The sequence below is a fragment of the Lederbergia panacisoli genome (assembly GCF_024626525.1).
Taxonomy (GTDB): Bacteria; Bacillota; Bacilli; order Bacillales; family Bacillaceae_C; genus Lederbergia; species Lederbergia panacisoli.
In genome coordinates, this window is the sequence record NZ_JANJGU010000007.1 from 57,672 (window position 1) to 115,342 (window position 57,671).

At 36.9% G+C, this 57,671-nt stretch carries 59 protein-coding genes, 3 pseudogenes and 3 riboswitches (2 of these 65 cut by a window edge); of the genes and pseudogenes, 16 read left to right on the plus strand and 46 right to left on the minus strand.

From position 1 onward, the window contains the following. Both bglX and NQ185_RS11360 read right to left on the minus strand, forming a co-directional pair. Positions 1 to 489: the 5' end (the start) of a beta-glucosidase BglX gene (gene bglX / locus NQ185_RS11355; protein WP_257581910.1), read on the minus strand. Its footprint begins 1,728 nt before the window's first position; 489 of the gene's 2,217 nt are visible here — the first part of the coding sequence; it begins with the start codon at positions 487 to 489; its stop codon lies beyond the left edge, outside the window. 28 nt (positions 490 to 517) lie between these two features. Continuing rightward, positions 518 to 1,993, minus strand: a complete 1,476-nt coding sequence (locus NQ185_RS11360) for a PTS sugar transporter subunit IIA (RefSeq protein WP_257581911.1) — start codon at positions 1,991 to 1,993, stop codon at positions 518 to 520. A gap of 262 nt (positions 1,994 to 2,255) precedes the next feature. Between NQ185_RS11360 and NQ185_RS11365 the strand changes: the two genes are divergently transcribed. Then, positions 2,256 to 3,287, plus strand: coding sequence for a M15 family metallopeptidase (locus NQ185_RS11365; protein WP_257581912.1), 1,032 nt, complete (start codon positions 2,256 to 2,258; stop codon positions 3,285 to 3,287). Between the two features lie 44 nt (positions 3,288 to 3,331). Here the strand turns inward: NQ185_RS11365 and NQ185_RS11370 are convergent. The 5 genes and pseudogenes from NQ185_RS11370 to NQ185_RS11390 form a co-directional block, all read right to left on the minus strand. Beyond that, positions 3,332 to 3,681 (minus strand): annotated as a pseudogene (locus NQ185_RS11370) (VOC family protein). Positions 3,682 to 3,915: 234 nt separating this feature from the next. Further along, on the minus strand, positions 3,916 to 4,449 hold the full coding sequence (locus tag NQ185_RS11375) for a hypothetical protein (protein ID WP_257581913.1): 534 nt from the start codon (positions 4,447 to 4,449) through the stop codon (positions 3,916 to 3,918). A gap of 133 nt (positions 4,450 to 4,582) precedes the next feature. Beyond that, positions 4,583 to 5,431, minus strand: a complete 849-nt coding sequence (locus NQ185_RS11380; RefSeq protein WP_257581915.1) for an STAS domain-containing protein — start codon at positions 5,429 to 5,431, stop codon at positions 4,583 to 4,585. A gap of 215 nt (positions 5,432 to 5,646) precedes the next feature. Further along, on the minus strand, positions 5,647 to 6,567 hold the full coding sequence (locus NQ185_RS11385) for an aldo/keto reductase (protein ID WP_257581916.1): 921 nt from the start codon (positions 6,565 to 6,567) through the stop codon (positions 5,647 to 5,649). Between the two features lie 94 nt (positions 6,568 to 6,661). Beyond that, positions 6,662 to 7,651: a D-alanyl-D-alanine carboxypeptidase family protein gene (locus NQ185_RS11390; RefSeq protein WP_257581917.1), complete on the minus strand. Its 990-nt coding sequence runs from the start codon at positions 7,649 to 7,651 to the stop codon at positions 6,662 to 6,664. A gap of 105 nt (positions 7,652 to 7,756) precedes the next feature. Between NQ185_RS11390 and NQ185_RS11395 the strand changes: the two genes are divergently transcribed. Further along, a complete protein-coding gene (locus tag NQ185_RS11395; RefSeq protein WP_257582053.1) occupies positions 7,757 to 8,515 on the plus strand; it encodes a DUF3784 domain-containing protein in 759 nt (252 codons plus the stop codon). A 57-nt stretch (positions 8,516 to 8,572) separates the two neighbouring features. Here NQ185_RS11395 and NQ185_RS11400 read toward each other — a convergent pair whose 3' ends face one another. Next, positions 8,573 to 9,121 carry an NADPH-dependent FMN reductase gene (locus tag NQ185_RS11400; RefSeq protein ID WP_257581918.1) on the minus strand — a complete coding sequence of 183 codons (549 nt, stop codon included), beginning with the start codon at positions 9,119 to 9,121 and terminating at the stop codon, positions 8,573 to 8,575. Positions 9,122 to 9,674: 553 nt separating this feature from the next. After that, positions 9,675 to 10,658, minus strand: a complete 984-nt coding sequence (locus NQ185_RS11405) for a zinc-dependent alcohol dehydrogenase family protein (protein WP_257581921.1) — start codon at positions 10,656 to 10,658, stop codon at positions 9,675 to 9,677. A gap of 183 nt (positions 10,659 to 10,841) precedes the next feature. Here NQ185_RS11405 and NQ185_RS11410 point away from each other — a divergent pair, with 183 nt between their 5' ends. Then, positions 10,842 to 11,732: a DMT family transporter gene (locus tag NQ185_RS11410; protein ID WP_257581922.1), complete on the plus strand. Its 891-nt coding sequence runs from the start codon at positions 10,842 to 10,844 to the stop codon at positions 11,730 to 11,732. 47 nt (positions 11,733 to 11,779) lie between these two features. Here the strand turns inward: NQ185_RS11410 and NQ185_RS11415 are convergent, their stop codons facing one another. The 10 genes from NQ185_RS11415 to NQ185_RS11460 form a co-directional block, all read right to left on the minus strand. After that, entirely contained in the window at positions 11,780 to 12,763 is a 984-nt protein-coding gene (locus tag NQ185_RS11415; protein ID WP_257581923.1) for a ketoacyl-ACP synthase III, read from the minus strand. Positions 12,764 to 12,880: 117 nt separating this feature from the next. Continuing rightward, the gene (ribH, locus tag NQ185_RS11420; RefSeq protein WP_257581924.1) at positions 12,881 to 13,345 is read right to left on the minus strand and encodes a 6,7-dimethyl-8-ribityllumazine synthase; all 465 of its coding nucleotides are present in this window, start codon (positions 13,343 to 13,345) and stop codon (positions 12,881 to 12,883) included. A gap of 12 nt (positions 13,346 to 13,357) precedes the next feature. Next, the gene (locus NQ185_RS11425; RefSeq protein ID WP_257581925.1) at positions 13,358 to 14,548 is read right to left on the minus strand and encodes a bifunctional 3,4-dihydroxy-2-butanone-4-phosphate synthase/GTP cyclohydrolase II; all 1,191 of its coding nucleotides are present in this window, start codon (positions 14,546 to 14,548) and stop codon (positions 13,358 to 13,360) included. A 19-nt stretch (positions 14,549 to 14,567) separates the two neighbouring features. Further along, positions 14,568 to 15,206, minus strand: a complete 639-nt coding sequence (gene ribE, locus NQ185_RS11430) for a riboflavin synthase (protein WP_257581926.1) — start codon at positions 15,204 to 15,206, stop codon at positions 14,568 to 14,570. Between the two features lie 9 nt (positions 15,207 to 15,215). Then, positions 15,216 to 16,298, minus strand: a complete 1,083-nt coding sequence (gene ribD / locus NQ185_RS11435) for a bifunctional diaminohydroxyphosphoribosylaminopyrimidine deaminase/5-amino-6-(5-phosphoribosylamino)uracil reductase RibD (protein ID WP_257581927.1) — start codon at positions 16,296 to 16,298, stop codon at positions 15,216 to 15,218. A gap of 141 nt (positions 16,299 to 16,439) precedes the next feature. Further along, positions 16,440 to 16,571, minus strand: a riboswitch (FMN riboswitch). A gap of 147 nt (positions 16,572 to 16,718) precedes the next feature. Next, a riboswitch (FMN riboswitch) is annotated at positions 16,719 to 16,851 on the minus strand. Positions 16,852 to 16,951: 100 nt separating this feature from the next. Next, a complete protein-coding gene (locus NQ185_RS11440) occupies positions 16,952 to 17,509 on the minus strand; it encodes a nucleoside/nucleotide kinase family protein (RefSeq protein ID WP_257581929.1) in 558 nt (185 codons plus the stop codon). A gap of 92 nt (positions 17,510 to 17,601) precedes the next feature. Then, complete coding sequence (locus NQ185_RS11445) at positions 17,602 to 18,579, minus strand: Gfo/Idh/MocA family protein (RefSeq protein ID WP_257581930.1); 978 nt, start codon at positions 18,577 to 18,579, stop codon at positions 17,602 to 17,604. 589 nt (positions 18,580 to 19,168) lie between these two features. Further along, positions 19,169 to 20,011, minus strand: a complete 843-nt coding sequence (locus tag NQ185_RS11450) for a deoxyribonuclease IV (RefSeq protein WP_257581931.1) — start codon at positions 20,009 to 20,011, stop codon at positions 19,169 to 19,171. Between the two features lie 11 nt (positions 20,012 to 20,022). Then, entirely contained in the window at positions 20,023 to 20,832 is an 810-nt protein-coding gene (mutM, locus tag NQ185_RS11455) for a bifunctional DNA-formamidopyrimidine glycosylase/DNA-(apurinic or apyrimidinic site) lyase (RefSeq protein WP_257581932.1), read from the minus strand. A 572-nt stretch (positions 20,833 to 21,404) separates the two neighbouring features. After that, on the minus strand, positions 21,405 to 23,495 hold the full coding sequence (locus NQ185_RS11460) for an SGNH/GDSL hydrolase family protein (RefSeq protein ID WP_257581933.1): 2,091 nt from the start codon (positions 23,493 to 23,495) through the stop codon (positions 21,405 to 21,407). A 283-nt stretch (positions 23,496 to 23,778) separates the two neighbouring features. On the opposite strand from NQ185_RS11460, the gene NQ185_RS11465 reads away from it, so the two are divergent. Both NQ185_RS11465 and NQ185_RS11470 read left to right on the plus strand, forming a co-directional pair. Next, on the plus strand, positions 23,779 to 24,630 hold the full coding sequence (locus NQ185_RS11465; protein WP_257581934.1) for a hypothetical protein: 852 nt from the start codon (positions 23,779 to 23,781) through the stop codon (positions 24,628 to 24,630). A gap of 63 nt (positions 24,631 to 24,693) precedes the next feature. Then, complete coding sequence (locus NQ185_RS11470; protein WP_257581936.1) at positions 24,694 to 25,281, plus strand: Uma2 family endonuclease; 588 nt, start codon at positions 24,694 to 24,696, stop codon at positions 25,279 to 25,281. A gap of 61 nt (positions 25,282 to 25,342) precedes the next feature. Here NQ185_RS11470 and NQ185_RS11475 read toward each other — a convergent pair whose 3' ends face one another. The 6 genes from NQ185_RS11475 to NQ185_RS11500 form a co-directional block, all read right to left on the minus strand. Next, on the minus strand, positions 25,343 to 25,747 hold the full coding sequence (locus NQ185_RS11475) for a DUF6157 family protein (protein ID WP_257582054.1): 405 nt from the start codon (positions 25,745 to 25,747) through the stop codon (positions 25,343 to 25,345). Between the two features lie 11 nt (positions 25,748 to 25,758). After that, entirely contained in the window at positions 25,759 to 27,060 is a 1,302-nt protein-coding gene (locus NQ185_RS11480; RefSeq protein ID WP_257581937.1) for a WD40/YVTN/BNR-like repeat-containing protein, read from the minus strand. A gap of 71 nt (positions 27,061 to 27,131) precedes the next feature. Further along, positions 27,132 to 27,800 (minus strand): ribose-5-phosphate isomerase RpiA, encoded by a 669-nt coding sequence (rpiA, locus tag NQ185_RS11485; protein WP_257581938.1) that lies wholly within the window; start codon positions 27,798 to 27,800, stop codon positions 27,132 to 27,134. Between the two features lie 90 nt (positions 27,801 to 27,890). Next, entirely contained in the window at positions 27,891 to 28,322 is a 432-nt protein-coding gene (locus NQ185_RS11490; protein ID WP_257581939.1) for a YhfM domain-containing protein, read from the minus strand. 101 nt (positions 28,323 to 28,423) lie between these two features. After that, entirely contained in the window at positions 28,424 to 28,891 is a 468-nt protein-coding gene (locus NQ185_RS11495; RefSeq protein ID WP_257581940.1) for a hypothetical protein, read from the minus strand. Positions 28,892 to 29,008: 117 nt separating this feature from the next. Beyond that, positions 29,009 to 29,401, minus strand: a complete 393-nt coding sequence (locus NQ185_RS11500; RefSeq protein ID WP_257581941.1) for a VOC family protein — start codon at positions 29,399 to 29,401, stop codon at positions 29,009 to 29,011. A 150-nt stretch (positions 29,402 to 29,551) separates the two neighbouring features. On the opposite strand from NQ185_RS11500, the gene NQ185_RS11505 reads away from it, so the two are divergent. Together NQ185_RS11505 and NQ185_RS11510 are read left to right on the plus strand one after the other, a co-directional pair. After that, positions 29,552 to 29,974, plus strand: coding sequence for a MarR family winged helix-turn-helix transcriptional regulator (locus tag NQ185_RS11505; RefSeq protein WP_257581942.1), 423 nt, complete (start codon positions 29,552 to 29,554; stop codon positions 29,972 to 29,974). Then, on the plus strand, positions 29,971 to 31,155 hold the full coding sequence (locus NQ185_RS11510; protein WP_257581943.1) for an MFS transporter: 1,185 nt from the start codon (positions 29,971 to 29,973) through the stop codon (positions 31,153 to 31,155). The genes NQ185_RS11505 and NQ185_RS11510 overlap by 4 nt, the downstream gene beginning before the upstream one ends. A gap of 36 nt (positions 31,156 to 31,191) precedes the next feature. On the opposite strand, the gene NQ185_RS11515 is transcribed toward NQ185_RS11510, so the two are convergent. From NQ185_RS11515 to NQ185_RS11525, 3 genes are all read right to left on the minus strand, one after another. Continuing rightward, entirely contained in the window at positions 31,192 to 31,449 is a 258-nt protein-coding gene (locus NQ185_RS11515; RefSeq protein WP_257581944.1) for a hypothetical protein, read from the minus strand. Between the two features lie 24 nt (positions 31,450 to 31,473). After that, positions 31,474 to 32,061 (minus strand): hypothetical protein, encoded by a 588-nt coding sequence (locus NQ185_RS11520; protein ID WP_257581945.1) that lies wholly within the window; start codon positions 32,059 to 32,061, stop codon positions 31,474 to 31,476. A gap of 422 nt (positions 32,062 to 32,483) precedes the next feature. Beyond that, positions 32,484 to 33,821 carry an RNA-guided endonuclease TnpB family protein gene (locus NQ185_RS11525; protein ID WP_257581946.1) on the minus strand — a complete coding sequence of 446 codons (1,338 nt, stop codon included), beginning with the start codon at positions 33,819 to 33,821 and terminating at the stop codon, positions 32,484 to 32,486. Positions 33,822 to 34,073: 252 nt separating this feature from the next. On the opposite strand from NQ185_RS11525, the pseudogene tnpA reads away from it, so the two are divergent. Further along, positions 34,074 to 34,252 (plus strand): annotated as a pseudogene (gene tnpA, locus NQ185_RS20350) (IS200/IS605 family transposase). Between the two features lie 773 nt (positions 34,253 to 35,025). After that, the gene (gene hflX, locus NQ185_RS11535; RefSeq protein WP_257581947.1) at positions 35,026 to 36,276 is read left to right on the plus strand and encodes a GTPase HflX; all 1,251 of its coding nucleotides are present in this window, start codon (positions 35,026 to 35,028) and stop codon (positions 36,274 to 36,276) included. Positions 36,277 to 36,315: 39 nt separating this feature from the next. Here hflX and NQ185_RS11540 read toward each other — a convergent pair whose 3' ends face one another. Together NQ185_RS11540 and NQ185_RS11545 are read right to left on the minus strand one after the other, a co-directional pair. Further along, positions 36,316 to 36,858 (minus strand): GrpB family protein, encoded by a 543-nt coding sequence (locus NQ185_RS11540; protein WP_257581948.1) that lies wholly within the window; start codon positions 36,856 to 36,858, stop codon positions 36,316 to 36,318. 30 nt (positions 36,859 to 36,888) lie between these two features. Further along, positions 36,889 to 37,818 (minus strand): AbrB family transcriptional regulator, encoded by a 930-nt coding sequence (locus NQ185_RS11545; protein ID WP_257581950.1) that lies wholly within the window; start codon positions 37,816 to 37,818, stop codon positions 36,889 to 36,891. Positions 37,819 to 38,133: 315 nt separating this feature from the next. On the opposite strand from NQ185_RS11545, the gene NQ185_RS11550 reads away from it, so the two are divergent. Beyond that, positions 38,134 to 38,976, plus strand: coding sequence for an aldo/keto reductase (locus NQ185_RS11550; protein WP_257581951.1), 843 nt, complete (start codon positions 38,134 to 38,136; stop codon positions 38,974 to 38,976). Between the two features lie 71 nt (positions 38,977 to 39,047). On the opposite strand, the gene hisA is transcribed toward NQ185_RS11550, so the two are convergent. From hisA to NQ185_RS11565, 3 genes are all read right to left on the minus strand, one after another. After that, positions 39,048 to 39,806, minus strand: a complete 759-nt coding sequence (gene hisA / locus NQ185_RS11555) for a phosphoribosylformimino-5-aminoimidazole carboxamide ribotide isomerase (RefSeq protein WP_257581952.1) — start codon at positions 39,804 to 39,806, stop codon at positions 39,048 to 39,050. Between the two features lie 70 nt (positions 39,807 to 39,876). Beyond that, positions 39,877 to 40,413, minus strand: a complete 537-nt coding sequence (locus tag NQ185_RS11560) for a DinB family protein (RefSeq protein ID WP_257581953.1) — start codon at positions 40,411 to 40,413, stop codon at positions 39,877 to 39,879. Next, on the minus strand, positions 40,410 to 40,991 hold the full coding sequence (locus tag NQ185_RS11565) for a YdeI/OmpD-associated family protein (protein ID WP_257581955.1): 582 nt from the start codon (positions 40,989 to 40,991) through the stop codon (positions 40,410 to 40,412). Before NQ185_RS11565 ends, NQ185_RS11560 begins: the two co-directional genes overlap by 4 nt. Before the next feature lie 341 nt (positions 40,992 to 41,332). Then, a riboswitch (purine riboswitch) is annotated at positions 41,333 to 41,433 on the plus strand. Positions 41,434 to 41,508: 75 nt separating this feature from the next. Here NQ185_RS11565 and NQ185_RS11570 point away from each other — a divergent pair. Continuing rightward, a complete protein-coding gene (locus NQ185_RS11570) occupies positions 41,509 to 42,705 on the plus strand; it encodes an MFS transporter (RefSeq protein ID WP_257581956.1) in 1,197 nt (398 codons plus the stop codon). Positions 42,706 to 43,118: 413 nt separating this feature from the next. Continuing rightward, the gene (locus NQ185_RS11575; protein WP_257581957.1) at positions 43,119 to 44,018 is read left to right on the plus strand and encodes a nuclease-related domain-containing protein; all 900 of its coding nucleotides are present in this window, start codon (positions 43,119 to 43,121) and stop codon (positions 44,016 to 44,018) included. Between the two features lie 888 nt (positions 44,019 to 44,906). Here the strand turns inward: NQ185_RS11575 and NQ185_RS11580 are convergent. Continuing rightward, positions 44,907 to 45,659: a DUF5694 domain-containing protein gene (locus tag NQ185_RS11580; protein WP_257581958.1), complete on the minus strand. Its 753-nt coding sequence runs from the start codon at positions 45,657 to 45,659 to the stop codon at positions 44,907 to 44,909. A gap of 180 nt (positions 45,660 to 45,839) precedes the next feature. Here NQ185_RS11580 and NQ185_RS11585 point away from each other — a divergent pair, with 180 nt between their 5' ends. Further along, the gene (locus tag NQ185_RS11585) at positions 45,840 to 46,118 is read left to right on the plus strand and encodes a DUF2277 domain-containing protein (protein WP_257581959.1); all 279 of its coding nucleotides are present in this window, start codon (positions 45,840 to 45,842) and stop codon (positions 46,116 to 46,118) included. 273 nt (positions 46,119 to 46,391) lie between these two features. On the opposite strand, the gene NQ185_RS11590 is transcribed toward NQ185_RS11585, so the two are convergent. The 6 genes from NQ185_RS11590 to NQ185_RS11615 all read right to left on the minus strand — a co-directional run bounded on the left by NQ185_RS11590 (position 46,392) and on the right by NQ185_RS11615 (position 51,636). Next, the gene (locus tag NQ185_RS11590) at positions 46,392 to 46,595 is read right to left on the minus strand and encodes an SHOCT domain-containing protein (protein WP_257581961.1); all 204 of its coding nucleotides are present in this window, start codon (positions 46,593 to 46,595) and stop codon (positions 46,392 to 46,394) included. A 5-nt stretch (positions 46,596 to 46,600) separates the two neighbouring features. Beyond that, positions 46,601 to 47,002 carry a DUF6220 domain-containing protein gene (locus tag NQ185_RS11595; RefSeq protein WP_257581962.1) on the minus strand — a complete coding sequence of 134 codons (402 nt, stop codon included), beginning with the start codon at positions 47,000 to 47,002 and terminating at the stop codon, positions 46,601 to 46,603. A 233-nt stretch (positions 47,003 to 47,235) separates the two neighbouring features. Next, positions 47,236 to 47,505, minus strand: coding sequence for a hypothetical protein (locus tag NQ185_RS11600; RefSeq protein WP_257581966.1), 270 nt, complete (start codon positions 47,503 to 47,505; stop codon positions 47,236 to 47,238). 126 nt (positions 47,506 to 47,631) lie between these two features. After that, a complete protein-coding gene (locus NQ185_RS11605) occupies positions 47,632 to 48,321 on the minus strand; it encodes a response regulator transcription factor (protein WP_257581967.1) in 690 nt (229 codons plus the stop codon). Beyond that, the gene (locus NQ185_RS11610; protein WP_257581968.1) at positions 48,314 to 49,756 is read right to left on the minus strand and encodes a sensor histidine kinase; all 1,443 of its coding nucleotides are present in this window, start codon (positions 49,754 to 49,756) and stop codon (positions 48,314 to 48,316) included. Before NQ185_RS11610 ends, NQ185_RS11605 begins: the two co-directional genes overlap by 8 nt. A gap of 155 nt (positions 49,757 to 49,911) precedes the next feature. Next, positions 49,912 to 51,636 carry a methyl-accepting chemotaxis protein gene (locus NQ185_RS11615; protein ID WP_257581970.1) on the minus strand — a complete coding sequence of 575 codons (1,725 nt, stop codon included), beginning with the start codon at positions 51,634 to 51,636 and terminating at the stop codon, positions 49,912 to 49,914. 200 nt (positions 51,637 to 51,836) lie between these two features. Here NQ185_RS11615 and ant(6) point away from each other — a divergent pair, with 200 nt between their 5' ends. Beyond that, on the plus strand, positions 51,837 to 52,703 hold the full coding sequence (gene ant(6), locus NQ185_RS11620; RefSeq protein ID WP_257581972.1) for an aminoglycoside 6-adenylyltransferase: 867 nt from the start codon (positions 51,837 to 51,839) through the stop codon (positions 52,701 to 52,703). 175 nt (positions 52,704 to 52,878) lie between these two features. Next, entirely contained in the window at positions 52,879 to 53,856 is a 978-nt protein-coding gene (locus NQ185_RS11625; RefSeq protein WP_257581973.1) for a ribose-phosphate diphosphokinase, read from the plus strand. 78 nt (positions 53,857 to 53,934) lie between these two features. Here the strand turns inward: NQ185_RS11625 and NQ185_RS11630 are convergent, their stop codons facing one another. Beyond that, positions 53,935 to 54,225 carry a CD3324 family protein gene (locus NQ185_RS11630; RefSeq protein ID WP_257581974.1) on the minus strand — a complete coding sequence of 97 codons (291 nt, stop codon included), beginning with the start codon at positions 54,223 to 54,225 and terminating at the stop codon, positions 53,935 to 53,937. A 401-nt stretch (positions 54,226 to 54,626) separates the two neighbouring features. On the opposite strand from NQ185_RS11630, the pseudogene NQ185_RS11635 reads away from it, so the two are divergent. Further along, positions 54,627 to 54,767 (plus strand): annotated as a pseudogene (locus NQ185_RS11635) (SDR family oxidoreductase); the annotation flags it as partial. A 55-nt stretch (positions 54,768 to 54,822) separates the two neighbouring features. Here NQ185_RS11635 and NQ185_RS11640 read toward each other — a convergent pair. The 5 genes from NQ185_RS11640 to wrbA form a co-directional block, all read right to left on the minus strand. Then, positions 54,823 to 54,981: a hypothetical protein gene (locus NQ185_RS11640; RefSeq protein WP_257581975.1), complete on the minus strand. Its 159-nt coding sequence runs from the start codon at positions 54,979 to 54,981 to the stop codon at positions 54,823 to 54,825. A 10-nt stretch (positions 54,982 to 54,991) separates the two neighbouring features. Then, complete coding sequence (locus tag NQ185_RS11645; RefSeq protein ID WP_257581976.1) at positions 54,992 to 55,351, minus strand: hypothetical protein; 360 nt, start codon at positions 55,349 to 55,351, stop codon at positions 54,992 to 54,994. Between the two features lie 12 nt (positions 55,352 to 55,363). Then, complete coding sequence (locus NQ185_RS11650; protein WP_257581977.1) at positions 55,364 to 56,287, minus strand: anti sigma factor C-terminal domain-containing protein; 924 nt, start codon at positions 56,285 to 56,287, stop codon at positions 55,364 to 55,366. Then, positions 56,284 to 56,784 (minus strand): RNA polymerase sigma factor, encoded by a 501-nt coding sequence (locus tag NQ185_RS11655; RefSeq protein ID WP_257581978.1) that lies wholly within the window; start codon positions 56,782 to 56,784, stop codon positions 56,284 to 56,286. The genes NQ185_RS11650 and NQ185_RS11655 overlap by 4 nt, the downstream gene beginning before the upstream one ends. A gap of 291 nt (positions 56,785 to 57,075) precedes the next feature. After that, positions 57,076 to 57,671 carry the 3' portion of an NAD(P)H:quinone oxidoreductase type IV gene (wrbA, locus tag NQ185_RS11660; RefSeq protein ID WP_257581979.1) on the minus strand. The gene runs 16 nt beyond the window's last position, so the window shows 596 of its 612 coding nt (coding positions 17–612); the start codon falls outside the window, past its right edge; it ends in the stop codon at positions 57,076 to 57,078.

The following is a 57,671-nucleotide window of genomic DNA, read 5'->3' on the forward strand; positions in this document are numbered from 1 at the left end:
TGCTGCCCCAAGAAGTCCATTCAAATAGGCATCTTCCCCTGTTGACTCCATTACCCTTCCCCAACGAGGGTCTCTAACTAAATCAACCATTGGCGAAAATGTAATATGTAAACCTGCAGCGGCTGATTCCTTTGCCGCAACCGCAGCGCTTTCTTGTACTAGATCTGGATTGAATGTACTGCCAAGTCCGAGCGGAATCGGAAAAATAGTTTTATAGCCATTAATAATATCTGCCATAAACAGCAACGGGATTTTATGGCGATTCTTTTCCATATATTCTGTCTGAATTTGCTTTAGTTTTTTTGCGCCTAATACGTTTAAAATCGATCCCGTATTATTAACAGTGTCTTCTTCAAACTTCATGTAACTTGACGGACCCGTGCTAATATCGGAACCTTTATAATAATCCCCCGTCAACTGCAGCAACTGATCAATTTTTTCTTCCAATGTCATTTTTGCCAAAAGTTCTTCTAATGCAGATTGATTCATTGTTTAATCTCCTTATCTTTGAAAGCATTTATTCTATTTCCAAAATATTTATGATTTCATTAACTGTTTTAGCTTGGACCATTTTTTCAATATTATTTGAATCTGAGCAAACTACAGCAATTTTAGATAAGATCTCAAGATGGGCCCCGTCTTTTCCAGCAATTCCAAAAATCAAATAGGCTTTTTTACCGTTGAAATCAACTCCCTTAGGCACTTGAATGAATATAATTCCGGAATGGATAACATCTTTCTTTGCTTCTTCTGTTCCATGCGGGATTGCGACACCTCGCCCCATATACGTTGAAATCATTTCATCTCTTTCAATCATGGTTTCAATATAGCTAACATTAACGTAACCCGCTTTGACTAAGGCGTTGCCTGCAAAACGAATCGCCTCTTCTTTATTAGTAAAATTTTGATATAGAAATATGTTTTCCTTAAGAAGGATGGGCGGACAATTTTCTACTAACATATGCAATTCCTTTCTAGACGTTTTCAGTATGGGAACGGAGATAAAAAAGGATACAATACCTGCAACAGCTATCCCTCCGATGTTTGCTATATATGCACTCGTATGATGTGGACTCAACGCCATGATCGATAGAAAGCTGCCAGGCGAAACAGGGCTGAATAATCCTCCATCCATAAAAGTAAATGTTGCAACTCCACATATCCCACCGATGATGACTGCCAATATTAGCAATGGACGCATTAAAATATAAGGAAAATATATTTCATGGATTCCACCGAAAAATTGAATGAGTGCCGCTCCTGGTGCCGTACGTTTTGCCGTTTCTTCCCCAAAAATACTGTAGGCAAGTAAAACACCAACCCCTGGTCCCGGATTTGCTTCGAGAAGAAAAAGGACGGATTTTCCAGTTTCAACAGCTTGTTCAATCCCAATCGGCAATATCATTCCATGATTTAGTGCATTATTTAAGAATAATAGTTTAGCGGGCTCTATCAAAATACTTGTAAAAGGAAGTAGTCCATTTTCGCTCATCCAATATATCCCACTCGTAAGCGCTTTTGTTAAAGATGATACAATAGGACCTACCGCAAGAAATCCTACAATCGTAAGCAATCCAATTATGATGGTCACTGTGAAACTTTGAACAAGCGTTTCAAAACCTAAATTAATCTTTCTTTCAATAATCCGATCGGTTTTTTTCAGAGAATAAGCGGCAATCGGACCTATGACCATGGCTCCAAGAATCATCGGAATATCGGAACTCACAATTACACCGACCGTCGCAATCGAACCAACTACAGCGCCACGTTGATCATATACTAATTTACCACCTGTATATCCTATTAAAAGCGGCAGTAAATAAATGATCATTTTATCAGCTATATTAGCAAGGCTTTCATTTGGAAAAAGTCCTGTTGGCACAAACAATGCTGCAAATAAGCCCCAGATAATAAAGGCTGATATATTCGGTATGACCATAGAACTTAGAAAGTTTCCTAACTTTTGGATTTTCATCTTTAATTGTTGACTCATTTACCACTTTCCTCCATCATACTTTACACCTACAATGTTAAAGTAGAAACCTTTATCTATCAATACCGATTTTATTATCTCAACTACAGATTTCATTAAATTACATTCTTCTACCTAAATCAATGACAATATAGATTATTAAGATCCCTTTTCGGGTATGTATTACAACATGGAAAAACTGATAATATCCCTATAGAGATAGTCCCAATATCGTGCTATTCTAAAGTGTGCGGTTATTTTTCCACCAGTGGAGGAAAGTGTTATGAAATTAAATCATTTACGAATTTTGCCAATACTTCTATTAGCCATTTTTATTATCTTTCAAAGTGGATGTAGCTTTATAAATAGAGGAAATATCGATCGTTCAAATCTTGCTTCTAATGAAAATGGCGGTACTAAACTGTCAGAAACGATAATGGATCAAGAAAAGTCTACCGTGGAAAACCCACTACAGGAAGAAAAAAAGGAAGATAGAACCGAAAACTCTAAAGCTGGAAATCAGATAAAGCAAGTTAGTGAGATTGAAAGCCAAACAGAAGAGACCAGTGATTTCCAAGTTGGAAAACAGGATAATCGAAATGAAAAGCAAACAGAGGAAATAGCAGTTGAATCGAAGGAAAACCGAGTCGTTTCTAAAGCGCCCAAGGCGGAAAAATTAGGTCAGTCAAAAAAAACGAGTGAAGATGCCATCCAGGTTGTAGGTCAGCCCGAGGTCATTACCGTACTCGTCAATAAACAGAATAAACTTCCGGACCATTACGCCCCGAAAGATTTAGTCTACCCTAATGTCCGGTTCATTTTTAGCGGCAATCCTGAAAAAAAGAAAATGCGTAAAGAAGCTGCAAGAGCTTTAGAAAAAATGTTCGCAGGAGCTGAAAAAAACGGAATCCTTTTAGCCGGAGCATCGGGATATCGTTCCCAAGCTACTCAGGAAATACTTTACAATAGCTATGTGAGAAGAGACGGAAAAGCAGCAGCTGATCGATATAGTGCGATTCCTAGCCATAGTGAGCACCAGACCGGTTTGGCAATGGATATTTCAGGCATTAACGGAAAATGCGCTGCAATGGACTGCTTCGGAGGTTCACCTGAGGCTGATTGGCTGGCGGAGCATTCACACGAATACGGATTTATCGTTCGCTACCCAAAAGGAAAAGAACATATTACCGGATATCAATATGAGCCGTGGCATATGCGTTATATCGGTATAGAAATTGCAAAGGAAATTTTTGAAAAAGACATTACTTTAGAAGAATATTTTGACGAAGCTATTCCGATTAACGCAGGTAAATAGAGTGCAAAAGCAGATCTTGGGTAGCATCCCTGATCTGCTTTTACTTATTTATTTTCGATTAAGCCTATTCCGATTCCTGTTGGGTCCACTAAATAACTAAATAAAAACGATCAAATTCCATCTTATCCCGAACAATCATCGCTCCATATTCCACTGCCTTGGCGATAGATTGATCAATCGAGTCTACCTCGATATGAATTCTTGTACCAAATGGATAATCATTTGGACCTTTAGCAATCCCTCCGTTAATTCCAGTATATGCATAACTGCCAGTAGTGACAGATCGATAATCCCAATGCGGTTCAGCGACTTTCCACCCGAATACATTAGAATAAAACTCCGCAGCTTTTTCAGGATGTTGACTATTTAGTTCAAATCCAATTACTTTACCCATTTTGATCACCTACTTCCATTTAGAGTTCATCAGTTAGATTTTCTCCATCAACCTTAAGAATTCCTCCCAAATTAAAGATAGGCAATGTACAATGCTACTCGGATAAGAATGTCGGAAATTTTAATATTTGTGCTGAATATGTCGAATTCAATTATTTTAATGTATCAAAATTTTCGCTGCCAATAATAAATGGACTCCCCATAAAACCAGAGAGTCCATTTTTTTGATAAGTGGTCAGCCCTTGAAAAAAGGCGCTTGTAAAAAAAGTAAATAACAAAGAAGAAAAAATAACGGGCCTACCAAAAATGGATTTTGAAGAATGTTAATTAAGAAGTTTCGTTTTTTCATGTATGTAAAAACCTCAAAAAGGATCATCAAACTAATAAATACGACTATTGTAAACATAATCATAATGATACGATCCCAGTCTATCGGACTTAGCATAACGCCAAGCATAGCTCCCATCATCCCCGCCATAATGCCAGACAATAATCCTTCAAATACAGCTAGAAAAGAAAAGAATATACCTATAATAATTCCAATGACGGATCCGACTCCCATCCCGATTACCGTTGCCAATAACATATTGTCTTGAAATAATATCCCCATTAACGTTCCCGCAAATAGGCCGATTCCCATCGAAATGGACATCGTAAACAACATTCCGTGCATGCTGCTTACTTTTTTTCTAACAATAAAAGCTGAAATACCAGTACCAGCCGAAATGGCAAACAAAAGAAAACACAGTAGTATTAAGGAATTAGACATCCGTATCATCTCCGGCGTTTTTGTACAAGTATATGATTCGCCGGACTGAATCTGCACAATAAATTAATTAGAATAGACGCTTTTTTATTTAATCCAGTCATAAGGTGTATATGAGGTTAAAAAGTATAATAGGTTATACATTCTGTACGTTAGTTAAAGATCGCAAAGCGTTTTTCAAACTTTTTTCAACTAAAATTCCATCAAAGTTAATTCCTAAATGAACGATAGCTTGAGCTATTTCGGGACGCAATCCTGTTAAAATAGTCTCGACTCCAATTAATTTCAGTGAATTAGTAACTTGAAAGAGTTCGTTGGCGACCATAGTATCCATCATAGGGACTCCGGATAAATCGATGATTAAAAACTGATTTTCCAAATCGGCACAACTATTTAATGTGTTTTCTTTTAATATTTTCGCACGATGGGTATCAAGATCCCCGATTAAGGGAAGGATCGCAATTTCATCAGTAAGTGACACAACAGGTACAGAATATTCTTGTATCGCTTTTTGAGCTAGTTCTAATGTTTTTCTATGATTTTCTACAAATGATATACTAAAAATATACCCGGCGTGATCGATAAGAGGATCGATAATACGGTTTACAACAATAACGTCTTCGCCCTTTATATTATATTCCTTTATGATCTCTATTGCCATATCCCAAAGCACTGTTCTCCAAGACGTCAAAGTCTTTAAGGCTTCATCGAGCGAAAGTTGAAAATCTACAGCTACCGTCCCTGATACTGTTGCCCATTGTGTGATATTGTCCCACACGGATTCCATATCATTTTTCTTAACAGCTTCACCTAGAAATACCAAAAACTCCGCTCGCCATTTATGTAGTTCTTTCATTTGTTCATGGTCCATAAATGAATCCACAAAACTTTTATCGAATATTTCATTTAAACGTACAGCTGCTGGATAACTATTTTCGATAATATAATCGCCGAATAGTATGTTAAAACTCTTTTTCTCTTCCAAGGTTCAGACCTCCCACCCTTTTAAAATAAATGTATCATATTAATTGAAAATAATAGAGGTACTTTTGTAGCTGCCAATAGCATCATTTCTTATTACTGGTGGTTATCTCGACTTTTTTGGCTACCATTTTAGATTATTAGTATTCACTCTTACAAAAAAACAGCCCTGTAACAAATCACAGGACTGCATATTTTTATTTTCAATAGATACTTTTATTATATCGTCACTGCACTTGGATGATCATCTTTTACAATATCAAGCGACGCTGCTCTAGCATTTATTTCAACTTGCTCAGGGCTCTTACAGCCAGGGATAACCGTTGTAACTGCTGGATGTTGTAGGCACCATGCCAAAGCCCATTCAGCCATGTTGACTCCTTCAGGCACCTCGTTTTGTTGAATTTCTTCAACAAGGCGAAGCTTTTCATCCACTTCTTCGCGATTGCGACCTTTTCTTACATTGTCACTAAAAACAGTCCCTGGCTTGTATTTACCACTTAGAAATCCGCTGGCCAAAGGAACACGAGCTAGCACGCCTAAGTCTTGCTCAATACAAGAAGGAAATACTTCCTTTTCAGGAACTTGGTCAATTCTGTTATACACAACTTGAATTGCTTTCGCATTAAGCTCAGTTGCTTTTGATGTTTGATAGATATTCGCATTGCTGCCAATCGAAATCCCTAAGTTTCTAATCTTCCCAGCCTGTACTTGCTTGTCCAACATCGTCCACAATTCATCATTATCAAAATCTTCATCTGATCCAGAATGGAATTGATAAAGATCAATGTAATCAGTCTGTAAAGCCTTAAGAGATTCTTCTAATTGTACGCGAACCGCATCCACACTCCACGCATTTTCCCAATGGTCATGCCATTTGTGGCCAAACTTGGAAGCGACTACCCAATCTTCGCGTCGGTCACGTTTAAGGAAATCGCCAATAAAACGCTCAGACATATGATGAGGGCCATAACATTCAGCCGTATCAATCAAGTTAATGCCTAACTCTTTAGCACGTGTCAGAATGGCATCTGCTTCATCTTGATTAAAATCCTTACCCCAGTCACCACCGAATTGCCAAGTACCTACTCCAACAACAGAAACATTTAGATCTGTTTTTCCTAAGCGCCTATACTTCATAAAATGACACTCCTAGACTCATATTTTGGTAATGCTTTCATACTTCATTTATACCATATTATCAGGTCTTTTCACTAGTTTTAGATATTGACATTTAATTTTCCACTTGACTAAAGCTTGCTTCATAAAGTCGTTTCGTCTCCGAAAAGCGTTCGAATGAGTCTTTCGTTCCCATGACGACTGAAATTAGCCGAATATCATTTCTTTCTACCGTCCCAGTAAAACAATATCCCGCTTCATCTGTAAAACCTGTTTTAAGTCCGTCCACTCCCTCGAAACGAACGTGTACATTGTTTCCTTGCAGCATTCCATTTGTATTTATGTAGGTTTGACCGCCAAATGTAAAATTTGGTAATGATGATATTTCAAGGATTTCAGGAAATTGTGTAATCAACGCTTTCGTTAAAATCGTTAAATCCCTTGCCGACAATTCATTTGCATCTTGTCGACCGCCAGTTGAGTAAAATTCACCAAGATCTTCATTGTTTAAGCCCGTACTGTTTACAAACGTTGAATTTTTCAATCCAAGTTCTTTTGCTTTTTCATTCATTTTTTGAACAAAGTTCTTCTCACTGCCTGAAACAACCTCTGCTAAAGCAATCGTTGCACCGTTCGCAGATTGAATGGCCATCGCATTATACAAATCACGAATTGTATAATGTTGGTCTTTTTTTAAATATACAGAAGCAAAACCTGGTGTATTGGAAATGGTATATGCATAATCACTGACTTTCACCGATTGATTCCAGTCAAGTTTATCTTCCTTCATGGCCTCTAACACTAAATACTCCGTCATCATTTTCGACATACTCGCAGCAGGAAAAGGTTCGTCGCTATTTTTTTCAAAAAGTATATTTCCATCCCGGGTATCAATCAACATTGCTGATTCTGCATTAATATCGATTTCCTTTAACGGATGAATGACTTTTATTGTAAATTCCTTTGGATTAACCTCATGCTGCTGTAACGGTAAAAGACTGACAGGCAACTGCGTATTTGATTCTTTTGCAAATTTTATAAATATGGCGATTACAATTATGATAATAAGCAAGATTAATATCATAATTTTTTTAGATAGCTTCATAATTCCTCCAACATACAGATTATTATATTTAATATAGCAAAGATTTCTTTGATTAGAATGAATCTTTTTAAAAACCATTCCGTATTAATAGGAAAATGATATGTGATGGTGTTGAATATGAGCACGGGTACCATTATTTTTATTATCGCTATGGGCTGGGCGTTGATCATCTATGGTGGTTTAACGTATTTGATCGTAAAGAAAAAAGAATACAGTCTCATTTCAGGGTTCTTAAATCGACCGAAAGAAGAACAGGAATATTTGATTCATAACGGATATATTGAGGCGCTTGGGAAGATTTTTAAAATAACGTTCTATTTGTTTGCAGCCACGTTCTTAGCTGGTCTGCTTCCTATCCCATATGGCTTTGAAATTGGAATTGCAATCTTTATAATCGTTTTGCTTGGCGGAATCATTTGGGTGCAAAAATTTGAAGTTCCTCATAAACGTAAAAAAATGTACTGGATTACTGGTGGAATCATGGCTGTTACTATCGCATTAATCGGCGGGCTTACCATTGCTGGCATGGGCGACAATGAGGTTAAAGTTAATCATGAGTCTTTGGAGATTTCCGGGATGTATGGGGTCAAATGGCCTGTTGAAGATATAATGTCTGTTGAACTATTGGATGAACTGCCAGAAGTGATTATGAAGTCAAATGGCTTTGCGTCAGCTGGTCAATTAAAAGGGCATTTTCAATTGGAAGAGCCGTATGGTAGTGGCTTATTATTTGTGAATGGAAAAAATTCACCTTATCTTTATGTAGCAACCAAGAAAGACTTCTTGATTTTAAATCGGAAAAATAGTGAAGACACGATAAATATTTATGAGTCCTTACTTAAAATATTGGAAAGTAACAATTAGTGTAAAAAGGAAAGCTCCTTTTAGGAAAAGCTTTCCTTTTTATATTCAAAAAATATCTTATCTCAAAGTCTTTAATGCACCGCTCCAAGCTACCACTTCACCAAGCATTGTATTTACATTTTCAAGGTGCAATTCAGCTGGATTGAATTCGCTGAAGTTCACAAAGTCTGTAAATAAGGATAGTGTTGGATGTGTACGCACATCAGCAATTTTCAATTCTCCACAAATTCCACGTAGGTGTTCAGCTGCACGAGCACCACCTGTTGAACCATAGCTTACGATTCCTGCAGCTTTGTTATACCAAACATCGCGGGCAGAATCTAAAGCATTTTTCAATGCGCCTGTAATGCTATGATTGTATTCTTGAACGATGAACACGAACCCATCTAAACTAGCGAGCTTTTGGTTCCAAGCTTGTAGTCCTGGTTCATCACCAGTCCCCTCGCCTAAAAACGGTAATTTGAACTCGGAAATATCTACAATCTCATAATTAGCATCTTCACGCTTGTCCGCAATCCCTTTTACCCATTCCCCAACCTGTGGGCTGGCGCGTCCTTGGCGTGTACTTCCTAAAATAATTCCAATGTTTAATTTTTCTTGTGTCATGTATTTTTCCTCCTTGATGACTTGTCTATTAAATACAATCATTCATAAAGTCCTAAAAAATGGTATAAAACTACTAGTTAGTTACTTTATGTAAGTAATTATATTTATATAATCAAAGAATGTCAAGTTCATAGAAAGGAAGTTGTTTATGTGGAAAACTCTAATTATGACAGCGGCTCATACTTTCTTAAATTTATAGGCACTACGTTAGTTTCTATCGAGACGGCAATGATGATTTTCACTTGGTCGTGGTGAATGATTTCACTCGGACAATTAGCGCGATTTCCCTATGAGTACGGGTACGTTGAGTGATTCATTGTAACCCCATGGTTCACTTTTTATACTTTATGGTCACGATGGACGCTTCATCGTAACCTCGGACGCTACTTTTTTTGACTTATGGTCACAATGGACGTTCCATCATGACCTTGGACACCACTTTTTTTGACTTATAGTCACGATGAACGCACCATTCTACCACTAGCCCCACTATTTCTGCTCTAAAGGTATGATGATAGTTTTATTTTAAAATCCATATTCACAATTGGATCAATTAATTGTTCAAAAACACTTTCCCTCTCTTTTTAGCATAGGATTGAGCGGCATGTACGGCTTCATTTACATGCATTAAGTCATATTGGATGGAGGGTGGCATGCCTTTCAATCTTTTCTCGCTAAACAAGGAAATTAACTGTTCAAACGTTTCTTGCCATGTTTTCACGGATACTTGTTGGTTCCAATGGCGTAAATGGAAGATCTTTACGGTTGCCTTATCGGCTATTATTTTCCAATCGATAGGTTTACCCGATAAAAGACCGATTGATAAAAAAGTACCGTTCGCTTTAAGGCAAAACGCCATTTCGGTCCCGCATGAACCTCCAATCGAGTCGATAGCGGCCGTGACTCCTTTTCCATTCGTTATTTCCCGAACTTCATTAACAAGGGATGCTTCAGATGAATTAATAACGTATGAAGCACCAAATTCAAGTAATTCTCGCGTATGGATGTCATTTCTTACAACCGCGATTAGCTCGAACCCAAGAATATTAGAAAGCTGGGCAAAAATACGGCCAATCGAGGATCCGCATGCATTAACTAGTAATACATCACTAGGTTGCAACTGTAATATCTGTGTACAAACAACCCAGGCAGTCACTGGATTTATGTATAACTGGGCCGCTGTAAAATTGTCTATTGTATCCGGTATGGGAATCGCCAATTCCGCGGATGCAAGGACATAGTCCTGCCACGTACCTTCCCCGCGAAGCGGCAAAACATGTTTGCCAAGTAATTCTTTTGATACTAATGGGCCGACCTTTTCCACAATTCCAACACCTTCGTAGCCTGGAATCGTCGGCAGTGATATACGATGAGAATAGGATCCATAAATGGGGATGATATCTGATGGATTGATTGGGCGAGTAATCATGCGAACAAGAATTTCTCCGGCACCCGGGGAATGAATATGTCTATTTTCAATTGTTAAAACATCGTCCGGATTACCAAATTCGTAATATTTAGCACATTTTGCTTCCATTCCAAAGACTCCTTTTGCTTATATGTTCCATTGACATGATGTACCGCCGCTTTTATACTTATATCGTAACTCAAATACTAAAAATGTTCTTGTGGACTTTTCTAGAGATTCTCTATTTTCGCCACACAGCCGTTTAAAATAGGCTGGGTGGCTTTTCTATGTATAGGAAAGGAATGAATTACTTTGAAAACTTGGCACTATGCCTTAATTGTCTTTTTAGGCGGATGTTCTTACGGGATATTGTCTACCTTTGTAAAGCTTGCTTATGCGGCCGGTTTCACGGTTACGGAAGTAATTGGGGGACAATACCTTTTTGGGGCAATCCTTATTTGGATTATTTTCCTCTTTTCTAAAAAACAAAAAATGTCCCCACGACAAATTGGGAAACTCTTATTATCGGGACTTCCTTTCGGTTTAACTGGGGTATTTTATTACCAAGCATTACAAACATTGGACGCCTCTTTGGCGATCATTTTCCTTTTTCAATTCGTATGGATTGGAACATTTATTGAATGGACTTTGTTTAGAAAAAAACCTACCACAAATAAAATTATTTCCATTATCATCTTAATTATCGGTTCCGTTCTTGCGGCAGGGATTATCGTTGAAAAAGGAATTAACATTACGTGGCAAGGTTCGGTTTGGGGCATACTTTCTGCTATAACTTTTACCACTTCCATTTTTCTAACTGGTTCAGTTGAAAAAAACTTACCACCTATTCAAAGAAGTACGCTTATAGCTACTGGCGCTTTAATTACGGTTAGTGTTATATTTCCACCTATGTTTTTAGCTAATATTCCGGTCGTTGTGGGGGTTGCCCCGTATGGTTTATTGCTTGGATTATTCGGTGTGGCCTTGCCGCCGCTTTTATTTTCTATCGGAATGCCTCATGTAGGACCAAGTCTTGGAACAATTTTATCTGCTTCCGAGCTGCCAGTTGCTGTTACAATGGCTTATGTTATTTTAGCCGAACATGTTGGTTTGTCCCAATGGCTAGGGGTTATTTTAATATTAGGCGGAATTGTATTTGGGAATGTGAAACGTACGAAAACGGATCTTGCTTATGATAATTAATGTTAGTTGAGGAAGGGTGTTGTTCACCCTTCCCCTTTTTATCAACTTCAAAGGTTCCACTTTAACACGAGCCCTAAATGTGTAAGTCCTCCTCCAAAACCATATAGCAGTAATGTATCCCCATTTTTCACTTTCCCTTTTTCAATACCAAGGTTAAGCCCCAAAGGAATCGAAGCAGATGAAGTATTTCCAAAATATTTTACACTCGTCAATGTTTTTTCTATAGAAACATTTGATTTTTCACAAATTGATTCAATCATTCTTAAATTGGCACTGTGAGGGATGAACCAATCAATATTATCTGTATTTAATTGTACATTGCGTAACAATATGCTAATTCCTTCCGGGACAGTCCGTGATGCCCACTTGTATACCTCCCTACCATTTTGAACGATTTTTCCAGTATCGTTTAATGGTTTTCCGTCCATCGTCTTTGAAAAAGATGTACGATAAACATGAATGCCTCCCTCACCATTTGTTCCCATATGGGCAGCCAAGAAACTAGGATTTTCATGATCATACTCGACTAGCATAGCGCCTGCCCCATCTCCGAATAAAATACAAGTCGTTCGATCCTCATAATCAGTCACTTTTGATAAAGTTTCCGTCGCCACAACTAATATTTTTTTATGAGCTCCTGATGAAATTAAATTATTAGCTAAATGTAAAGCATACGTGAAACCCGCACATGTAGCATTCAAGTCAAATGCTCCTGTGCATGGGATTTTGAAGTGATTCTGAATTTGGCAGGCAACACTCGGAAACGCATAATCCGAAGTGGTTGTCGCAACTATAATACAATCGACATCACTAACATCCTTATTATATTTTCTAATTAAATTCTCTATGGCCTTAATAGCTAAATGAGATGCAAATTCCTCATCATCTGCAATTCTCCTTTCTTTCATCCCTGTTCTCTGCACAATCCATTCATCATTTGTATCGACCATCTTTTCTAGATCGTCGTTCAGTAATCTCTTCCTAGGTACGCAGGTCCCAATGGCGGTTATCCGTGCTTTAGATTGAAGCATATACTTCACTCCTTTTATCCCCATTATACCACCAAGTGCTAGTACCTGGTAATAATTAATAAAAAATAGACTATATCCATTTGGATACAGCCTAAATAGCTTAGATTAAATGTAGTTTTAAAATAATTGATTCAAGTTAGCCATCTCAATTGCCGATACCGCAGCATCATAGCCCTTGTTACCAGATTTTGTACCAGATCGTTCAATGGCTTGTTCAATGTTTTCGGTTGTTACAATCCCAAAAATCACAGGTACACCTGTCGTTAAACTAACAGAAGCAATGCCTTTGGCAGCTTCATTACATACATAATCATAATGTGTCGTGGATCCACGAATTACAGTTCCCAAACCGATAATCGCATCATACTTTTTAGTTTCCGCCATTTTTTTCGCAATAAAAGGAACCTCAAATGCACCTGGAACCCAAGCAACATCAATATCTTTTTCAGAAACACCGTGACGCTTCAAGCCATCCATCGCACCTCCCAATAATTTACCTGTTAAAAACTCATTAAATCTTCCTACTACTATTCCAATTTTCAAGTCTGTTCCGATTAATTGCGCTTCAAATACTTGTCCCATTTTTTATCTCTCCTATGCTAAAATATGATTCATTTTTTCTTTCTTGGTCATTAAATATTGTTTGTTTTCTGCCACTGCGGGAATCTCGATAGGAACCCGCTCCACAACTTGAATACCGTATTTTTTCAAGCTTTCAATTTTTTCAGGATTGTTCGTCATCAGTCGTACATCTGTAATTCCAAGGTCACGCAGCATTTGAGCACACAGTCCATATTCACGCATTTCTGGAGGAAAACCTAGTTTCACATTCGCCTCGACAGTATCGTAACCTTGCTCTTGTAGCTCATAAGTTTTCAGTTTGTTAATTAAACCTATGCCTCTACCTTCTTGACTCATATATAGGATTACTCCTCTTCCCGCTTCTTCAATCATGGCTAATGATTGAGCTAATTGCGGCCCACAGTCACATCGTTTGGAATGAAAAATATCACCTGTCAAACATTCAGAATGAATACGTACAAGGGGAGCTTCACCCTTTTTTTCATTGCCTTTTACAATTGCCACATGCTCTTTGCCATCTACCGGATTTGAATAACCAATCATTTGAAAGTTTCCATATAAAGTCGGCAAATTCACAGATGCTTCACGCTTTACTATTTGATCATGCTTATACCGATAAGTAACTAAATCTGCAATAGTTACCAACTTTAAATTGAACTCTTGTGCAAGCTTTAGGAGTTCTGGAACTCTCGCCATTTCACCGTTATCGCTCATAATCTCACAAATAACACCTGCATGCTGAACACCGCAAAGCTTTGCAAAATCTATCGCGGCTTCTGTATGTCCTTGTCTCTCAAGCACACCATTTTCTTTTGCTACGAGTGGAAAAATATGTCCAGGTCGGCGGAAATCCTTGGCAATTGATTCCGAATTTAATAGCTGTGTTATCGTTTTAGAACGTTCAAATGCACTAATACCGGTTTTCGTAGTTTTATAATCAATGCTTACCGTAAAGGCTGTTTGATGATTGTCGGTATTTCTATCGACCATTGGATGTAATTCAAGATGTTGTGCCAACCTTTCCGTAATCGGCGTACAAATTAACCCGCGACCATACTTGGCCATAAAATTGATATTCTCCGGTGTAGCGTAATCCGCCAGCACCAAAAAATCCCCTTCATTTTCACGGTTTTCATCATCGACAACGATGATGATTTTACCCTTTTTCAAATCGTCTATTGCTTCTTCAATAGTGCTATACATAATCAATACACCGCCTTTCTTAAAATCCATTAAGCTTTAAAAAATCCATTGTAATGGATGATTCTTTTTGGGTTCGATTCAAATGATTAATCACATATTTGGACAGTAAATCAGTCTCAATATTAACTAAATCTTGCTCTCTTTTATCTCCTAAAATGGTTTCCTGATAAGTATGAGGTATTAAAGAAACAGTCAATTTTTTTGGTTGAATATCGAAAATCGTTAAACTGATCCCATCAATGGCAACGGAGCCCTTCAGCATGCAATATTGGTTCATTTCCTCACTGATTCCAATATCAATATAGACCGCATTTTCAATATTTCTTTTTCGTAAAATTACACCTGTTCCATCAATATGCCCTGAAACGAAATGGCCACCAAAACGACCAGTTGACGGCATCGCCCGTTCTAAATTGACCTTATGCCCTATTTGTAAAGACTGGATATTTGTTGCTTTTACCGTTTCTGGCATGACATCGACTGTAAAGGTGTTATTCGAATAGGCGTTGGCTGTCAGGCATATTCCATTTACTGCAATGCTATCCCCTAGATGAATGTCTTCTACCACTTTTTTAGATTCTATCGTCAACTGCATACTTCGCAACCCATTCTTTATTGCTTTGACTTTACCTATATCTTCAACAATCCCTGTAAACATGGCATAACCTCATTTCAATATTGATGTTAATTTCAAATCCTCCCCAATTACTTCCACATTTTGAAAAGTTAATCTGTAAGCTTCGGGCATTTTCTGAACATTTAAATCACCAAACATTGGAAGTGCCGAATTACCCCCGATTATTTTCGGGGCCACATACGTAATGAGTTGATTTACATTTCCCGATTTCAAAAAACTGGCATTAATGGTTTTTCCACCTTCCACATAAAGCTTGCTCACCTGGCGTTTTCCAAGGATTGTAAGCACCTCGTCAATCTCAATGGATGGCTTAGAAAATTGAATGATTTCCACATGTGATTGTGTAAAGTTAGCAATCCTATCTTTTTCTACGTCTGAACCTGTAAAAATCCATGTTTTTGTTTGAGTGTCCGTTATGACCTTTTTATCAGGAGTTATCCTTAAATGAGTATCTAAAATGATTCGTATCGGCTGTTTTTTTGTATTGCCATAGCGGTTCGTTAACAAAGGATTATCGGCTAAAATGGTTCCGATGCCGACTAAGATGGCATCATTTCTTTCACGATCCAAATGGACATCTTTTTGTACTTCCTTACCTGTTATTTTTTGATCTTTCCCTTCCTCTGCCGCGATTTTCCCATCCAGTGTGATTGCCTGTTTTAACGTAACAAAAGGCTTTTTATGTTTAATAAAATGAAAAAACACCTTATTTAATTCATCCGTCTTTTCTTTTAAGACATCTGTTTTCACTTCAATTCCGGCACTTTTTAAAAGAGTAATTCCTTTCCCAGCAACTAGCGGATTAGGATCCATTGAAGCGATAACTACACGTTGTACACCATATTCGATTAACGCTTTTGTACAAGGAGGTGTTTTTCCATAGTGACTACATGGTTCAAGTGTTATATAAACCGTGCTTCCCTTTGCCCTCTTACCTGCCATTTGCAAGGCATTGACTTCCGCATGTGGACACCCTGCCTTTAAATGAGAACCAAATCCGATGATTTCCCCATCCTTTACAATGACTGCACCTACAGTTGGGTTTGGAGAAGTTTGACCTGCGGATACTTGAGCCAGTTTCAAGGCAAATTCCATGTAAATTTCATCGTTCATATTTTTCCACCTCCATTCAAAGAAAAAGAATACCCCGTAGATGGATTTCTACGGGGTTTTTAGGAGTTTTTCGTATTTTGAGCATGTTCAAATAAACCTTTAGAAGTATATTTTTCTTCTAAGGAACTAAGTTGTGCTCCATACATCCTTCTCCCATCCAGACTATACTGTCGGCTTTGGACTCACACCAAATCCTGCCTTTTACAAGGCTCACGGGCTTAGAATTTCTTCATCACCGTCGATTGGGAATTTCACCCGACCCCGAAGGACAATGCAATTATTAAGTTTTTCCGGAGCTTTCAATAAAAAGAAAACCCCATAGATCAGCTCTACGGGGAGATTAGGAGTACTTGCATTTTGAGCATCAACAAATAAACCTTTAGAAGTACATTTTTCTTCCAAAGAAATAAGCTATGCTCATACATCCTTCTCCCATCCAGACTATAACTGTCGGCTTTGGACTCTCACCAAATCCTGCCTTTTACAAGGCTCACGGGCTTAGAATTTCTTCATCACCGTCGATTGGGAATTTCACCCGACCCCGAAGGACTATTAGTTTGTGAAACTGATTATAACACTCTAAAAAATAAAATTCATCTTTGAAGGGTTTGGGAACTAATGTAAATTCAATAACCGCTTTAGGTGATTTCCTGTTATGTGAAATACTTCTCCCTTTTCCGAATCTGCTTTAATATTTGATTCACAGTTCTTTCAATTGGCAGTACTCCATCTAGTACAATGTCTGAACTAGGTTTTACGGACATTTCCATTTCCAAGTAGGCAGTCCTTCCGTAGGATAAATAATGAGTTAAATCGTTAAGTATATTCCCCACTGTATCATCTGAAAAGTCCCTAATTATTCTTCTGGCCATAGCAATATCCAATGGTGTTTCAATATATATAGATAAGTCTATATAATCACTCATACCGTTATTTAAGTAGGCAAAAGGGTAATCTAGAATAATATAATTAACGGTTGGATCATCGAGAATGGAACAAACATCAGTTGTGAATGGTTCTAGATTCCATTCATTATAATCGGCCCCATCCTCCACCCATTTGCAAATATCAGCTGGGCTTTCCCTAAATTCATAATCATCAAAATACAAGGCTTTGGAGTTATCTAGCCTTTTCATCAATTCCTTCGTAATGGTCGTCTTTCCACCTCCCGAAACAGCGGCAACGGAAATAACCATGGGTTTTCGACTCACTTTTCTGCCCCTTTCCCTAGAAAAAAGCGAGTCTCTTAGTTATGAGAAACCCGCTTTGTAGTCAAATCACTTATTTCCATTACTTGGATAACTCAATATTCCAATCCCCATTGTTTACGCAGAGTATCCATTGTTTTCATAATATCGTATGTTTCATCTAGAGGCATGATAGAACTTTCAAGTTTGCCTTCGCGTAAGCATTTCATTGCTTCTTCCGCCTCATAAATATAACCGTTTAGCTGGCGATCGTCTTTAAATCCTTCCACGTCTGAACCAGGGCGATGTAAATATGCGCCTGCCCCAAACAAGAAATTCGGTAAATGGATATAGCCTTCTGTTCCGTAAATATATGCATCATTAGCCATATTTAAGCGAACACCTGAATTCAACATAGCCGTTTTTCCATTTTCATATTCAAAAAGCGCGGAAAACCACTCGTCTACGCCTGTTTCTCCAATATGTGCACTACTTTTAATATTGGTAGGCTGCGTTCCGAAAATCAAGGATGCAAAAGAAATCGGATAAATACCCGCATCTAGCATCGCACCGCCGCCTAGCTTCTTATCAAGCAAGCGACTATCAGGCGCCCAGCCAACATTAAAACCAAAATTCGCAGTCAGCATGTTTACTTCACCGATTTTACCTTCTTTAATCCAATTCATTGCCGTAACAACCGCAGGTAAGTAGCGTGTCCACATTGCTTCCATTAAAAATGTATTATTTTCTCGTGCAGCTTTAATTAATTCTTCTGCTTCTTCAGCATTCATCGTAAATGGCTTTTCGCATAATACGGCTTTACCTGCATTTAAGCATTGCAGTACACATTCCTTATGCTGCGGATGAAGAGTGCCTATATAAACAAGCTCTACTTCCGGATCTTGAACAAACTCATCATAACTGTTATAGGAGCGCGGAATGTTGAATTCGCTTGCAAAAGAAGCAGCTTTTCCTTCCGTTCTGGATGCAACTGCAACAAGTTCTGCATTTTCTGATTGTACTAAATCAGAAGCAAACTTACGGGAAATGTTACCAGGGCCCATAATTCCCCATTTAATCTTTCTCTTAGACATTTTTGTTTCCCCTTTCAAGCAATATGTATTTTCTAAATTATAACCCAACCTCCAATTAAATACCTTATTTTTGTTAACAAAGCGGGCGCTAAGCGGCGAAGTCTTTTCGAGGTCGCGATGTTTCCTTTTAATCAAACGTTTGATTAAAATATCCAATCAAGCTCTCGTTTCAATCAAACGTTTGATTGAAAAATCTGAGACACTTTTCATTTCAATCAATCGTTTGATTGAAATATCTTCACACCAGTTTATTTCAATCAATCATTTGATTAAGAGCTTTCATCTACTATTTACTTTAATTTTTCGTTTAATTAAAACGAATATTTCACTTTTTCATTTCAATTAATCGTTTGATTGAAATTTCTATACACATTTTTATTTCAATCAATCGTTTGATTGAAACGTACGCCGCTTTTTCATTTTAATCAAACGTTTGTTTAAATAAGAGTAAAAGCCATCCATACGGGAGTTGAAACAATTTATCCGGGAGTTGGACAGTTTATTCGAGAGAAAATAACTGTTATACGTGAAAAAAAATATTATACGAGAGTAACAGAACTAAGATAGGTCGAGAAAACAGTCAATTTTTCTAAAAATGGTCTCCCCATTTTTCCTGTAAAAGCTGTATTTCTTTTTCATGTGGGATTTCTTCCTTTGGTGTTTCCAAAATAAAAGGAATGTTCGCGAACTGAGGCGTGTTTACGAACTGATCAAATTGCGACTCTTTAATGTAACCAGGTCCAAAAATAGGAGCATGCCGATCTTGTCCTATACGGGTGTTATACTTTGAATTATTAAAATGAACAAGCTGTAACTCTTCAAAATATCCAAGGTCCTCTCCTTTTTCTAATAAATCACTCCAATTTTCACCATCCCATAAACCACAAGAAAAAGCATGACATGTATCAAAACAAAACCCTATCTTTTCGGGATAATCACATAATTTTCGAATCTGAACGAGTTCTTCTAAAGTTGTTCCGAACGCACCAGGCAATCCTGCATTGTTTTCCAATAATATTTTGGCATTTCCCTCCCACTCACTAAGACCTTCATTTAACATTTCGATTATTAATTGGTAGCTTTCGAGGAGTGTAAGATGACTAACCTTCTTACCGAAATGAACGACAACTCCAATCGAACCACATGCTTCAGTAATTTTAAGATCATTTAACAAGGATTGAATCACTTGATCTCGCTTTCGTTCATCATTAGGGGTCAAACTAGTGGGATATGGTGAGTGGCTAACTGACAAAATAGCATTTTCCTCACAAAATGCCTTGCATGAATCGGCATCCTGTTGATCAAAATTTTTCACTGTTAGACTGCGGGGGTTTTTTGGAAAGTATTGAAATGCTCCAGCATTCATTTTAGATGCCTGCTTAGCGGCACCCAAATAGCCATTTTTTATGGAAAGATGACAACCAAATATCATATGTATTCTCCTCAATGCTGACAATTTTCACAGTAGAAGGTCTTTCTAGACGAAATTTCTGCTTTCACAATAGACGAACCACATCTTTTACAGGGATTTCCTTCCTCATCATGGACATACATCATATTTTTGTAGCCACCAGTCTTACTATCTCCATTAAATAAACGTTCGCTCATATAACCGCCATTTTTAATCGCTTGCTGAAGAGTAAATCTGATTGAATCAAACAAACGAACATTTTGATCGCGATCTAGATCATGTATTTTCCGATCGGGTAAAAGTTGTGCATGCCAAAGAATTTCATCTGAATAACGATTTCCGATACCTGCAATAAACTCTTGATTAATCAATGTTGTTTTTAATCCACCTCTTCTCCCCTTCAAAGCTAAAAGGAAAGCATCTATTGAAAAGTTCGGATTAAGCGGTTCGGGTCCAATATTTTGTAGTTCTTGTTCAAGCAATTCCCGAGACAAAAAATGCAAATAACCTAATCGCAGCCCAATAAAATAGAGGTGGTGTTCTCCAAAGGATAACTGAACTTGCACAGTTCGATTTGGTTTTTCTTCTTCTCTTCCATAGAACATCCAACCTCCTAACATTAGATGCAATAATAAGCAGCAGCCATTTTGCATCTGAAAAATTAAATATTTGGCCCTTCTATCAATGGTTTCGATCTTCTGATTAAGCACCTGTCGTGAAAAATCAGCCGTCGACGTATTTATTGACTTTTCCCGATTAATCACTACATCCGTGATTGTTTGGCCACCAATCTTTTGTTGGAGCAATAACTTATATGTTTCCATTTCCGGCAGTTCAGGCATGGCATTTCCTCCAAAAAGTGAATTCTATTTCCGTTTAGGCAGCGTTCTATTCCCGGTCAGATGGCTGCTATTTCCGTTCGAACTGATTCTATTCCCCTTCAACAGGATTCTATTGACGGTCGCGCATCCTATTCCCGTCCGGCAGCATTCTATTCCTGTTCAGATGGCCGCTATTTCCGTTCGAACTGATTCTATTCCCCTTCAAATGAGTTCCATTGACGTTCAAACTTCTATAAACATATGATTCCTCAATTAGGGAAAAAACATTACTCCGTTAAAAGCTTTAGGGACATGTTTTTTATTCATTTTAAATCTAAAATTTCATTCTAATTAAGGATCTCTTTTATGTATTTTATGTTACCGATATGAAAGAGGTTTATGAGAGTCTTATAAAAAAGCGACCCTTAATTACGAAGAATCGCCTCTTGTAGTTTATAATTTCCGGCATTTAATAATCAGTGTCCTTTTCAAATAATGACTTTTTTATGGTCAATCCAAAATATTGAAGGCCGTCAAAAGATTGTTTTCTCAACACCCTTCGACGGCCCTCAATTTATGAATCTATTTAGTTGCTAAAACAATTGCTTTTTTCGTAAAACTAAAGACGTAAATCCAGAAGTAAGAAGTAAACCACCTAGCAGCATCCAATTGTAACTATTAGTGGCGGTGTTAGGTAATTTTTTATCGTTGTTTATTGGCTTCTTGGAAATATTATCTTTCTTATCATCTTTTATCGGCTTTTTGGAGCTATCGTCTTTTTTATCATCTTTATCTTTGTTCGGATCTTTAGATACAGGCGGGTCCTTCTGATCAACTGGATCTTCTTTGTCGATAGGGTCCTTTGGATCAACTGGATCCTTATCATCCACCGGATCCTCTTTGTCTATTGGATCTTCTTTTTCAACTGCTTTGTCAAATACTCCATAATTTGAGAAGTGGGAAACATTCAAACTGATCGTTTTGGATTCTTTATTAACGTTTCCTTCCTGATTCTCCCATATGGCTTTATCTTCGTTATAATAGTAGATATTGACATCGTCTGAAGAATCGCCATCAAAACCCATTACAAGTTCAAATGTTCCTTCGTAATCTTCCGCCCCTTCTGGGAATTCGAAATTAAAGTTTAGCGCATCCCCGGCGGACTTTAAATCTTTTGCTTTTGCAAGAGTATCTTTATCTGTTGCACTTACCGTAAGCATTGTTCCATCTGGAAGATTTTCCGGCAACAATAAGCTTACATTTGTTCCATTAATAAGAAGCAGTTCCCCTTTGCCCACATTCACTTTTTCACCTAAATTGACATTATTCTCACCTGGTTGTTCTGGCTCAGACACTTTTGGGAATGACTTGCTGATTTCCGCCATAAACCCATTGGCAAGCGCTCTATATCCTTCCACGCTTGGATGAATATTTGTCGGATTAGGAAGATATGTTTGATATTTTCCTTCGAACAGGTGAAAAGTTGGAACAAAAGTTGCCCCTACTGTGTCTGTAGGTACCTTTAGTGCATTGTTTAGACCAGTTAACAATGGAACTATTACTTCCGAAGGTAAGTTAGGAAGTGCATTATAATACCCCATAACATAAATCTTTGCTGTAGGGTTAATTGTTTTGATGGTTCCTAAAATTCCCGCCATATTAGTTCCAACCGATTTAATATTCTCTTGGATTGAAATAATCATCCCTTGTAGCTCATTTATCTTCGCAACAATACTTTCAAATAAAAGTTTTGCCTCTATTGCTTTTGCTTGGGCTAGGGAATATTCATTTACTTTTGAAAGTGAGTGCTCTACGGATGTTTTTGCAGTAGTAACAGTTGTTTTTGTATCGGCTAATAGGGTTAAGAAAATTTCTATCTCATTCTTCAGGTCTTCTGTTAAAAATGCTGAAGGAATACCTTTCAACGTTGATTCCGTTTCAGACAGCTTTTCAAAAGCTTTACCCAATTCTTCTGTTGCTTTTGTTAACGATTCTGCATTGAACGTTTCTTCTACTCCAATTAATGAATTGTCTGCAGTTGCAGCATGATTTACTGCTGCATCAATATCATTCATTATTTTTTGGAGAGTTGTGGCTATTATCAGCTTTAAATCATCAGGGACTTTTTCATTCAATACACTTGATGCAATTTTCACTTCCCCGGTCTTGCCTTTAGCACTCCCCGCATCATCCTGAGCCTTTTTAATTGCATTTTTAGCTGCTACTTTTGCAGCTGCAGCAGCTGCCGTAGCATCCACTACTTCTTTTTGTAAAAGTGCTAGATTGGCAGGATCCAAATATTTAGGATCAATTCCTGCAAGCAGTGAGGCGTCCAGCCCGGCTAGTGCGTCATTAGCACCAACACTTATAGTAACGATGTCAGCACTTGCCAATTCCGTGACGCTGCCTACACCATTTAGTATATCCATTGAAGTAGCACCGTTTACTCCCTTGTTATGTACATTTACCTCATAACCATTAGATTCCAGATCACTTTTGATATAACCGACATAACCCGTACTAGGAGTATTGTTTGATAGTAAACCTGCCGCTAAGGAATCTCCTAATGCGACATAATTAACTACCTTTGTTTCAACATCCGCCAATGCAGATAGCGGTGCTAAAACTAGTAAAAATGCGAGCATTAAGATGAATGCCCTTGATCGTCTAATTACTTTTTGCAAATAACATCAACCTTTCCCTTTTTAGTATTATTGGTGCAAGTTGTTATGTATAGAGAATTGCGAAAGTTCACCATATTCATTATATGTTCTTTTTAATGAACATGTAAACCCCTTCTATGAAAATAGTCATGAATTAATAAGATTTAGTAGATAAGCAGCCAAAATCAATAGTTGACTATTTCTATTATTATGACTACTATTGATGTAACCTTCTCATCATTCCCCTAATCCACCAATTTTCCCAATCTAAAAAAATTACAATCAAATAAAGGAGGACGTATGATTGACCACAAGCAGGTTAGCTATTTTTGAAAATAAGTATTTTTTTGAAAAGCCATCAGAGGTTAAAATGTGGGTTCAAGACTTTACTCATCCCGAGGAACAAAAGGAATTTCTCAAAAAATTGGCAATTAGCTCCCAGTTTAGTATGCGCTACCGCGGTCTTATACATTTTTACGGTGATGATTTGATTGCATATAAACGAAAATACCCTTCTAGTGACAAAGTGAATGAGTTTCTGCGCATTTTCTCTGCCTTCCTCACTGATCATTTAGAAGATAACTGCCCCTCATCTTGGAAGGAATGTACACCCGCATTCTGGGAAGAATTGATTTACACCATTTTCCCCCACTATATGATAGTATCCACCAAACAACAAGAAACGAAGACATTCCTATTTCAGTTAAAAAAGTTTGTACGATGGCTAGACCGCCGTTCGGGTTGTTCATGGTCTAAAATCGTTGGGAAATTCGCTGATGATGCTTATTCCGAACTCAAAATGTGTGAACAGTTTTTAAATAAAATCTATCTTATTTCATTTCCCCAAGTTCATAGAAAAGACTGGTGCCTTGCCGAAGACATTGATAAAATCGTAGAAAAATTAGATGCCTGCAGTGACTCCGTTAATAGTATTTTTCAAGTGAAGAGTACCCTCAATAATATTATTACAGTTGAAGATCTTTATACTGGGCATTCCTATCAAGTACTAGACTTTCCTGTAAAAAACCTTCCAATAGGCATACTACTTGATGGAGATATTGGAAAGCTGCAAAGGGACTTTTTTTGGTCTTGGCTAGATACTCAAGGTGTTTTTCCCGAAATAGCTAAAAAGTATATTCACTTTGTACATGAGTAAATATTAATAGGAAAATGATCAAGGATATAATGGGACCTATATGATAAGAAGGAGGCGTATGTTATGAAATCTAGTGATAAAAAACCTTTCCTAAAAGAAGATCCAATCACTTACGACGATTATGCACAGCTTCCTGATGATGGAAAAAGATATGAACTGGCAAATGGAGTGTTGGAGCTGATGACTCCAGCGCCAACTCCCAAACATCAGATCATTAGCACAAAGATGTTGACCATACTAATGAATAGTTGCCAGCAGGAATACATTATTTTTGCATCACCAATCGATTTAATTTTATCTACAACGGAGGCGCGCCAACCTAATCTAGTCATGATACATCGTAATAATATTGAGATCACTACAAAAAGGGGAATTGAGGGAATTCCCAATTTAGTTGCTGAAATATTGTCGCCCCATTCAATCAAAATAGATAGATTCGATAAGCTTAAAGTTTATGCAAGATATAGGATTCCTGAATACTGGATTATCGATCCGGCGAATGAAGTCTTGGAACAATATGTGTTGGTCAATAATGATTATGAAATTTTTAATGTTTTTGGAAGAGAAGATACCGTTCAGTCCGAACAAATTAAATGTGTTTCTTTTACAATGGCGGAAATTATGGATGCAGCGGCTGATTTGCCGGGGTAATTACGAATGGGGAAATTCATTAATAATTGATAAGCTCCCCCAGTTCAGGGGAGCTTATCAATTATTTTCTCTTCGAACGCATTCCTTTTAACTTCGTTATATCGTCTCGGCCAAGCAATTGTCGATAGGATTCACTTTCAGCATCGTATATGGCTACCTTTCCTTGATCGTCATAATGAAATCCCCATCCATAGTTTTTTACTAAAGGAGAGGCTCTAAAGCACGCCTTCGGTTTTGAAAAAAACTGCTCCCTTACCTGATCTACATTGCGTTCTTCATTTTGATTCTTAATCAAGTACGTTTGAAACTGTACATCGTCTTGCGTATATTTATAAGGATTATTTTTGATCAAATCATACTCAATGGAAGCAATCGTAGGTTTATCGTTTTTAGGGACAGGTACTTTTGCAGATGTAACCTTTGAATCTTCTGAAATCGTAATGAGAGTATTTTTGTAACTCCAAATTAAACTCCTCCTTAATCCAACACATTATCCGGATCTACCAAACTAGAGAAGATCCATGTTTTCCCATCATCCTCGGATGTAAACTTCGCTAATACATTACCGCCTAGATAATCTCCATCAGGTCCTTGATTTACTATTAATGTTCCGTGACCGCCTTTAAAAATAGGCACCTCCGCTACTGTAAAAATTCCTTTATACCCGTTAGGGACAGGTACCTCTACCTCTTCCCAATTACTTCCTCCATCATCCGTGCGAAAAAGCCACGGTCTTGGCGGTTCATCCATTGTGTTATACGATCCAAAAGAAATGAAGCCAAGCTCATCATTTATAAAGCCGCCACTCGTGACTAGTGAATAAATCTCATCAACAGATCCGGCGGTTTCCCAAGTTCTACCGCCATCATTTGTTTTCATCACAAAGTTCGCTTCACTAGACATCGTACGATCACACGTAAAAATGAGATAACCATCCTTCTCCGATGTAAAACCGATGAATCTTTGGCGGACGGACGGTAATTGATCTTTTATAAATACTTTGTCCCATGTTTTTCCTTGATCTGTTGTTAATAATAGGCTCAGTTCTTGATTGGAAAATAGCACAAAAGCTGTTTTCTCAGGATTAATGATATAGCTGCCCTCTATTAAATCATTTTTAGAACCGCTATAATCTCCCCCGAATAATTCTTCTATTGCAACTGGTACTTCTACCCAATTTTCTCCATTATCATATGTTATTTTTAATATCTCGTTTGCGATTTGGTATCGAAAGTCTTCATTTGAATTTATTCCAGCTTCCTTTTGATAGCTTTCTTCATCTTGTACTGGAGGGAGGCCAATCAATTTGTCAGTGGATTCCTCAAAGCTGTCTAACGTATATGTTAGCTCCGCGTCCTTTCGTATCCTCAATTTCCAGACAATATTATCAACAAGACCATCTTCATTTAGCTCACCAAGGCTAGTTTGCGTACCTTCTCCCGGCTCAATTTGATAGACAACCGCCACAATGAATTCATTTTTGTCGCCTTCTAACAAATGGAATCTTTTATAATAAGCATTCTTAAACAACCCCTCATCTTTAAAGGATTGCATTAAATCAAACCACAAACGATAAGCAATGGTTTCGGGCTTTGTGTCATCTTCACTTACTTGTATAGTAAGCGGTAATTTCTGGTTAACTTCCTTCTCGTTGAATTCAATTATAGGTATATTTTCAATAGGATCTTCATAATTTTTAGGATAAAAAAGCATAAACCCAACTATTACTAGTAAGAAAGCTACAATAATGATCCCTAAGTGATTCTGTTTAAGTTTCATAGTTTAACCTCTTTTTGGTGCAATATAATCTTTAAGATCTATTAAATGTGTTGAGTTTGGATATGTTCCTCTTATTTATATAAGATATCAACATTTCCGTCTTTTTTTCCGATGACCATCGTATCTGCCATATTTACAAAAAGACCATTCTCCACTACACCGGGAATCATATTTAATGCTTGGTTTAGTTTATGAGCATCTTTAATTTCATCAAAATGGCAATCCAAAATATAGTTCCCATTATCCGTTATATAAGGAATACTGTCTTTTTGTCGTAATAAAGGTTCACAACCTAAAGCACTTATTTGTCTACTCGTCATTTCCCAACCAAATTGTGTAATCTCAACAGGTAATGGAAATCCTCCTAACTTCGCTACATATTTTGTCTCGTCCATAACAATTACCAAGCGTTTTGAAATGGATGCCACCATTTTTTCACGCAAGAGGGCACCCCCACCACCTTTTATGAGCTCGAATTCCGGATTGGCCTCATCCGCTCCATCAATGGTCAAATCTATTTGATGAATGGAAGATAGAGTAACTAGTGGTATCCCCAATTCATTGGCAAGCTGTTCAGTTTGTTTCGAAGTAGGAACCCCTTTAATATTCAGGCCCTGTTTCGCAAGCTCACCTATTTTTAGTATTGTCCAATAAACGGTTGAGCCAGTACCGAGACCTATTATCATGTCATTTTTAACAAACTCTACTGCTTTTTCACCCGCAAGCTTTTTTGCATCCATGTCTACACCCCTTGCTGAAATTTTTTTGAACAGTATCTTTTATCCATTTAAAATTAATACTCTGTATACAGGGGACAGCCAAAAAATGCACTACTTTGATAAAATCAACTTTCTTAATTTGTTTGTCATTTCTGCAGATGTAAGATACGTTGAGTCATCTGTTATGTACATAAAGGTGCTTTTTTCATTTTCCTGCCCCAACCATAAATGCAGAGCATGGACTGGCAAGCCCCCCTCTTCCGACTTATATTCAACCATAACATCGAACTCGGGTTTTAATATATCTACCTTCCCTGATTGTTTAACTGCGGTTGTAATTGCTTTTTCAAAAATATTTAAGGATTGTTCATCGTTGAAGGACAAAATAATATCTTCATTCATCTCTCCAAATCCTTTTGACTTTGAAATATTTACTTTAGCTATTTTTTCATCTAATAGAACCATTGTTTCAGCGGGGCGTAATTGGCAGCCCATTAATAACAGCAAGCATAATATAGATACGATCGAAAATAATACTTTCATGATGCTCCCCCTAATCAACTTAAATACACATCTATTTGTAAATATAAAACACTTTAGGGTTAGTAAACATACTAAACTCTCTTGAAAAATGACAATTGTCTTCAACAATTCTTTTCAAGTGTTATGTATTTGCCCTGAACCTTTCTTTTCTTCACTACTTCCCATTCTTTTTTTCCTCGTTTAATTTCCAGGAGTATATTTACTCCTTTTACATCCTTATAAAACAGATATCCCGTAAATGCATTTCCCCAATTTGGACTGTATTTACCATTTACTATTATTAACTGTCTTTCTCCAATAGAAGTTCCTCTAAACAATTCAACCAGAGAAATAAGATGAGAGTCTTCCTTCCCTAATATAGCATTCATTTTAATCAAATCTTCGTAACTGTAATTCCAAGTATCGTCTCTTTCTGCTAATTCTTTTAACATCGGAAAACTGATTAGAATATCTTGGTGAATTGTATTGTTAAAATTTTTATAGCAATTTTCAAATGTTGAAGAATGAGCAACGGCGCCATATTGAAAAGATAGGAACAGCATTAGAGAAGGCAATAATAATCTTAGCAAATCCACACACCTCCGTTGATGTCTATTTGTTATCTTTCCAACCCCATATTGAATTAATCCACTTAAGATCAACAAAAAAAGCCGTCCAAATGACAGCTTCCGATATAATATGATCAATTATTGTTTACTCACTCCCCCGCCAAATGCAACAACATACCCATCAATATCCCTTATCGCAAATTCATTCCAAATCGGATCTTGGTTTAAACCGTACGCAATTTCAGCGCCCTTTGCTTTAAATTCTTCAAACAATACATCTACTTCATCCGAATAGGCGAAAGCATCCCATTGTGGTCCACCTTTAAGAGATGAAAAAGGCCGAACGTCTTCCGTGCTGCTTGCCTCATGTAAAATAAACGTTAGTTGATCTCTTGTGACATGGATATGTTTGATGTCACCAATTCCGATTTCTTCGTAATAAAATCCCAAATCTCTATAAAACTGAGCTGATCTTTTTATATCTTTTACTAAAAAGACTATAGATGAACCGCTAATTTTCCCTAAACTCAATTGTACCCACACCCTTATCAGCATTTTTTTATACAAAATGTAAATTCTACAAATGTAACACAAATCCTTTTAAAATTTTTCCATTTACAAATAGGATTGCATATTATAAAATTAGTTAGGTTAACTAACTATTGTTTGAGGAGGATTTCCTTGTACTCTGTTTTTTCCAAAATCAAATTATTGTATAAACCTTATACGCAGCAGATACAAAAAGTGCTAGAGCCACATGAACTAACTGAATTACAATGGGGCTTGCTTCGTTACTTACAAGAAGATGGACCTACTGCATTTTCCGAAATTGCAGAGTATTGGCAGGTAGAAAAACCTTCTGTTACTCCAGTGGCACAAAAGCTTATTGAGCTTGGCCTTATTGAGGCTCGCCCCGGAAAAGATAAGCGACAAAAAGTGCTGCATATTACAGAATCAGGACAAATCAAATATATAAAATGTAAAGCCTCGGTTGATTTGTATCAATCGAAATTATTAGAAGGGGTATCTGAACAACAGATTAAAGTTGTGAACGAAGTATTAGAACAACTAACGAGCAACGTAAAGAAAAGAGGATTAATTTGAAATCAGAAAAATTATGGACAAAGGAATTTATTGCTGTTTCAACGATCAATTTTTTAGCCACATTAATGTTCTACTTATTAATGGTGACAATTGCGACTTATGCTAAAAATGAATTTCATGTATCGACGAGTACAGCTGGTCTTGTATCCAGTATTTTTATTATTGGTTCACTTCTCGGACGACTTGTTGCAGGACGCTATATTAGTGAAGTCGGGACGAAAAAAGTGTTTTGGACCGGTTTGATTTTGCTGATAGTCGCCTCGATTTTTTACTTTGGCATTTTTAATACGACAACATTACTCCTAAACCGCTTATTCCACGGAATTGCCTTTGGTCTCATGGGAACAGCAGCGGGTACAGTAATTGCGCAAATTTTGCCAGCTAGACGGAAAGGCGAGGGAATCGGATATTACAGTTTAAGTACTATATTAGCGACAGCCATTGGACCTTTTTTTGGAATTTTACTCATGAAGTTGGATAACGGCTTTATGATTATGTATATGATTAACGTCATTTTCTCAATCGGAAGCATGATTTTTTTAGCCCTAGTTAAAATTAAAATTGCAGGACCATCAAAAGATATAACAATTGTGGAAAAAGGACCTGTCCTTTCACGTTTTATCGAACCAAAAGCGGCCCCAATTTCATTAGTGGCACTTGTTATCGGTTTTAGTTATTCCGGCGTCATGTCATTCTTATCATTTTACGCAGAAGAAATTCATCTAGTAACAGCTGCAAGCTATTTCTTCCTAGTCTACGCCATCGTTATTATTCTCACCCGTCCAGTAACAGGCAAATTAATGGATACACGAGGAGCCAATATCATTGTATATCCTTGTTTCGCTATATTTGCAATCGGAATGCTTTTGTTCAGTGAAGCTTCAGCTGGCTGGATGCTTTTATTGGCGAGTGCATTTATTGGACTAGGCTACGGAAACTTCAACTCCATTGCGCAAGCAATCGCCATTAAAGTTACGGAACCACACCGTTTTGGTTTAGCCACATCGACATATTTCATTTTGTATGATTTAGGTCTAGGCTTAGGGCCATATATTTTAGGATTTATCGAACCGTATTCAGGATATCGCGCTATTTTCTTTTCAATGGTCATTATAATCTTGCTTTGTTACCCAATGTATTATTTTGCTTATGGGAAAAGGACTAGGAACTTACAATATTAATATTAGGACTGTCAAAGTGGCAGTCCTCTTTTATATTCAAACCTTTTTTTCCGTTGTAATCATTTTCCATATTTCTTTTTTAAAAGCTGCGAAAAAAAAGATGGCTCCAACAATGAAAAAAAGCGGCACAAATAAGTTATCTAGTAGATTAGGCGGTGGTGGTATAGTTGGATATTCTCCTGTACGTGTTAGCACGGACCAGTAGATCAACGAAATTATTCTTTCAATTGAATACAATAGTCCACTCGTTAAAATAAATATCGACCCAAGAATAAGATTTAATCTTTTGTCCATTTGTCTACCTCCTCTATTAATGTCTCAATCAATATGCAATACTACCTCCAGTCCAGTTGGTTTTTCTTTAAAAGGTTCTTTATATTCCCTAAACACAATATCCATTTTCGATAGATCATCTGGCAAAGGAGGAGAAACATTATAGCTATAAGTATAATGACCCTCAGAACCCCCTCCACTCTCCATCCAACAATCATATTTTTCACCGAGGGATAACTCGATGAAATGGTGATGTTGCATCGCATCTAAATCCCTTGTTCCATCCCAGTCAATATGGAGTAGAACAACACTAGCATTTTCATACTGCCGAATTGCAGTTACTGTGTATAGGCGTTGCTTTATTTCCACTGATTTTAAAACTGTAAGAAGCTTTCTAAATCTCTCTGGTTTAACACGCGGCTTAAAGGAATCCTCTACCCTCAATGTGTCGAATATCGCTCGTAAACAGTCTTCATAAAAATTGTATTTAATAGCCCAGTTGGAGATTAATTCATCCGAAGGAAAACTAGGGTTATTGTGGGATATTTCCTTCCGCTCTTTTAATAATGCACAAATCCTTTCATCAATACTTAATAGTTTTTCGTCATAATTGCTGGTTGGATAATGTTTCATACTAATCTCCTCGTTTATCTTTTCTTTTTTATAATCAAAATGAATGCAATTGCTAGTATAAAAATTACGATACTCCACCTAAGAATAGAGGTTTCTGTCAGATTGTCACTTGAGTTGGCGTTATCATGTGGTGTATTAATTGATTCAATTTTTTTCGGAAGAGAACTTTCGTTATGTTCAGTTTTTTCACCTAGAGGAAAAGCCTCACCTAGTTTCTCTATATCTCCCAGGGACGAGCTTAATTTGTTAGTACGATTACAAGTGATTGTCACTAATGATTTGAGTCCATACATTGTTGATTCATAAGCATAAACTAAATATTTTTCTCCCTCGTGAACCTCACCCACCAAATTGAAAATTTGGAAGGTGCGTCCCTTATCTTAAATACAGTACAAAACTAGCTGTTGTCCACCAGAGGTGACTCATGCCAAGTTAAGACTAATTAATGAAGACAAGGTCTGTTCTGTTCTTTTTGACAACTCAGGAACTTTTGCCTGAATGGTCAACCATTTCTTTTCAGAAATGGTTTTTTGTATGCCGCGAATAAAATATCGAGCTCCAATATTATAGGAAGCTTGTAAATCAGCATGATAAACTTTTCCCGTTGTAAAGGTGGCTAGGTCTTTTCTTTCGTTTCGCTTTACCTTACCGGAACCGTCGAATGCCAAGGCACTCGTATTACGGGCATTAATTCTAGATATACGTATCCCAGCGTAATGTGCCATTTCCGTCACTTTGTTCTGAATGCCTTTTTTGCGCCAATAACGAAGTTTGAATCGAAGTTTTTTTGCTCCCCAAAATCCCTTCGGATTCTTCATACGATCGAGGTATTCGAACACGATGACATGACAACCATTCTCTTTGGCGAATTTTACAATTTCAGAGGACGTATTATGTACGATGTGTGTTTGAATGCCATTGATCCGTCTCCAATAATGAGGTGCGGACACCCACCCTGAAATGGATTGTACTTTACGAAGCTTGTTTGTCATGCGATACAATCGGTCTTTTTCTTTTGGCTGGTTTATGAATGTTCTTACCAAGACAGTGCCTTTTGCATCCATGACAGAACAAACCGCTGAATTATTGATTCCAAGATCAACCGCACATACTTTTTGTTCCTTTATTTTTACTTTATTTAGTTTCACCTTACTTGCGTAACCGAAATGAAGGAAATATTTCTTCCCTACTTTGACCAACTTCGGATTACTCTCATTCCAATCCCACACATCTCGTTTAAAAAGGTCTTGTTCTTTAAATATGATCTCTTTCCATACCCAATCATTCTTGTGAAAGACCTTGATTCGAGCTGTGGTACTGGATGTATTTTCGAACATGTTCCCTCTATAAAACACAGGAAACTCTTTGTGCTGCATCTGCAACGTAGGAGGTTTTTTCTTAAACCTTCTTCCTTCGAAAAGGGCAATTTTCCTTTCCTCTTCCCAATTCTTCAGGTTGGAACGATGACTCTTCACTTTTCCAAAAGCAGAAGCAATCGCCGCTCTGCGGAAGTAGGATGGGAACTTGTAAAAGCACATATTGAAATCTTGATATTTTGGAAGGGGATTTGACTTGGTGGTGTGGATAAGTTTCTCGACAGCAGGAACTATGGTCTTCGTTGAAATGTCTTGAACATGATCAAACTCTTGATCGATCACATCGATGACGAATGACAAGGCTTCATTGTAAATGTCTAATGTCGCATCAAAGATTCGGCTATGGTTAGTAACTTTAGATTTAAGCACTTTCACCACTTTCATGATCAAACCCTCCTTCCAAATACCTTTTATGTTTGTTACTACTATTATACCAAACATTTGTTCTTTTGTCTTGGAATCGATGTATTATTATGTCTGTTTTTAAAAAGAAGAGACAAGGGGTTTTTAAACCTACTTATCGTTTAGTTGTTGTGACAAAATATCGTCATAAATGTATAAACCAAGACGTCTTAACTCGTTTAAAAGGAGATTGCAAATAATTTGTTTATCGGATGGGGTTGTGAAGTGATTGAAATGAATAGTGAAGAAGATCATATTCATATTTTATTGATGCACCTCCACAAATTCAGTTATCCAAAATCATTAATAGTTTTAAAACGGTCAGTTCCCGTTATATTCGAAAAGAATTTGAAGAACAATTAAAACCGTTTTATTGGAAACCTTATTTTTGGAGCCGTAGTTATATGGTTTAACCACTGGCGGAGCAACAATCGATGTGGTAAACAGTATATAGAAAACCAAGGTAAAGAAAAATGAGCCACTAACCCCCACCAAATCAAGATTTGGAAGGGGAATGCATGGCTCTATTCAGTTCAACGCTTGGTAATTCCGCACATGAACAGGCATTAGCGATTGAGGGAAACAGGTTTAATGACAACATAAACAAAAGTAAAATTAAGAAAAATAAGGATTTCCTTTTCACTTAAGCACCCCACCTTACTGCTTCAGTTAACATTTTATAAATAATAGACGCTTACTTCTGAGAAAAGTTGCATACAATAGAGTGTACTCGGCACTTATCGATTATGAAATGTATTTATTTTCCTATTTCGGATTGCCCTTTCCATAATCGCGTGATACGATGAAATCAACTTTTAACGAACGGAGGGTTTCCAAGTGGCAACTTTAAGACTTCGATTCCAAACTTTGAACCAGTAATTGAATAGTTCAAAGCTCTGCTGTCTGCGCAGAGTTTACGGGATTGGTCTGCCTATTTAGGAAACCTCATTTTTATAATGCTAATAAAAAATGAAGGGGAGGGGACGATTCTCCTCTTTTTTGTTGTCTTTAAGATTGGGGATTTTCATTTTGAAGAAAGAGGGTCATCCTTTACCTGATAATACAACGTAAAATGAAAGGCCATTCATTTCCGCTTCCTGGTGGTTTTTTTAAGCGTCCTTTCCCGTTTCCTTTGAACAGGCTGAGCATCTATGTTTTTATTCTGAAATAATCGGAGGGAACGAATATGAAAAGAAAAGCAATTGCCGTGGGAGTCAATCGAAATAACAACTCGGAAAACTTTGAGCATTCCATGGAAGAATTATGTAATTTAGCTGAAGCTTGTGACGTATTAGTGTTGGGTGAAGTCACGCAAAATTTAAACCACTTTGATAAAACATATTATATTGGAAGTGGAAAAGTAGAAGAATTGATTGCAATGATTGAGGAAACAGAAGCAAATATTGTGATTTTTGATGATGAGCTCTCCCCTTCTCAAATTCGTAATTTGGAAGCAAAGTTGGATTGTGATGTGATCGACCGCACAATGCTCATCCTAGAAATTTTTGCTAGTAGGGCTAAAACAAAAGAATCCCAACTTCAAGTAGAAATTGCCAGATTAAACTATATGCTTCCTAGATTAGTGGGAAGCCGTGAATCATTAGGACGACAAGGCGGGGGTTCTGGTTTAAAAAACAGGGGAGCCGGAGAAACAAAACTAGAACTAGATCGTCGAAAAATTGAAATCAAGATCGCTGCTTTATCAAAGGAACTAGAACAATTGGTTACTAGGCGAAAAGTTCAAAGGAAACAGCGCAACAAAAATGAAATACCCGTCGTTTCTCTAGTTGGTTATACGAATGCGGGCAAATCAACTATTATGAATTCAATGCTAGATCGTGCAGGTTTGGAAAAACACGTTTTTGAAAAGAATATGCTGTTTGCTACATTAGAAACATCGGTTAGAAAAATTACTTTAACAAATCATAAGGAGTTTTTATTAACCGATACCGTTGGTTTTATTAAAAAACTACCGCATCATCTTGTAAAAGCTTTCCGCTCAACGCTTGAAGAGGTAACAGAAGCTGATTTACTCATTCACGTCATAGATTCAAATGCTCATCATGAAGAACAGAAACAGTTGACGAATAAGGTCTTAAAGGAAATTGGTGTTGAAGATATTCCTGTCATTTATGCCTATAATAAATCGGACCTCACTGATGGACCTATTCCAGCAAGTGACGATTGTGTTTATATGTCCGCTAAAACAGGTGAAGGTGTTGAAGAATGTATAGAGCTAATTGGTCAACACATTTTCAATGACTATCTTGCATGTGAATTGCTCATTCCGTATACGGACGGCACAGTAATATCTTACTTTAACGAACATAGTCAGATTTTATCAACCGATTATGAGGAAGATGGGACAAAGCTGATAGTGGAATGTAAAAAAGCTGATGCCGAAAAATACCAGCAATATGTACAAAATGTTCTTTAGAAGTGAGAAGACGAGCTGCCGAGAATCCTTGGCAGCTTTTTAAAATTTATTGTTTTTTTCTTTTAACCACGCAAGAGCTCTTTGTTCAAGCCCCTCAACAAATTCCTCTTTACCAAGGCTATAGCCTTCAATATCTTTAGGAAACTGTATAGCTAGTTGCTCCTTTAATTCTCCATATGCTGCCGCTTCTTGATTATGTGATTTTAAATAGTCCCGCACTGCTAAATGGCGTTCAATTTCAAATTTGTTATCGAATTGAAAAATATGAATCTGATGTGTTCTATTTTCCCCTCCCTTTCGGAAATATCTTCTTCCCTTTATCCCAAACTCACCAAGTGGCTCATATCCAATCCCTTTCATTTTTTCATTATACCGATCGATAACTTCAATATTTTTAACGGTTGGCATAATATCAATAATTGGTTTAGCTTTTAAATTAGGCACTGCTGTACTTCCAATATGATGAATTTCCACGATTTCATTTTTCAGAATTTCTTGTATATGACTAGCTTCCTTTTTAAATAATTCGGGCCAGTTTTCATCATAGTTGGTGACAATAATATTCATTGCACGATTTACCATTTCTTTTCACCCCACTTTATGAAATTCCTATCATTTCAACTCGTTTTTTTGCTTAATCGATTTTTTATCCGCTATGTTAAAAATCAATCGAATTAGTGGTGGAACTGCGAAAAAGATAAAAAAGGTTCGAAACAGCTGGTAGCCAGATACAAAAGAAAGATCTGCATTGATTGCGTGTGCGATGACTCCCATTTGGTCCATTCCTCCTGGCGCCAAGCTTAGTAAAGCTGTTGCATTTGAAATAGGTTGTAGTTTCGTCAACAATGCACTTAAACCAATTGCCCCGATAACAAGTATAAACCCACTTCCAATCGCAAGGCTAAATGTTTTGATTTTTCTAGGAATCTGGTTGGGTGTAAGCATTAAACCTACATGTGTACCAAGCATCAACTGCGCTGCATTAATGACGGTTGAGGGCAATTGAGGTCCGTCTAAGCCATAAGCTTGTAAGATTGCGGTCCCAATGGCCGGGCCAATTAGATACGCTGTTGGAAAGTTAATTTTTGCACCAAGGAGAGCGAAAAGAATACATATTACTGCAAAAATAATGATATTAGGAAACAATTGATTCCAGCTTGCAGTGGATAAGGTCGGGATTACTTCAACTGACAATGAATTTGCAACACGACTAGAATCTGCAAACACCGGAATCAACACAAGCAATGGCATTGCAATAATAATGATTATTAATCGGATTACTTGAGTAATCGTTACAACACCGAGATTAATGCCCTTCGTTTCTTCAGCTAACATGATAATTTGTGAAAGCCCACCTGGTATGCTCGCTAATAACAACGTTCTATAATCACTGTCAGATAACCTTGAAACGACAAAGGCAATACCCGAACAAAGCAATAATAAGAAAACAGTCATCAAAAACATATACGGCAATTGCCCTACCATTTCATGCAAGGCAGATGGAGTCATCGACAGGCCAATCGTATAACCGACAATGATCATCCCTGTTTCGAATTGTTCTCGGCCAGATAAGTTTAAGTTTTAATATATTCGTACTGATTAATACAGCAATCATCGGACCTAGCAGCCATGGAACTGGGATATGAAGGAAACTAAATAGTATGCCTCCTATTATCGCAGTGATAAGAGTTATGAAAATTTGATTAGCTATTTTAAAATCTCTATTTTTCATAAAATTAAACCTACTAAATTGTTTTATTTTCATTGTAGATTCTTATTGAAAACATTGTCAAAGATTCATGACCTAAATCCCTAAATATGGTAACCTTGTATTAATACTGAAAGGGGCGATGTAAGATGAGTATTTCCATTCCTGAGATTACACTCAATGACGGTTTTTCTTTGCCTGTCGTAGGTTTAGGTACATACAGTTTGAGAGGAAATGCAGGGGCTAATGCCATTAAGCAGGCGATTGATATCGGATATCGCTTGATTGATTCTGCCTACAACTACGAAAACGAAGGAACAGTTGGAGAAGCGATTCGAAGAAGTTCCGTTCCAAGGGATCAATTAATCATTACATCCAAGCTGCCTGGACGCTATCATTCTTATGAAAAGGCAGTTTTAGCTATCCAAGAATCGTTGTACCGTGCAGATCTAGATCATTATGATTTATATTTAATCCACTGGCCAAATCCAAAACAAGATTTATATGTAGAAGCTTGGCAAGCCTTAATTGATGCGCAAAAGTGGGGTCTCATTCGGTCGATTGGCGTTTCTAATTTCTTACCTGACCATCTTGAGCGTTTGGATAAGGAAACTGGTGTTATGCCAAGTGTTAACCAAATTGAATTACATCCATTTTTCAACCAAGAACAGCAAAGAAAATGGCATGAAGAGAATCATATAGTGACAGAATCATGGAGTCCATTGGCGCGGGCAAAGACAATCCAAGAAAATGAAACGATCAAAAAAATAGCGGAACAACATAACAAATCCGTTTCACAGATTGTTTTACGCTGGCATTATCAATTAGGTGCAGTATCCATCCCTAAATCCGCATCTCCTACTCGCCAGCTGGAAAACATATCAATTTTTGATTTCTCATTGGATGAAAATGAAATGAATATGATGGCGGAATTAACACGTCCCGATGGAAGAATGAATAATCAAGATCCAGCTAAATATGAAGAATTTTAATATTATTAAAGAGCGCAATATTTAAAGGATGCGCTCTTTTTTTATTATGCCTATATATATAAATCCCCAGATTATTTACTGTTACAAAACTCAACTACTTCTCTATACGATAAATCTCCTCCAAAAATATCTAATGAACTGCCAATTGTAATATCTAAATGCCCATTAGAAATTTGGTGAAATTTTTCTAAATCTTTTATTGAACTAACTCCACCTGCATATGTAGTCGGAATTGAAACCCATTTTGATAGTTGCTCTACTAAATCCTCTTGTATTCCTGAACGCTTTCCTTCTACATCTACTGCATGGATTAAAAATTCATCACAATACTTTTCTAGTTCCCTTATTGATGATTTATTGACCTCTAAATTACTATATTGGGTCCATTTATTTGTTACAACAAACCACTTCCCATTCTTTTTCTTACAACTCAGGTCAATTACCAGCTTATCTTTTCCAACCGCATCAACGATTCTATTCAATCTATCTTTATTAAGTTCACCATTGTCAAAAATGTAGGAAGTAACGATTACATGCGATGCTCCATTGTCTAGATAGAAGTTGGCATTGTCTACTGTAATTCCCCCTCCAATCTGTAAACCTTTAGGATATTCTTTTAATGCTTGTAAAGCTGAATCCTTGTTGCCATCACCAAGCATAATAACATGCCCACCAGTTAGTCCGTCATTTTTAAACATTGAAGCATAAAAGGCAGACCCATATTCCGATACAAAGTTTTCAGTAACTTTTTCATTCTCCAAGCGAAGTGTGTCCCCAACAATTTGTTTAACTTTCCCTTGATGTATGTCTATACATGGTCTAAATTTCAATCTAATCATTTCCTTTATAAAGTTTTATCAAACAGGAAAAGTTCCCTGTAATTCACCTTTACTACTTTTCTTACTGAATACCTTTGTTTTTCAGTATACCTAAATATGCTTTCCAAGGTCCAACATCGTCTTTGTATCTCTTGGCCATCACCCTTACGATTTGAGCAATATGCGTCAAATCATGAGCAACCCAAGTTGAGATTAATTCTTTTACCTTTACAACGCCAAATTCAGGATGTGAACCAGTTAATTCTAGGTGTAGGTCTGGTTCGACGAGTTTTTTTAGTTTCTCTATATTTTGCGTCCGAATCGTTTTAAATTCAAGCATCTTTTCCTCAATCAACTTTTCCTCAATATCATGTAAGTGAGCAAAGCGATCAAATGGCGGAAATGGCTCACCCCCACCTTCTTGAAGTATGAATTCCAACCTTGGTATCCAATTGGTTTTCTCACCTTCAACGAGATGTCCAATGACTTCCATAGCACTCCACGTTCCTTCACCTTCATTGCATTCCAACCAGCCATTTGATAAACCCGAAAAAAAATATTCTAATGTTGCGGGTGTTCGTTCTAAGACCTCAATAGCTTCATTTATATTAAAATTCATCGAGATTCTCCTTGTTTCTTTAGGTTCACTAGGATCTTTTCAATATTCTTTTTCCGAACCCCTGGATTTTTATAATGACTAATCCCATTAATACATTTTGATTTTTGTGGATATGGCAACTTTTTAAAAATATTGTATGCCTCTTGGTCATTCTCGAATGCTTCTATAAAATCATTGGGTATTTTAATATCAAAATGCTTACTTTCGTAAACTTCTTCAATAAATAGTTCCATAAAGTGTGTTATTTTCCCTTTTGGGGTGTAACTTTCTAGTACTCCGAACTCTGGATCATAAAATACTCCATCGTAATAAACGACGCTGTGCCCATATGTTGGAAACTGGACCAATAACACACAAAGAGGTGGAAGATCTTTTATATCATCCACTTTACGCCAGCTCAAATAGTCAATTTTATATTTTTTCAAAGCTCCATAAAAATGAGTAGACCCTGGCCCTCTCGTTCCCTTCATTACTAAAACAGCTTCTTCTATTGGAATCCGTGCGACCATTGCTAAACACGCTTCATCACATGCTGAAAAGTCTGGCTGAGGTACATAGGTTATAGAGAATTTACTCATGTTTACCTCCTATTTCTGATAATCAGACTTCTAAATTCTTATCATTCAACTTCTTTAATAACTCAATAATTTCTTTTCTCTGTTCATTTGCTTTTTTCATTTTTAATTCAAGCGAACCACAGGTGATTATAATAAAAATAGCCAGGATTATTAATATGAAATCCATAAAGAAACACCGCCTCTTTACTATTACTTATTATCATTCTTCTTACATACGAGAATCTCCTTTTATAATCTACATAAATAAAAAGATGCTAAACTTTTTCCAAATGTCTCCACTAGAATAATAGAATAATAGATAGTAATATATATTAAGTATTTCTTTCGGGTAAAAATTGCTAGCTTTTTAACTATATAATACCTGTATAACCTCTAGAATATGGCTTGAGGGTATCTACCAGGAACCTTTAAAATCCTGACTACAGAAAATGAATGATTCGTTTTTTGCAGTCAGGATTTTTTGTTTTTTTGAAAAACATTAGGCCTATTCTTTATTTAGAAAGGATTGATTTACATCATGAACTTAAAGGTTTATATATTAGCATTATGTACAATCGCGGCTGGATTGGTTGAATTGATTATAGGTGGGATATTACCTACAATTGCCGACGATTTTAATATTACATTAGGGACTGCCGGTCAACTTATTACAGTGTTCGCCCTTATTTATGCTATTGCGGGCCCTGTTTTGCTTATGCTAACGAGCAAAATTGAACGCAAGAAGTTATACCTTGCATCTCTTTTTGCTTTCATTCTTGGTAATATCATGACATACTTCAGTCAGAATTTTACTTTTATGATGACCGCAAGGGTAATAACTGCAATGAGTACAGCACTTATCGTTGTGTTATCTTTAACGATTGCTGCAAAAATCGCAGCCCCTACTCATCAGGCAAAAGCAGTAGGGCTTATTTATATGGGAATTAGTTCGGCGCTTGTATTGGGAGTTCCATTAGGAATCTTAATTTCTAACGCATTTGGATGGCGCGTATTATTCCTTGGAATCGCTTTGTTGGCACTTGTCTCGATGGCCCTGATTTTCATATTTTTAGAACAAATCCCTGGTGAAAAAACGATACCACTTTCACAACAATTAAAAGCTGTGGCTAGCGCAAAAATAAGCAGCGCCCATCTGGCTACATTGTTTATGTTGGCGGGACATTATACGCTATATGCCTATTTCACACCATTTTTGGAAACAAATCTTCATTTAAATTCCTATTGGATTAGTATCTGTTATTTCGTATTTGGTATTGCTGCTATAAGTGGTGGAGCTTTCGGGGGAATTCTTTCAGATCGGATTGGAGCTCCTAAGAGCATACTCATTGTAATTGGCGCATTTGCCATCGTACTAGGCATTTTACCATTCACGACTTTTTCACTCTTCATATTCATTCCGATTATGATGGTTTGGGGTGCATTAAGTTGGAGTTTATCACCACCACAACAAAGCTATTTGATTCAAACGGATCCAGCCACATCTGATATTCAACAAAGCTTCAATAATTCCGCATTGCAAATAGGTATTTCATTAGGTTCAGCAATTGGCGGTGTTGTATTAAATCATACAGGCTCCGTTTCAGGTACAGCTTGGGTTGGTTGTGTCATTGTGATTATCGCGCTCTTGTGTGCATTCTTTTCATTAACAAGACCAGCAATTATTAGAAGAAATGAAAATTCAGAGGCTTTATTTTATAAGAATACGGTTCAATAATATTTATTGTAGGTGTTGACCTAGTTTTTTGAATATGGAACAGTCCCTTTTATTTGCGAAAGGGGCTGCTTTTTTAATTCAGTTTATTTCAACGCGGCAGTAAGTATATGTACTATTCTTTATCCTTGTTCTAAGTTCCTATATTTTATTTCATTTTTCTTTTAATCAAACGTTTGATTAGTAGTTTAAAGCACATTTTTTTAAAAATGCGTCGCTATGGCACCCGCTTTGTTTAATCAAACGTTTGATTAGATTGGGACTTTATTTAATCAATCGTTTGATTAGTGGTTATTGTCCCTATATTGCTTCTATGATACGATTTACTTATTAAATAAAAGGAGGAAACAGCAATCAACCTAAAAATAAGATCAGAATCTCTATCTCTGCAAGGGTTAACCGCCGCACAAAATCGCTTGTCTACAGAACACTTATTATTTCCATCCATCTCATCGAAAATACTATCCGTCGAAGCAGGAATAGCCGGTGAGGACAGGGTAGCAGATGTAATCCTTCGAAACTCATTCTCCATCGACCATCGCATTTTTCATGACCTATCTCTCACTACCAGTGCACAGTTACAAATAGACACATTATTTTTATCCCGATTATTTGCCCTAATTTTAGAAGTGAAAAACATCTCCGGAATATTGGAATTTAGAGAAAACCCACGACAATTGATTCGAATAAGAAAAGATGGTACTGTTGACGGATTTGAATGCCCTGCCGCCCAAGTAGAACGCAATGTTATTTTGTTTAAAGAATTTTTAAACGAAGCCGGTATTGATATCCCCGTTATTGGTGTCGTTGTCTTAGCATACCCCAAGCAAATTGTAAAAGTTGCACCTAAACATACAAAAGTTTTATTCCCAAACTTAGTCCCACAATACATTCAAAGCCTCTACCCTCTCCCACATAAAATAGATGTCAGAACACTGGATTGGCTGACATCTCAACTTCTTGATAGCCATCAACCTTATATCCCTAATCCTGTTTGTGAAACGTATGGAATTCCTAAAGGCGACTTTAAAAGTGGAGTAATGTGCCAAATTTGTGACGATATCGGAATGGTAAAGGTTTTTAGAAGTTGGTATTGTCCAAATTGCAAAAACTTTGATCGTTTGGCTCATCAGCAAGCAATTAAGGAATGGTTTTTATTATTCGGAAGAAAAATGTCAAATAAGGATTGCCGTGACTTTCTAAATATTGATGACATAAAATCCACGAACCGCATCTTACAAACAATGAATCTAGAAAGCCATGGCAAAAATCGATATCGCACATATTCCATGGATTTTCTAGCTGAGATGAAGTGAAAAAGCTTAGTCTAATGGGAGATGTATTTCCGAAATGGGCGATTATGTGGGAATGGTGCCTACCAATAGGAATTGATGGCTTTTATATGGGATAGAATCTATGTACGGGAATAAACCTTACTTGAAAGGGAATAGAGAGCCTTCGAACGTGAATGGGATGGCATTGAACGGGAATAGACGACCATTGAACAGGAATAGCAGATGCGAACGGGAATAGCTTTCACTTGAAAGGGAATAGAGAGCCTTCGAGCGAGAATTGGATGGCATTGAACTGGAATAGACGATAGTTAAACGGGAATAGAATCTACGAAAGCGAATAAACTTCAATTAAAAGGGAATAGACAACCTTCGAACGAGAATAGCCTTCACTTGAAAGGGAATAGACAGCCTTCGAACGAGAATTGGATGACCTTGAGCGGGAATAGACGACAGTTAAACGGGAATGAAATCTTCGAACGAGAATAGACTTCATTTAAAAGGGAATAGACAACCTTCGAGCGAGAATTGGATGGCATTGAACAGGAATAGACGACAGTTATACGGGAATGAAATCTTCGAACGAGAATAGACCTCACTTGAAAGGGAATAGACAGCCTTCGAACGAGAATTGGATGACCTTAAACGGGAATAGAGAGCCTTCGAGCGAGAATTGGATGGCATTAAACGGGAATAGAGAGCCTTCGAGCGAGAATTGGATGGCATTAAAAGAGGATAGACGGCCGCTCAACGGGAGAAGAACCTCTACAAGCCCATGGATGACCGTTATATGGAAATAAACTTAGAATAGTACTAGAAATCGCTATGTGGAGACCATATAAAGTCCGATGATCAACACCGCCATTCCAGCGCGAACATGAATGGCGGTTATCATGTATTATCTTTCATCTCCTATCGTAAATATGTATCTGCTCGCTCCAAATCGAAAAGACCGCTTTCCTCGAGAAATTGATAAAGAATTTGTACGTGACCACTACCAACGATGAATAAAATCCGATCATCTGATGATGTTGCTAATCGAGTTAAGTTTGAAAAAAGGATTAAGTTTCTTTGATACCACCAAATCAGCCAGTCTATCCCAACATAATGATCAAAATCTCCAATACGAGCCATATTCATATACATTTCATGGTGTTTCTTCACTTCTGATGGATCATTGCATTCACGAAATAAATCGAGTATGGTGGGTGCTGTACCTTCCGTTTCGCCTTGAATGCTTGCCTCTATCCATCCATAAATAGATTGAAATAATTCGGGTTGATTAGCTTTAGCCCATTCATATACTTCTCCTGCACTTCTTGTCCCTGCGCCTTGTTCCATCCAATCTATAGCATATATTTTTTCGTGATTTAGTTCGTTTGCAATTCGAAATCCAAGTTGGTAAATTTCATTTATTTTGAGTTCAAAGTTTCCATTTTTGTATCTTCTATACTCCTCATTTAGTTCCCGGTTCCTTTTTGTCACTCTTTCCACGGCTAATTTAGTAGGGTTATATTGTTTAACACGTTCCACGACCTCTTGAATTTCTTTTTGTCTTTTTATTGTCAATAAATCGTCTAAATTAGACTGAAACAAGTCTGAACTTGGTGCCATATGAAATGTACCTAATATTAAAACTGTAGGCTTTATATTTACCTTTTCCATCCCATAATCCTCCTTATATTTCCTATATCGATAGTTTCTATTAAGAAGATGGGATTTCCTCCATTTAGTTTTATATAAATCCTCAAAAACTAACTTATAGCTTTCGTTTTGAATTCAAACAATAGTAGAAATGGTATATGATATAGTCAACAAAATTACAAGATGAAAGAGGAGAATGACATGTGCCGCAACATTAAAACATTATTTAACTTTGATCCTCCAGCTACCGATGATGAGGTTTATGCAGCCTCACTTCAGTATGTTCGAAAGATTTCCGGTTTTAATCAACCATCGAATGCAAACAAAGACGCTTTTAATCGTGCAATTGAGGAAATAGCAATGGCTACACAAAATTTACTTAACTCACTAGAAACCTCAGCTAATCCACGTAATCGAGAGGTGGAAGCTGAGCGAGCCCGGGCTAGAAATGCAAAAAGATTTGGAAATAAAGAGATTTAAACAATTAAATGATGTTTCTTAAGGACTCTTACATAAAGGATTGCAGGCTATTACAATAAGGGGGGCTGAGTCGACAACCCCTTACTAATGGGAGCAAATTCAATCGTATACAAAAAGAAATAACTCTTCCTCAGCTTTAAATGAGCTTGGAGTGTTATTTCTTCTTATGATCTCTGCGCAGTGCGAGTTCCCTATTCCTCAGATTCGAACAAGTATAAAAACAGATATATTTGACTTAGGAAGGTACTTTTTTTAAAAAATCATTCCCCACCATTAACGACCTAACGTTTTTTTCATTTCTTTAAATTCTTCCGCACTGATTTCCCCTTTTGCAAAACGGGCTTCTAAGATAGAAAGAGCATCATTGTGAGGATGATTGAACGTTCTCCCTTTTCCCCTCAAAATCATGATGAATGCCCCAACTATGATTAAAAAGAATACAAAAGCAAATGGGTGAAAATATCCCCAATGGTGCATATTAATCAACTCCTACTTTTATTTGTTTTTACTAAAGCTAGGCTTGTGCGCAACACTACTATAGAAAGCCAAAATAATAACATTGCAATGACAGGATGAAGTGCTGTTTTATAAGGAAATTTCCCCGACAATCCGACAGTCATATATTGCAAAGCAATCATTATGTACAGGGCTAAACTATGCCAACGTAATTTTTTTGGAATCTCCCCAAAAAATGCAAGAACCAGCATTACGATTGGAATGAATTCAAAATAAACGACAAATGATTTATGCACTGCCCACTGGCTAGAATCGGCAAACAACTCAACGCCCGCTATAAAAATTTGACAGATGATAGCGATTAGGAATAATAAGGAAAGTAAAGCAAAGATTCTGCGAATGGCATTTCCTTTATTTGTAGTGACCACAAACTCCCATCCTCTCTTTCATTATGATGTTTTACGCTTTCCCCATGGTTTAAAGACAGATATCGCAAATATGATGAGAAGCGAAAGAATTTGAATAGCGATTCCCGTCCATAAATTAATATGAAACATATCCAATTGATTCATGTTTGTTTCAAACTTGTACAAAGCCTTTAATGTCCAAGCATACATACCCCAAAGGTTTAAAAAGAGAAGGAGTGCCGTGAGAATTTCTTTTACAATAATCCAATAGAATTTGAACAATCCCATTTAGTCCACATGGATAGTAGGATCCCGGATACAAATGTCCCTATGGTTGATGCTCTAACAGATGTTTTCGATAAAACATGCATGATTTGATAACAGCTGCTCACTAGTTGTTCGCTCCCAGTACTTGCCGCGGTGATGCTTAAAATGAGAAAGGTGACCATATTCCCAAGCATAATTGCTGAAAATATGAGATGAATGGTAAGCAGCCATCTTTTTCCTGTTATCGATAATTGCAATCTCTCACCTCCGTCCCACTGCTATTACTATAACAAGCAAATCTAAACTCCTTCTGAAGCATATATAAAAAATGTATAAACTAATATATACAAAATAAAAAACACCCATTCCGTAAAATGAGCGTTTCATCCATTAAAGCGATATCCAGATCCCCACATCGTTTGAATGTATTCTGGATTCGATGTATCTTTTTCAATTTTCTTTCGAATTTTTTTCACATGGACAGTGACTGTTGCATTATCCCCAATTGAATCAAGACCCCATATTTTTTCAAATAATTCTTCTTTCGAAAAAACTTGGTTGGGATGTGAAGCCAAAAAGGAAAGTAGATCAAATTCTTTAGTTGTAAACAGCACTTCTTTTCCATCTAGAAAGACTTGTCTTGATGCTGTATTTATATGAAGACCCCGAACACGGATTTCATCTTTTGGTGTATCCACTTGAATCAAACGTTCATACCTAGCAATATGCGCTTTAACCCTTGCGACTAATTCACGCGGGCTAAAAGGTTTTACAATATAATCATCTGCACCAAGGCCTAGTCCCCGCACTTTGTCGATATCATCAAATTTGGCTGTTACCATAATGATAGGAATATTGGATACTTTTCTCACTTGTTTACAAATGTCAAATCCATTGATGTTGGGAATCATTAAATCGAGTAAAATTAAATCAAAATTACGATTTAAGGCAGCGTCCAGACCACTTTTTCCTTCTTGGGCTATCTCAATATGAAAACCCTCAATTTCAAGATAATCCCTTTCTAATTCCGCGATACTTTGATCATCTTCTATGATTAAAATCTTTTTATTCATCGTTTTCATCCTCTGGTTTTTTAAGTGTGAAGTTAACGCGGAGGCCCCCCGTAGATACATTTTCCGCCCACATTTTCCCGCCATGTGCTTCAATAATCTGTGAGGCAATCGCAAGGCCAAGCCCACTTCCGCCTGTACTGCGTGCCGGGTCGGTACGATAAAAGCGGTTAAATATTGCTGCTAGCTCCTCTGTCGGCACACCCGGACCATTATCACTTACACTTATTTTAATCATATTTTTTTCTTCAATAATTGAAATGTTAATCGTTGCAGGGCTTTTATCCATATATTTCATGCTATTAAAAATAATATTTTCCATCACACGAATCAATTTATCCCTATCGATTCGAGCTTGAGGATGAGAGATATTAGAATGAAACAAAACTTTTACATCCTTCTCGATTAATTCTTCACTGATTTCCTCTAAGTAGTCTTTAATAAAGGCTTGAATATCAACTGTTTCAAAATGAAAAGGCAATGAATTCACATCTAATTTGGAATACAAAGCGAGTTCTTCAATTAATCGATTCATATATGTGGCTTTAGAGCGAATCGTATCAAGATACTGTTCTCGTTTATCGCCTGAATTCGCGATACCATCTTGAAGGCCTTCTACATACCCTAGAATCGAAGTGATGGGTGTCTTTAAATCATGTGAAATATTAGCAATCATTTCCTTGCGATTGTTTTCGTATTGATCACGAAGTTCTAATGACTCCTTTAGCTGGCCTCTCATCGAATCAAACGTACGAATTAGCTGCCCCAGTTCATCCTTGCTTTTCGACTTAATGACAAAATCAAAATCCCCTTTGCTTATTTTTTCAGATGCATGTGACAATTGACGGACTGGCTGCAAAACACTTCGCGACACGATATACGACAAAAATACATTCGTAAGGATATATACTAGGAATAAACTCATTAAAAGAATCGGAAAAAAGGTTCTCGCAAATTTTACAAAAGAAGCTGAATCGTCTAAAAGAAAAATCGAAGCTTTAGACCCATCTTTAAAATAAAAGTCATGCTGCCTAATCGAATAATGTTCCTCTCCAACTCTTGCTCCCGCTGGATTATACCCTTCATTTCCGAAGGGCGGTAAATCATCATTTTTTATTTGGGGATTAGATGTAAACAGTAAATCATTTTCCTTTCGAATAACAATCTCTACACTTTCCCTATTCAATTGCTCTGACAAGGATTCAAGATAATCCGTATTTAGAAATTTTTCTTGATCTAGCGATGCAGTTTTTTGAAGGTTTAAAAAGAGTTCCGTGTTCTTCTCGCCCATACTTTGCCATTGTTGTTTAAAATGTTTTCCAATAACTGCTCCATCGCTATAAACTGCGCTTAATAAAAATATTATGAACACAATAATAAGAATAGGCATCACAATCATTGCAGCATTTGAGATAATAAGACGCTTGCGGATTGACATAAAATTCCCCTTTAGAATAATGATTTCACTATACTAAATCATACATTGAAAAAGTTAACAATCTCTATAAAAAGCATAAAAGTTTTATAAACTTACGCTATCAAAAAACCTGTAGTGGAAATCCCCCTACAGGTTTAATTTACTTCGTGCTTCATTTATTTTAAAACGAATTTTTTAACTAATTCATCCAAATTCTTTGCCATTTCCGTTAAGTTTGTAATCGCTGATGTTATGTCGTTTATATGGCTTTCTTGTTCCATTGTACGGTCAACAACCCTTTTCGTGTTATTCGCAGCTTGACTTGCAGACATGGTCGTTTCTTCAACCGCCGCTGCCACTTCTTCTGAAAAAGTAGACATTTCCGTAGAAGTCTCTGATACTTCTTTTATTTGTAAAGACACACTATGGATTGATTCAACTATGTTTTCGAATGAGTATCCAGCTTCCCCAACAATATGTATGCCCGCTTCCACATTACTTGTAACGATATTCATTGCTTCAACAGTTCGGCTAGTATTCTCATTCATTTTTTCGATTAAAGCAGCTATGCCGTTCGTAGATTGCTCGGATTGTTCTGCTAGTTTTCTCACTTCAGCAGCAACTACTGCAAACCCTTTTCCGGATTCTCCGGCTCTAGCAGCTTCAATTGCAGCATTCAATGCCAACAAATTCGTTTGGGCAGAAATGTCGCGAATCATTTTTATAATCGAAGAAATGTCCTTTGATTGTTCTTCTAACATTCTAATCGCACTAGATGAAGCCGAGACAGATTGATTAATAACATTCATTTGTCTGATTACATTCTCAATTTTACTTTTTCCACCATTCGCATGGTCTAGACTTATCGATGACAGATTGAAAACATTCGCTGAAGCAGATGCGACTTTTTGAATCCCATTGGACATCTGTTCCAATGTTGCTGCACTTTCTTCAGACGATTTATATTGTGTATACACACTTTCCGATACCTCGTGTATAGAAGAAGAAATTTGATGGCTCGCTTCACTTACTTTTTCACTGTTGGATAATAACTGATTGGATGTATCCATTAATTGAATCGAATTAGAATTGATTCCCTCAATAACTACTTTTAATTCGGTCACCATTCCTTGAAAGACCTTTGTTAGATCGCCAATTTCATCTTTACGATTTGTTCCAATTTCGACAGACAAATCACCTGTACCTACACGCTCCACCTGTTCTGTTAATCTTCTAATTGGTTTTGTTAAATAATCGGCGAAAAGGTAAGCGATCAATAATCCGAATGCCAAAATAATGAAAGTAATGATCATGAGCTTTATTTGATTGGAAGCCATACCGTCGTATACTTGAGCAGCATCCAGATCAGCCCCCATAATTCCAATTATATCCCCCGTTTCAGTCTTAATCGGGACATAGACTGATATTAACGGACCATAATCTGGATCTTTCGATATTTCATACTCCACATTTCCTGTTACAAAAGCACGCTTAAGTGCTGGAAATGTAGAAGCACTTTCTTCTTTTTCACCTAACTCTGAAGCATCTTCAGATCCAATTGGCTGACCATCAACCAAATAATAATAATCATAGCTAGACACATTCTGTACACGTGTCATCGTATACAAATACTCCAGCTGATTTAATTCTCGAATTTTATTTAATTCTTCTCGAAGTTCACTGTAATAACCGGTTTCAGTCGAATCGATACTTAATTCTTTGTATCGATCAATATCAATGACAGTAGTTGCTTTTTCAACGATTTTAGAGGCCTGTTTACCAACTGATTCTTTTACAAAATCCATAGTAGAATGATATACAATAGCACTAATTAACAAGCAGGACGTTAATAATAATACAGAAAAAATAATGACCATTTTTAACTTCAGACTGTTTTTCATTATGATTCTCCCATATTCGATGTTAATTTCCACAATGTGGCTCAAAACCCAGCCAATACTAAAAATTATACTTAACTTTTAGGTAAATTTTCTATTTAAACAGGAGATAAAATAGGACTTTTTGCTTATTTTTTTAAAAAATTTTGAAGTTTCATAGATTGTTTTATAATAGAACTAACGATAACTAAGAGGTGAGGATATTGAGAAGCAAGCAAGAAATGATAGATTTAGGAATGAATTTTGCCTTCGAATGTGAAAAAATTAGACTCTTTACACTTGAAGGTTCTCTCACAAACAAAAACATTCCAAAAGATGAGTTTCAAGACTATGATTTTAGTTATTTCGTAACGGACATGGAATTCTTCAAAAAAAGCGATGAGTGGTTAGACTATTTTGGTAAGAGAATTATGATGCAAAAGCCAGAGGCAATGGAGTTGTTTCCCGCAGAACTAGGTAACTGGTTCTCATATCTTATGATTTTTGAAGACGGAACTAAAATCGACCTTACCCTCATTCCACTTGATGAGTACGAGGATTATTTTCAAAACAGTGATGGATTAGTCGAAGTACTATTGGACAAAGATAACCTAATTCAAGAGCCCGTTATTGCCTCAGACCGCAAGTATCATATTCAAAAACCAAGCCATCAATCTTTTGACGACTGCTGCAATGAATTTTGGTTTACTGCTACATATGTTGCGAAAGGACTCGCAAGAAAAGAAATTCTCTTTGCGATTGATATTATGAACGGTCCTTTCCGTCCTAATCTACTTACAATGCTACGTTGGAAAGTCGGGATCGAAGCCGATGTTTCATTGAGCATTGGGAAGTCTGATAAGTTTTTAAAAAAATATATCTCCGGCACAACGTGGGATGCGTTGCTGTCAACTTACGATATGGGTTCCTATGAAAAAATGTGGGATGCCCTTTATGCAAGTTTTGAATTATTTCGAAAAACTTCCCGCCATATCGCGGAAACATTAGGATATACATATCCGGATTATGATGAAAAAGTGAGTAGATATATAGTGGGGATTCGTCAAAAATATTTCGTTACCGAGAAATAAACTTCATGCTGGATCCATTGTATTTTCATGCACGTATATCAGTCCTTGTCATTTCGCCATTGTGCTTCCTAGGAAAAGAGTTTAACATCCAAATTTTTAAAGGGATTTTTTATTGTTTAGAGAAGTAATTATTATATATAACATTAAAGTCCTTTAATTCAGGGAGGTTATTCTATTGCCAAAAGAAGAAATTAAAATTTTTGGCGGCAGTACAGGAAAATCCTTTGCTCAGAAAATGTGCGACTATATTGGAATCGACTTGGGGAAATCAGAAGTATTTAAATTCTCTGATGGCAATATTTTTGTGAAAATCTGCGAGACAGTACGGGATAACGATGTTTATCTTGTACAACCAATAGGGTTAAATCCTAATGATGAATTTACAGAGATTCTTTTTTGGATGGACGCGTTTAAGCGAGCTAGCGCTACTTCGGTTACGGCTATTATTCCTTACTTTGGATATGCAAAAGGCGATAAAAAGGATGAACCTAGGGTTTCAATTAGGGCAAGAGTTTGTGCCGAGTGTATTGAACTTGCAGGTGCTGACAGGATTATAACAATGGACTTACATAGCCCCCAAATCCAAGGTTTTTTCAAAAAACCTGTAGATCACTTATTCGCTCTACCCATTCTTTGTGATTATGTAAAAAGCTTGAATATAGAAGATTTAGTTGTTGTTTCTCCAGATGTAGGATTTGCAAAACAGGCAAGAAACTTTGCTTCCACTCTCCAAGTGCCGGTTGCAATTGGAGATAAAACAAGGAAATCCCATGATGAAAAGGCCAAAGTTTTAGAGATTATTGGGAACGTAAAAGGAAAAAATGCCCTTATCGTTGATGATTTTAGTATTTCAGCTGGAACATTAGTAGATATAGCTATGGGTTTGAAGGAAAGAGGAGCACACAGAATATTTGCTTTAGTTTCCCATCTCATGCTCAGTAAGTCTGGAGCAGAAAAGATAGAAAACAGTCCGATTGAATTGCTTATTAGTACCGACTCCGTCATAAACAATTCCATAATATCTAATAAAACGAAGATTGTTTCTGTGGCTCCTTTATTTGCAGAAGCTGTTCTAAGAATTCATAATAGAGAATCGGTTAGTTCGTTATTTGATTCTGTACCTCAATCTATATTTAATAAACCCCTTAATTGAGATAAGGTAAAAAAGAGAACACAGATTTCGTCATCCAAATGTGTTCTCTTTTAATTTTTGCGATTCTTATTATTTTTTCTAACGTTTTGATTCATTATATAATTCACGAGTTTTATAAACGATTTTTCGGATGCTGTCTGAGGATAAATTATATTTTCGTTCAAGCTCCTCAAACGACTGGCCATCCTGATATAATCGATAAATCTCATCGTTTCTTTGCTTAATTAACCGACGAGAACCATTCACTTCTCCCCATCCCGCTCGCTCATTCGTTTTCTTTGGGATATAAAGCAGTTCTCCCTGAATGTATTTTTGAAGCTCCTTCAGCAAATGAGGGGGAAGCACCTCTTTTCCATTTTTGTATTGCAAAAAATTACATCCTCCTTATTAAGATGTACATATATAAGACGCTTCGTATTAAACAATTTTAAAAACCCCTTTCGTTCCAAATTAGGAAAGCCCTTACAAAATTGTAGTTGTTTTCCTTGCTAATAATAGTATAACGGATTTTCGGCTTATTGAAATAGTAAAAGAGGCCGCAATACGTGCGACCCCCATTAGCGATTTCCGCTTAAGCGGAAATCACCTCGTTATGCTTGATCAAAATAATCAGCCTCCCTTCCAAAAATCTATCGGCCCGACACCTTTATTAACTCATATCTACAGCTATGGGAACAAGTGAGAGAACAATTATAATCAAACTTTACCTGTGTTAGAAATATTAAATAACTGGATCATACTGCTCATACCTTGGATGAGTATATATGGATGTTGCGCTGGCTGGCAACCCCATGGACCGCTAAGGACAGCCATTTGAAGTTGCCCCAACGTTTGTCTATCTCGCTTCGGATGATTCGAGATTTGTGACCGGGCAAGTATTACATGTAAATGGAGGACAAGTGTTTGCATGATGGCAACAAAAAACTCAGGGCTTTTAATTTACCCCTCCCGAGTTTTTACCAACTCCTAATCGACGTACACTGTTTTATGCACCAACATTTCTAATTTCGCTTCCAAATCATCCTTGGAAATTTCTTTGATATTAGTCATTGCTTTAATTTCATTTAAACTAAATCCATTTCTTATTAATTCGACAAACTCCAGGTCACTTTTTGCTTTTGACATGATTATGAATCTACTTTTCTATTATAAAATAACGACGGTAGGCTAAAACAACCGATCCAATAAAAATAATCGGTATAAGAATAAACATCAATAAAAATTGCCTAAATGCAGCATTCTCCAAAGGTTCCTTTAAATCTGTCAAAGCTGCTAAACACGAAACAAACAGTAATAGGATAAACGCACAAATACTTAAGCAAATTTTGGTTTTATGATTTGGATATAGTTTAGAAACAATAAGTACAGAAGTTAACATGATCACTAAGATGACTCCAACAAATAAAACTGCATTTTGTGAAATCGTACCATTTGTTAAAAAGACGGTTCCAAATAATAAACATGCCGTTACAATCAGCATTAAAACATTTTTCATGATTTTGACCCCCTAGTACGGAATAATTACACCTGTTCGAACTACCCTCACTGGTGCTTTTGTTGTATATGGTAAAACCTCATCTACTGTCCCGGTAAGAATAATGCCTGCAACATAGATTTGATTGGGAGCTTTTTGCTGCAAAGACTTCAGCACTTCTTTTGCGCCAACTAATTTACTGGATTTTTGCTGCAGAAAAGTGATATACTGCTCTGCCCCTTCCGTAAATGGCTTATTCGATTCTACAGGAAATCCAAGCGCTCTATCTCCATCAATCTCACTAAAATCCTGTTTAAATGCCAAAGAAGCTTGAGATTCCGCAGCTTCTTCATAATAATGATCTTGCAATAACCATATCCAGCTTGATGTTGGAAAAGTTTGATTGACTTCACTCAGTGTTAATTCCTCACGAAAGGACAAAGCCACTTCCACACTATAAAAACCGGGCAATGACTTTAAGTAGTCTATGTCATTGTGAATCGCCTCCATTTTAGGCAAGTGAAATTTAACCACTTTATAATCGTTTTTATAGGGTTTTCCATTAATTTCAATAAAAGACGAATTATTCAACGTCGCTCTCGTTCCTAAAATCGTATGAAATGTACTATTCGAGTTCCAATTTATTAAATGTCCATTCACTTCTTTATACGCCGATGCATTAGATCGGCCCGCAACGATAAAATAATCGTACGTTGATCCTCCAGGGTATACATTCGCACCATACATATGATAATAATCACTTGTTTCTTCCGTATCCTTATACATTCTTTCATACATAAAATATTGCCCTATATACAAAAGTGCCCACAGAAGAATTAAAGTACTAATTGTTACAATTACAGATACGACTATGTTTCTCTTTATCGATTTTCGCTTGGCTTTTTTCACTAAGTCAGAAAATGAATCTTCTTGTTCGAAAATTGATTTTTCATTCATTGATTCGATCCTCCCTCTAGCAGTGCGACCAATTTTTGTTTTGCTCTTGCCAATTGTGTTTTAATTGTTTTATCAGTTGTATCAAATAGGACAGCAATATCCTTTAATGAAAAATCCGCGCTATATTTCAACAAGAGAATTTCCGCTTCCTTTGGTTTCATTTGTTTTAAAGCACGTTGAACATCTAGCTGTAATTCTTTTCTCAACAAGACATGCTCCGGTGTGTCATAATCAAAAAGTTGACCCATATCAAATGCCAATATGTATTTTTCGTGGGATTTTCTTTTCTTCAATGAATCATAATATTTGTTAATCGCTACCCGATATAGCCAAGCCTGTGCGAAGGTTATTTCGATTCCATCGATATACTGGAGAAATTGAATGGCTGTATCTTGCATAATATCTTCAGCATCTTCCTTACTTGACCCCATTTTTATTAAGGTTAGGTAGACGGAATGCATTTTGTTCTGTAGTGTTTTCCCAAATGCCTCATTCATATCGCCCCTCCTATATGTATAACGATTGAGATAGAAAAAGGTAAACAAAAAATAACCCCCTTTCAGAGGTTATTTCTATCGTATCTTATATTAATGACCTAGTTCCCTTAGTATCCTATTTTTATTTTAGATTGATTGATTTACTTCATTATAAACAATGTAAATATATAAAATATATAAATCTTTTGTACCCTTTAAAAAGTGTTTAAAATCTTTTTTTAATATCGCAAAGAAAAAACCTCCAAGGATAATAAAATTCCTAAGAGGAGGTTTTTAGATATTTTCTACTTTTTATTCATTCGCCTTTTTAACCCACTCAGCCACCGTAACCGTACGCTGCGCTTGATGCTTAACAGCACCTTGTACATCTTCAATCATCTTACCATCTTGTCCTACCGTGACACTTGTACCGTAAGGGTTGCCACCTGCGCCAAACAGTACCGGGTCAGTGTAACCAGGAGGTACAATTATAGCGCCCCAATGCATCATAGAAGTATATAAAGCTAAAATAGTTGCTTCTTGGCCACCGTGGGGATTTTGTGCAGAAGACATAGCACTTACAACCTTGTTAACAGTTTTGCCAGATGCCCAAAGGCCGCCCTGAATATCTAAGAATTGTTTCATTTGAGAAGCAATATTGCCAAATCTTGTAGGAGAGCTAAAAATAATCGCATCTGCCCATTCTAAATCGTCGGATGTTGCAATTGGAATGTCTTTCGTCGCGTCAACTGTCGCTTTCCATGCTTCATTTCCTTGAATAACTGAATCCGGAGCTAACTCTTGGACCTTTAAAACCTTTACCTCGGCTCCTACTTCCTTGGCTCCTTCTTCTGCCCATTTAGCCAACTGAAAGTTTGTCCCACCCATGCTGTAAAAAACAATAGCTA

Excerpts from the sequence above, each read along its gene's own strand:
- ribH (WP_257581924.1), bottom strand. The coding sequence starts at position 13,345 with ATGGGACAAGTATTTGAAGCGCAATTAATCGGAACAGACTTGAAAATT.
- NQ185_RS11425 (WP_257581925.1), bottom strand. The coding sequence starts at position 14,548 with ATGTATAGCACTATTGAAGAAGCAATAGACGATTTGAAAAAGGGTAAA.
- NQ185_RS11570 (WP_257581956.1), top strand. The coding sequence starts at position 41,509 with ATGAACTTAAAGGTTTATATATTAGCATTATGTACAATCGCGGCTGGA.
- NQ185_RS11615 (WP_257581970.1), bottom strand. The coding sequence starts at position 51,636 with ATGAAAAACAGTCTGAAGTTAAAAATGGTCATTATTTTTTCTGTATTA.
- NQ185_RS11375 (WP_257581913.1), bottom strand. The coding sequence starts at position 4,449 with ATGTCTAATTCCTTAATACTACTGTGTTTTCTTTTGTTTGCCATTTCG.
- NQ185_RS11360 (WP_257581911.1), bottom strand. The coding sequence starts at position 1,993 with ATGAGTCAACAATTAAAGATGAAAATCCAAAAGTTAGGAAACTTTCTA.
- NQ185_RS11655 (WP_257581978.1), bottom strand. The coding sequence starts at position 56,784 with ATGAATGAGGCATTTGGGAAAACACTACAGAACAAAATGCATTCCGTC.
- NQ185_RS11540 (WP_257581948.1), bottom strand. The coding sequence starts at position 36,858 with ATGGTAAATCGTGCAATGAATATTATTGTCACCAACTATGATGAAAAC.
- rpiA (WP_257581938.1), bottom strand. The coding sequence starts at position 27,800 with ATGGATGCAAAAAAGCTTGCGGGTGAAAAAGCAGTAGAGTTTGTTAAA.
- NQ185_RS11645 (WP_257581976.1), bottom strand. The coding sequence starts at position 55,351 with ATGAAAAATGTTTTAATGCTGATTGTAACGGCATGTTTATTATTTGGA.
- NQ185_RS11490 (WP_257581939.1), bottom strand. The coding sequence starts at position 28,322 with ATGAAAGTATTATTTTCGATCGTATCTATATTATGCTTGCTGTTATTA.
- ribE (WP_257581926.1), bottom strand. The coding sequence starts at position 15,206 with ATGTTTACAGGGATTGTTGAAGATATAGGTAAAGTCAAAGCAATAAAG.
- NQ185_RS11580 (WP_257581958.1), bottom strand. The coding sequence starts at position 45,659 with ATGGAAAAGGTAAATATAAAGCCTACAGTTTTAATATTAGGTACATTT.
- NQ185_RS11385 (WP_257581916.1), bottom strand. The coding sequence starts at position 6,567 with ATGAAGTATAGGCGCTTAGGAAAAACAGATCTAAATGTTTCTGTTGTT.
- NQ185_RS11565 (WP_257581955.1), bottom strand. The coding sequence starts at position 40,991 with ATGAGTAAATTCTCTATAACCTATGTACCTCAGCCAGACTTTTCAGCA.
- NQ185_RS11605 (WP_257581967.1), bottom strand. The coding sequence starts at position 48,321 with ATGAATAAAAAGATTTTAATCATAGAAGATGATCAAAGTATCGCGGAA.
- NQ185_RS11405 (WP_257581921.1), bottom strand. The coding sequence starts at position 10,658 with ATGGAAGCAAAATGTGCTAAATATTACGAATTTGGTAATCCGGACGAT.
- NQ185_RS11415 (WP_257581923.1), bottom strand. The coding sequence starts at position 12,763 with ATGCTTCAATCTAAAGCACGGATAACCGCCATTGGGACCTGCGTACCT.
- NQ185_RS11470 (WP_257581936.1), top strand. The coding sequence starts at position 24,694 with ATGAAATCTAGTGATAAAAAACCTTTCCTAAAAGAAGATCCAATCACT.
- mutM (WP_257581932.1), bottom strand. The coding sequence starts at position 20,832 with ATGCCTGAACTGCCGGAAATGGAAACATATAAGTTATTGCTCCAACAA.
- NQ185_RS11515 (WP_257581944.1), bottom strand. The coding sequence starts at position 31,449 with ATGGACAAAAGATTAAATCTTATTCTTGGGTCGATATTTATTTTAACG.
- NQ185_RS11560 (WP_257581953.1), bottom strand. The coding sequence starts at position 40,413 with ATGAATTTTAATATAAATGAAGCTATTGAGGTCTTAGAACGAACACCC.
- NQ185_RS11520 (WP_257581945.1), bottom strand. The coding sequence starts at position 32,061 with ATGAAACATTATCCAACCAGCAATTATGACGAAAAACTATTAAGTATT.
- NQ185_RS11400 (WP_257581918.1), bottom strand. The coding sequence starts at position 9,121 with ATGACACAAGAAAAATTAAACATTGGAATTATTTTAGGAAGTACACGC.
- NQ185_RS11395 (WP_257582053.1), top strand. The coding sequence starts at position 7,757 with ATGGTGTTGAATATGAGCACGGGTACCATTATTTTTATTATCGCTATG.
- ribD (WP_257581927.1), bottom strand. The coding sequence starts at position 16,298 with ATGAACGATGAAATTTACATGGAATTTGCCTTGAAACTGGCTCAAGTA.
- NQ185_RS11450 (WP_257581931.1), bottom strand. The coding sequence starts at position 20,011 with ATGATATTTGGTTGTCATCTTTCCATAAAAAATGGCTATTTGGGTGCC.
- NQ185_RS11445 (WP_257581930.1), bottom strand. The coding sequence starts at position 18,579 with ATGTCTAAGAGAAAGATTAAATGGGGAATTATGGGCCCTGGTAACATT.
- NQ185_RS11650 (WP_257581977.1), bottom strand. The coding sequence starts at position 56,287 with ATGAATGAAAAATCAATTTTCGAACAAGAAGATTCATTTTCTGACTTA.
- NQ185_RS11585 (WP_257581959.1), top strand. The coding sequence starts at position 45,840 with ATGTGCCGCAACATTAAAACATTATTTAACTTTGATCCTCCAGCTACC.
- NQ185_RS11480 (WP_257581937.1), bottom strand. The coding sequence starts at position 27,060 with ATGAAACTTAAACAGAATCACTTAGGGATCATTATTGTAGCTTTCTTA.
- NQ185_RS11590 (WP_257581961.1), bottom strand. The coding sequence starts at position 46,595 with ATGCACCATTGGGGATATTTTCACCCATTTGCTTTTGTATTCTTTTTA.
- NQ185_RS11365 (WP_257581912.1), top strand. The coding sequence starts at position 2,256 with ATGAAATTAAATCATTTACGAATTTTGCCAATACTTCTATTAGCCATT.
- NQ185_RS11550 (WP_257581951.1), top strand. The coding sequence starts at position 38,134 with ATGAGTATTTCCATTCCTGAGATTACACTCAATGACGGTTTTTCTTTG.
- NQ185_RS11545 (WP_257581950.1), bottom strand. The coding sequence starts at position 37,818 with ATGATCATTGTCGGTTATACGATTGGCCTGTCGATGACTCCATCTGCC.
- hflX (WP_257581947.1), top strand. The coding sequence starts at position 35,026 with ATGAAAAGAAAAGCAATTGCCGTGGGAGTCAATCGAAATAACAACTCG.
- NQ185_RS11640 (WP_257581975.1), bottom strand. The coding sequence starts at position 54,981 with ATGTCAAAAGCAAAAAGTGACCTGGAGTTTGTCGAATTAATAAGAAAT.
- NQ185_RS11390 (WP_257581917.1), bottom strand. The coding sequence starts at position 7,651 with ATGAAGCTATCTAAAAAAATTATGATATTAATCTTGCTTATTATCATA.
- NQ185_RS11610 (WP_257581968.1), bottom strand. The coding sequence starts at position 49,756 with ATGTCAATCCGCAAGCGTCTTATTATCTCAAATGCTGCAATGATTGTG.
- NQ185_RS11525 (WP_257581946.1), bottom strand. The coding sequence starts at position 33,821 with ATGAAAGTGGTGAAAGTGCTTAAATCTAAAGTTACTAACCATAGCCGA.